The 47,042-nt window shown below is 43.5% G+C and carries 43 protein-coding genes and 4 pseudogenes; 13 read left to right on the plus strand and 34 right to left on the minus strand.

Annotated features, from left to right (window positions below; all coding sequences use genetic code 11):
* Nucleotides 1–129 precede the first annotated feature (129 nt).
* Together B5G33_RS17690 and B5G33_RS17695 are read left to right on the plus strand one after the other, a co-directional pair.
* On the plus strand, nt 130–768 hold the full coding sequence (locus B5G33_RS17690; RefSeq protein ID WP_087418587.1) for a YczE/YyaS/YitT family protein: 639 nt from the start codon (nt 130–132) through the stop codon (nt 766–768).
* A gap of 54 nt (nt 769–822) precedes the next feature.
* Nucleotides 823–1,641: a MerR family transcriptional regulator gene (locus B5G33_RS17695; protein ID WP_087418588.1), complete on the plus strand. Its 819-nt coding sequence runs from the start codon at nt 823–825 to the stop codon at nt 1,639–1,641.
* A gap of 3 nt (nt 1,642–1,644) precedes the next feature.
* Here the strand turns inward: B5G33_RS17695 and B5G33_RS22460 are convergent, their stop codons facing one another.
* From B5G33_RS22460 to B5G33_RS17760, 14 genes are all read right to left on the minus strand, one after another.
* A complete protein-coding gene (locus tag B5G33_RS22460) occupies nt 1,645–1,845 on the minus strand; it encodes a hypothetical protein (RefSeq protein ID WP_330396734.1) in 201 nt (66 codons plus the stop codon).
* On the minus strand, nt 1,808–2,566 hold the full coding sequence (locus B5G33_RS17700; RefSeq protein ID WP_330396735.1) for an NAD-dependent epimerase/dehydratase family protein: 759 nt from the start codon (nt 2,564–2,566) through the stop codon (nt 1,808–1,810). The genes B5G33_RS22460 and B5G33_RS17700 overlap by 38 nt, the downstream gene beginning before the upstream one ends.
* 294 nt (nt 2,567–2,860) lie before the next feature.
* On the minus strand, nt 2,861–3,736 hold the full coding sequence (locus B5G33_RS17705) for an Rpn family recombination-promoting nuclease/putative transposase (RefSeq protein ID WP_242974758.1): 876 nt from the start codon (nt 3,734–3,736) through the stop codon (nt 2,861–2,863).
* 242 nt (nt 3,737–3,978) lie between these two features.
* Nucleotides 3,979–4,536, minus strand: coding sequence for a fibronectin type III-like domain-contianing protein (locus tag B5G33_RS17710; protein ID WP_204247429.1), 558 nt, complete (start codon nt 4,534–4,536; stop codon nt 3,979–3,981).
* Between the two features lie 14 nt (nt 4,537–4,550).
* Nucleotides 4,551–6,110, minus strand: coding sequence for a glycoside hydrolase family 3 C-terminal domain-containing protein (locus tag B5G33_RS17715; protein WP_087418590.1), 1,560 nt, complete (start codon nt 6,108–6,110; stop codon nt 4,551–4,553).
* A 120-nt stretch (nt 6,111–6,230) separates the two neighbouring features.
* Nucleotides 6,231–7,538 (minus strand): ATP-binding protein, encoded by a 1,308-nt coding sequence (locus tag B5G33_RS17720; protein ID WP_087418591.1) that lies wholly within the window; start codon nt 7,536–7,538, stop codon nt 6,231–6,233.
* Nucleotides 7,538–7,888 (minus strand): LytR/AlgR family response regulator transcription factor, encoded by a 351-nt coding sequence (locus B5G33_RS17725; protein WP_087418592.1) that lies wholly within the window; start codon nt 7,886–7,888, stop codon nt 7,538–7,540. Before B5G33_RS17725 ends, B5G33_RS17720 begins: the two co-directional genes overlap by 1 nt.
* Nucleotides 7,849–9,543, minus strand: a complete 1,695-nt coding sequence (locus B5G33_RS17730) for an acyl-CoA dehydratase activase (protein WP_087418593.1) — start codon at nt 9,541–9,543, stop codon at nt 7,849–7,851. Before B5G33_RS17730 ends, B5G33_RS17725 begins: the two co-directional genes overlap by 40 nt.
* The gene (locus tag B5G33_RS17735; protein ID WP_158229651.1) at nt 9,537–10,841 is read right to left on the minus strand and encodes a 2-hydroxyacyl-CoA dehydratase subunit D; all 1,305 of its coding nucleotides are present in this window, start codon (nt 10,839–10,841) and stop codon (nt 9,537–9,539) included. Before B5G33_RS17735 ends, B5G33_RS17730 begins: the two co-directional genes overlap by 7 nt.
* Before the next feature lie 385 nt (nt 10,842–11,226).
* On the minus strand, nt 11,227–12,735 hold the full coding sequence (locus tag B5G33_RS17740) for an AMP-binding protein (protein WP_087418615.1): 1,509 nt from the start codon (nt 12,733–12,735) through the stop codon (nt 11,227–11,229).
* Between the two features lie 29 nt (nt 12,736–12,764).
* A complete protein-coding gene (locus B5G33_RS17745) occupies nt 12,765–12,998 on the minus strand; it encodes an acyl carrier protein (RefSeq protein ID WP_087274632.1) in 234 nt (77 codons plus the stop codon).
* 25 nt (nt 12,999–13,023) lie between these two features.
* Nucleotides 13,024–14,427 (minus strand): condensation domain-containing protein, encoded by a 1,404-nt coding sequence (locus tag B5G33_RS17750; RefSeq protein ID WP_087418616.1) that lies wholly within the window; start codon nt 14,425–14,427, stop codon nt 13,024–13,026.
* Nucleotides 14,427–15,371: an alpha/beta hydrolase gene (locus B5G33_RS17755; protein WP_087418595.1), complete on the minus strand. Its 945-nt coding sequence runs from the start codon at nt 15,369–15,371 to the stop codon at nt 14,427–14,429. The genes B5G33_RS17750 and B5G33_RS17755 overlap by 1 nt, the downstream gene beginning before the upstream one ends.
* Nucleotides 15,372–15,415: 44 nt before the next feature.
* The gene (locus tag B5G33_RS17760; RefSeq protein WP_087418596.1) at nt 15,416–15,760 is read right to left on the minus strand and encodes an SCP2 sterol-binding domain-containing protein; all 345 of its coding nucleotides are present in this window, start codon (nt 15,758–15,760) and stop codon (nt 15,416–15,418) included.
* Nucleotides 15,761–15,977: 217 nt separating this feature from the next.
* Here B5G33_RS17760 and B5G33_RS17765 point away from each other — a divergent pair, with 217 nt between their 5' ends.
* Entirely contained in the window at nt 15,978–16,586 is a 609-nt protein-coding gene (locus B5G33_RS17765) for a TetR/AcrR family transcriptional regulator (protein ID WP_087418597.1), read from the plus strand.
* A gap of 75 nt (nt 16,587–16,661) precedes the next feature.
* Here the strand turns inward: B5G33_RS17765 and B5G33_RS17770 are convergent, their stop codons facing one another.
* Complete coding sequence (locus B5G33_RS17770) at nt 16,662–17,267, minus strand: cytidylate kinase-like family protein (RefSeq protein WP_087418598.1); 606 nt, start codon at nt 17,265–17,267, stop codon at nt 16,662–16,664.
* Between the two features lie 200 nt (nt 17,268–17,467).
* Between B5G33_RS17770 and B5G33_RS17775 the strand changes: the two genes are divergently transcribed.
* Nucleotides 17,468–18,055, plus strand: a complete 588-nt coding sequence (locus B5G33_RS17775; protein ID WP_087418599.1) for a TetR/AcrR family transcriptional regulator — start codon at nt 17,468–17,470, stop codon at nt 18,053–18,055.
* On the opposite strand, the pseudogene B5G33_RS17780 reads toward B5G33_RS17775, so the two are convergent.
* The 5 genes and pseudogenes from B5G33_RS17780 to B5G33_RS17800 form a co-directional block, all read right to left on the minus strand.
* Nucleotides 18,045–18,772 (minus strand): annotated as a pseudogene (locus B5G33_RS17780) (SIR2 family NAD-dependent protein deacylase); the annotation flags it as partial. The gene B5G33_RS17775 and the pseudogene B5G33_RS17780 overlap by 11 nt on opposite strands.
* Nucleotides 18,772–19,395, minus strand: a complete 624-nt coding sequence (locus tag B5G33_RS17785) for a pyridoxamine 5'-phosphate oxidase family protein (protein WP_087418600.1) — start codon at nt 19,393–19,395, stop codon at nt 18,772–18,774. The gene B5G33_RS17785 and the pseudogene B5G33_RS17780, both read right to left, overlap by 1 nt.
* Before the next feature lie 34 nt (nt 19,396–19,429).
* A pseudogene (locus B5G33_RS17790) lies at nt 19,430–19,774 on the minus strand (pyridoxamine 5'-phosphate oxidase family protein); the annotation flags it as partial.
* Nucleotides 19,775–19,993: 219 nt separating this feature from the next.
* Nucleotides 19,994–20,571: pseudogene (locus B5G33_RS22780) on the minus strand (sugar O-acetyltransferase).
* A gap of 9 nt (nt 20,572–20,580) precedes the next feature.
* Nucleotides 20,581–21,180 carry an HDOD domain-containing protein gene (locus B5G33_RS17800; protein ID WP_242974759.1) on the minus strand — a complete coding sequence of 200 codons (600 nt, stop codon included), beginning with the start codon at nt 21,178–21,180 and terminating at the stop codon, nt 20,581–20,583.
* A gap of 49 nt (nt 21,181–21,229) precedes the next feature.
* On the opposite strand from B5G33_RS17800, the gene B5G33_RS22080 reads away from it, so the two are divergent.
* On the plus strand, nt 21,230–21,568 hold the full coding sequence (locus B5G33_RS22080; protein ID WP_242971395.1) for a hypothetical protein: 339 nt from the start codon (nt 21,230–21,232) through the stop codon (nt 21,566–21,568).
* A gap of 2 nt (nt 21,569–21,570) precedes the next feature.
* On the opposite strand, the pseudogene B5G33_RS17810 reads toward B5G33_RS22080, so the two are convergent.
* The 3 genes and pseudogenes from B5G33_RS17810 to B5G33_RS17820 all read right to left on the minus strand — a co-directional run bounded on the left by B5G33_RS17810 (nt 21,571) and on the right by B5G33_RS17820 (nt 23,345).
* A pseudogene (locus tag B5G33_RS17810) lies at nt 21,571–22,256 on the minus strand (response regulator transcription factor).
* A 17-nt stretch (nt 22,257–22,273) separates the two neighbouring features.
* Nucleotides 22,274–23,107, minus strand: coding sequence for an undecaprenyl-diphosphate phosphatase (locus B5G33_RS17815; RefSeq protein ID WP_087274654.1), 834 nt, complete (start codon nt 23,105–23,107; stop codon nt 22,274–22,276).
* A gap of 4 nt (nt 23,108–23,111) precedes the next feature.
* Nucleotides 23,112–23,345 (minus strand): glycosyltransferase, encoded by a 234-nt coding sequence (locus tag B5G33_RS17820; RefSeq protein WP_087418602.1) that lies wholly within the window; start codon nt 23,343–23,345, stop codon nt 23,112–23,114.
* 196 nt (nt 23,346–23,541) lie between these two features.
* Between B5G33_RS17820 and cysD the strand changes: the two genes are divergently transcribed.
* The 5 genes from cysD to B5G33_RS17845 are packed head-to-tail and all read left to right on the plus strand — an operon-like array spanning nt 23,542 to nt 28,954.
* Complete coding sequence (gene cysD, locus B5G33_RS17825) at nt 23,542–24,441, plus strand: sulfate adenylyltransferase subunit CysD (RefSeq protein ID WP_087418603.1); 900 nt, start codon at nt 23,542–23,544, stop codon at nt 24,439–24,441.
* Nucleotides 24,441–26,264: an adenylyl-sulfate kinase gene (cysC, locus tag B5G33_RS17830; protein ID WP_087273038.1), complete on the plus strand. Its 1,824-nt coding sequence runs from the start codon at nt 24,441–24,443 to the stop codon at nt 26,262–26,264. The genes cysD and cysC overlap by 1 nt, the downstream gene beginning before the upstream one ends.
* A 26-nt stretch (nt 26,265–26,290) precedes the next feature.
* Nucleotides 26,291–27,472: a sulfotransferase domain-containing protein gene (locus tag B5G33_RS17835; protein ID WP_087273041.1), complete on the plus strand. Its 1,182-nt coding sequence runs from the start codon at nt 26,291–26,293 to the stop codon at nt 27,470–27,472.
* On the plus strand, nt 27,441–27,761 hold the full coding sequence (locus tag B5G33_RS22785) for a chromate transporter (RefSeq protein WP_087418604.1): 321 nt from the start codon (nt 27,441–27,443) through the stop codon (nt 27,759–27,761). The genes B5G33_RS17835 and B5G33_RS22785 overlap by 32 nt, the downstream gene beginning before the upstream one ends.
* On the plus strand, nt 27,644–28,954 hold the full coding sequence (locus B5G33_RS17845; protein ID WP_204247430.1) for a chromate transporter: 1,311 nt from the start codon (nt 27,644–27,646) through the stop codon (nt 28,952–28,954). Before B5G33_RS22785 ends, B5G33_RS17845 begins: the two co-directional genes overlap by 118 nt.
* A gap of 31 nt (nt 28,955–28,985) precedes the next feature.
* Here the strand turns inward: B5G33_RS17845 and B5G33_RS22085 are convergent, their stop codons facing one another.
* From B5G33_RS22085 to B5G33_RS17860, 4 genes are all read right to left on the minus strand, one after another.
* Nucleotides 28,986–29,561 carry a hypothetical protein gene (locus tag B5G33_RS22085; protein WP_242974760.1) on the minus strand — a complete coding sequence of 192 codons (576 nt, stop codon included), beginning with the start codon at nt 29,559–29,561 and terminating at the stop codon, nt 28,986–28,988.
* Complete coding sequence (locus tag B5G33_RS22090; RefSeq protein WP_242971346.1) at nt 29,558–29,989, minus strand: hypothetical protein; 432 nt, start codon at nt 29,987–29,989, stop codon at nt 29,558–29,560. The genes B5G33_RS22085 and B5G33_RS22090 overlap by 4 nt, the downstream gene beginning before the upstream one ends.
* Before the next feature lie 17 nt (nt 29,990–30,006).
* Nucleotides 30,007–30,357: a DUF6864 domain-containing function gene (locus tag B5G33_RS17855; RefSeq protein ID WP_087418606.1), complete on the minus strand. Its 351-nt coding sequence runs from the start codon at nt 30,355–30,357 to the stop codon at nt 30,007–30,009.
* Between the two features lie 150 nt (nt 30,358–30,507).
* Nucleotides 30,508–31,626: a phosphotransferase enzyme family protein gene (locus B5G33_RS17860; RefSeq protein WP_087418607.1), complete on the minus strand. Its 1,119-nt coding sequence runs from the start codon at nt 31,624–31,626 to the stop codon at nt 30,508–30,510.
* Between the two features lie 202 nt (nt 31,627–31,828).
* On the opposite strand from B5G33_RS17860, the gene B5G33_RS17865 reads away from it, so the two are divergent.
* Entirely contained in the window at nt 31,829–32,800 is a 972-nt protein-coding gene (locus B5G33_RS17865) for an AraC family transcriptional regulator (RefSeq protein WP_087418608.1), read from the plus strand.
* A gap of 2 nt (nt 32,801–32,802) precedes the next feature.
* The gene (locus tag B5G33_RS17870; RefSeq protein ID WP_087418609.1) at nt 32,803–34,263 is read left to right on the plus strand and encodes an arylsulfatase; all 1,461 of its coding nucleotides are present in this window, start codon (nt 32,803–32,805) and stop codon (nt 34,261–34,263) included.
* Nucleotides 34,264–34,350: 87 nt separating this feature from the next.
* Here the strand turns inward: B5G33_RS17870 and B5G33_RS21780 are convergent, their stop codons facing one another.
* The 4 genes from B5G33_RS21780 to B5G33_RS17885 form a co-directional block, all read right to left on the minus strand.
* Nucleotides 34,351–34,518, minus strand: a complete 168-nt coding sequence (locus tag B5G33_RS21780) for a DUF6903 family protein (protein ID WP_164496697.1) — start codon at nt 34,516–34,518, stop codon at nt 34,351–34,353.
* Nucleotides 34,519–34,530: 12 nt separating this feature from the next.
* Nucleotides 34,531–35,403, minus strand: coding sequence for a carbohydrate ABC transporter permease (locus B5G33_RS17875; protein WP_087273058.1), 873 nt, complete (start codon nt 35,401–35,403; stop codon nt 34,531–34,533).
* Between the two features lie 18 nt (nt 35,404–35,421).
* The gene (locus B5G33_RS17880) at nt 35,422–36,312 is read right to left on the minus strand and encodes a carbohydrate ABC transporter permease (RefSeq protein ID WP_087273061.1); all 891 of its coding nucleotides are present in this window, start codon (nt 36,310–36,312) and stop codon (nt 35,422–35,424) included.
* 81 nt (nt 36,313–36,393) lie between these two features.
* Nucleotides 36,394–37,779, minus strand: coding sequence for a carbohydrate ABC transporter substrate-binding protein (locus B5G33_RS17885; RefSeq protein WP_087273064.1), 1,386 nt, complete (start codon nt 37,777–37,779; stop codon nt 36,394–36,396).
* 252 nt (nt 37,780–38,031) lie between these two features.
* On the opposite strand from B5G33_RS17885, the gene B5G33_RS17890 reads away from it, so the two are divergent.
* Complete coding sequence (locus B5G33_RS17890; RefSeq protein ID WP_087273067.1) at nt 38,032–38,889, plus strand: helix-turn-helix transcriptional regulator; 858 nt, start codon at nt 38,032–38,034, stop codon at nt 38,887–38,889.
* Here the strand turns inward: B5G33_RS17890 and gnpA are convergent.
* From gnpA to B5G33_RS17905, 3 genes are all read right to left on the minus strand, one after another.
* Nucleotides 38,870–41,032, minus strand: coding sequence for a 1,3-beta-galactosyl-N-acetylhexosamine phosphorylase (gene gnpA, locus B5G33_RS17895; RefSeq protein WP_330396738.1), 2,163 nt, complete (start codon nt 41,030–41,032; stop codon nt 38,870–38,872). The two genes, B5G33_RS17890 and gnpA, sit on opposite strands and share 20 nt — an antisense overlap.
* Before the next feature lie 991 nt (nt 41,033–42,023).
* Entirely contained in the window at nt 42,024–44,921 is a 2,898-nt protein-coding gene (locus tag B5G33_RS17900) for a hypothetical protein (RefSeq protein WP_087418611.1), read from the minus strand.
* Entirely contained in the window at nt 44,911–46,467 is a 1,557-nt protein-coding gene (locus B5G33_RS17905; RefSeq protein ID WP_087418612.1) for a DNA integrity scanning protein DisA nucleotide-binding domain protein, read from the minus strand. Before B5G33_RS17905 ends, B5G33_RS17900 begins: the two co-directional genes overlap by 11 nt.
* Nucleotides 46,468–47,042: the final 575 nt, after the last annotated feature.

A 47,042-nucleotide genomic window follows, 5' to 3' on the forward strand; every position in this document is an offset into this window, starting at 1 on the left:
TATAGCTATTCAGTACAAGATACTATGACTGTTCATCACTTTTGGCTCTGTTTATATGAGGTAACAAGTTAAAAAAAGCTTGAAAAATCAATGTTTTTAGGCTTGACATTATAGGAAGGAAGGAAAATCATGGAAGAAAATATCAGCAGCAAAATGAATCATTCGGTAAAGCGTCTTGTGTTTTTGTGTCTGGGACTTATTATCATGGCCTTTGGAGTCGCCTTTTCTATTAAGGCCGGATTGGGTACTTCTCCCATTTCCAGTGTCCCTTATGTAACCTCTGAAATTTCCGGACTGTCAGTGGGAACAACTACTATTATCATGAATTTTATTTTTGTTCTAATGCAGATAGCAATTTTGCGGAAACAGTATGACTGGTTTCAGCTTTTACAATTTCCGGCAGCTATTCTATTTGGAACAGCAATTGACTTAGCCCAGCGTATCATACATCCAATTATGTGTTCCAGTTATTTTCAGCAATGGATATTCTGTATTTTAGGAATTTTTCTAATAGCATTCGGGGTCAGTCTGGAGGTGAATGCTGATTTGGTCACCACGCCTGGTGAAGGCGTAGTCCTTTCCATTTGTAAAATAACACCCATTAAATTTGGAAATATGAAAATGATATTTGACATCATTTTAGTCTGCATTTCTATTGTTTTATCATTTCTGTTTCTCGGTGAACTAAGTGGGGTAAGAGAAGGAACTATAGCTGCAGCTGTTTTTGTAGGGCAGATAACAAAGCAGACAAATAAACTGTTCCATTGACAATCTCAGTACAACACTGTATATATACCAGACAGTTTTTGAAAGGATCTTTTAATGAAAAAACAGGAAAAAGACAATTATCTGACCATCAGTGAGTTTTCCCGCATCTCTGAAATCAAAAGAAAAGCTTTGATTTTTTACGACAATACCGGGGTTTTTTCACCAAAATATACTGCCCCTAACGGTTACCGTTATTACACCCATGATCAGATTTATGTGATTGCTGTAGTTAATCTTTTAAAGGAACTGGGTATGCCATTATCTGAAATTAAAGAATATACAGCGAATATCTCTCCGGAAAATGCAATCTCTCTCTTAAAAGAGCAGGAAAGGAATTTAGTCAGTAAAATTGAGGAGCTCCAGTCCATTCAGGATATGCTTGGAATGAAACTGCAGAAACTGGAAGAAGGTGTTTCTGCCAGGGTTGACGGAGTTCAGATACAATGCTTCAAAAAAGTTCCCATTTTCATCAGCGATCCTTTCCTGGCAGACCGTAAATCTATTCCTGATGATATATGGCTTAATTTTTATACAAAGTGTAAGCAAAATCATGTTTCTTTTGGCTATCCGGAAGGATATCTCATAAAAGGAGAAACGCTTTCAAGTGGACATATATCGAAGGTTTCCAATATTATGGTTTACGTCAATGATATCCGGTATGCAAACAATATGATTTCTGAAGGATATTATGCAACTGCTTTTGGAAAGGGCGGACTGGAAAATACAGAAGAAATATATGACCGTATATTTACCTTCATAAAAGAAAAAGATTGCCGCATTATAGGGGATGCCTATGAGGAACGTCTCATTGATGAAGTGGGCAGTTCACAAAAAGAGGGGCAGCTTACAAGAGTACGGATTCGTATAGAATAAATATCAGGCAGTTTGTACTCCATGTCCCGTTACAGCCTTTTTCCGGTTCTTTGTATGCGCAATATAGCCTTCTTTTACCAGCCACTGGGCCTCGTCTTTCAGCGTTTCTTCATAAGGCCTGGTATGATATCCCAGTTCCCGTTCTGCTTTAGAATAATCAAACTGGTTATTCCTTGCAAGGTTGTACACTGCAAAATTTGTCATCAGAGGTTTCTCTCCGGTCTTTCTGGCCTTCTTCTCCATATATCTGGCAAGTACATAGGCCATACGGATGGGAACGTAAAAATAAGGAGCCTCCCATGCCCACCGGCATTTTTCCGTTCATGATCTTAATAACTGTACCTGTAGTCTCCCCCACCGCATAATCTTTTGGTCCCAGGATACCGCTGGGATGGACTACACAGGCCTTTAATCCTCTTTCCCTGAAAGCATCTAAAACTGCCTGGGTAGCCAGGGCTTTGGACTGACTGTAACAGCCCACCTGCCTGCTTTCATCAACAGGCGTAAACTGGTATGTCTCTCTGATAGGAGTGCCCTTAGGCTGTTCCGGAATTGCTCCTGTAGAACTGACATAGACCATCTTCCTGCACTCCGGATGTTTCAGGCACATCTCAATCATATTTTTCGTTCCGCCAACATTGACCTCCATCAGCTTCTGGTTAAAGTCTGGATTGGTGGTTACCATACTGGCACAGTGGATCACAATGGAGCTGTCCTCTTCAGGTATGGCAAAAAACCTCTCCAGAGAATCTACATCACAGAGATCCCCTTCTGAAATCTCCACTTCCTTTGGAATATATTTCACAGATTTGTCTCCCGGAAGGACCAGAGCTCTTACATAGTCTCCCCGTTTCAGAAGTTTCTCACATACATGGCTGCCCAGGAATCCTGCTGCCCCGGTTACTAAATATACTGTTTTTCCCATAGAACAGACCTCGCTTTCTTATTTTTCAGTTTTATCACTTGATGAAACTATCATAAAGAAAGCACATTTCCGTTTTATTTACGGATCGTTTCTGTCTTATTAAAACCGTAGTAAAGTTTTGCCTTGTGTTCCTGTGCAGACAAAAATCCCACCCTGCAAACTATCTATTGTTATGAAAAAAGTAGCCATAACCCATTTTATAGGATATATAGCTACTTTAGGTTTTGTAATGATATGTTTTTAGACAAATCATTAGTTGAATTATAATCGTGTCAGTACACTGGGACTTTATGCTTATTTTTGAATTTTCAACAGCTCTGTATATTGAGAACGGTCCTCTTCTTTTATCTTCAGGGCATCCATAGCTTCCTTAGCTGTCATATTCATGGTATCCATAAGATTTTTAATAGATTCTGTAAGTGCCCGCTGCATCCCTTTCTGAATGCCCTTCTGTTCTACACCTTCGCTTAGATTGCACATTTGTGACACCTCCTCTTCAAATGCCTGACTCATCTGGATATGGAATTCTTCTTCTAAGACCTTCTTTTTCTCCACTGCTTTGAGCTCTGATGAAAACAACACAGAAAGAAGTTTTAATATCCCACATTCCACCTCTGTTTCAGGATTCCCCAGACAGATCATAAATACAGACAAAAGGTCATAGTTTTTCTGCTCCTCTTTTACCTGCCCGACAAAATTGTTTTCTGCCAGGGCATAGCTTGTAATGGTATGTTCCCGGTTCTTTGGGGGAGTGGTGCATATCCAGATAGAGTACACCTTTTTTATCTTCTCATAATGACTGCCCGTAAAAACCGTCCCATACTGGCTGGAAATCATCCGACAGCAATAGTAGATTCCTCTTTTTACCAAAGGATATCCGGGATAAAACTGGTTCTGGGCTTCCACATTGAGAATCAGGCCTATTTTTTCTCTGTCAGGACTTCCCGCGCTTTTATAGTCAGAAGGTACAGCAGCAGTAAAACGGATATCAAAGGTAACTGTGCCTTCTGTTATCGTAGTGTCTTCCACTCCTGTTCCCTGTATCACAGGAGCGCTTTGTCTTTCGTCAGGTGCCACAGGAATCTCTCCGATCTGTGGTTTCTCTTCAATGTACTTTTCTGCAATCTCATGGATATCGCAGTCCATGTACTCCCAAAGGCAGCTCTTCATAATCCATGCAAGAATGATCTTTTCTGCCAGAAGGCGTTTGCAGGACGCATCATAGTTTGCTTTTTCATCAGCGGTAGAAATGTTTTTTGCAATCGTTGTTTCCGTGATGAAGAGCCTCCTTTCTTTGAGACTATTCTAACATGACACTGCGAAAGGCGTCTATTTGTAATATATTACAAAGATGTAATCTTTTTTCAAGGCGTTTTCTGTATAGAATTCTTACCTTATCTGATAAAGTATCTTCAGTTTTTGGCTGAAGTCTGACAAGCTGCAGCGAACTCTTGCCGCTTCACTAATTTCTCGGTCATTTCTCCCGCAGTCTTATCGTCAATTCCCATGATCGACATAAGTTCCTGTATCTGTATCAGATTTACTCCCATGAGCATCTGATAAAACATATGGGATTCGTCTACGTGAAGGACCTCAAGGAACTGCCGGGCATACTCTGTATATCTTTCGTCTTCCAGAAAATCTTTAAAGGCGTCTGTCATACCCAAAGGCAGCCGCACCTCATCCTTTGAAAGAAATGTAACCGTATCTTCCAGCCGAATATCCTGACTGGAGGTTCCTGCCAGGATGTCAAATTCCCCGGATTCTACTGCAAAGCGTTCAAGATGGGGCACATAATAGGAGAAAGCGTCTTCATCCAGCTCCAGTACAAGGGTTTTGGTTTCTCCTGGCTCCAGTTCCACTTTTGCAAATGCCTTCAGTTCTTTTTCCGGGCGGAAAAGATAAGACTTTTTATCCCGGACATAAATCTGTACGACTTCTTTTCCCTTCATTTTTCCTGTGTTTTTCACATCAAGTGTAACTGTCAGCTTGTCCCCCTTCTTCCGTATGTATCATAGGAAGCCATATCTTCCTCATCAAAAGACAGGGTAAGAGTCTGGGAAGCTCCCGGCTCCAGTATGTCTGTCTTGTCAAAGGCAACGAGATTTACACTGGATTTTTCAATCCCGCCGTTAGTATAAGGCGGTGTGTAGTATAACTGTACCACATCTTTGCCAGGGGTGTCTCCGGTGTTAGTCACCGTCACATCTACGGTAATAGCGCCTTCTGTTACATTCAGGTCTCCCATGGTCTGTTCAAAGGTAGTATAACTCATTCCATAGCCGAAAGGATACATAACGGTGTCTTCATAATTGATCAGTCCTTCTTCGGCTGCAGTCTCATAGAAACGGTAGCCGGTATAGATTCCTTCGTTATAATTTACAAAGGATACAATGCCGTCTGCCTGTTCCCAGGCTGCCTGGGCCGCTGCGGCCACGTCCTCTGTATTGGTATAGGCAAAATGGCCGATATTGTTATAATAAGGTGTCTGGGTCAGATCTCTCACCCAGGTATCTGCAGTTCTTCCGGAAGGATTTACCTCTCCTGAAATGATATTTCCAAGGGCGTTAAATCCGGTGGCTCCTGCTCCTGCACAGAGCAGGACACTTTTGATCTGGTCATAATTTTCTGTCCAGCCAAGCTCCATGGTGTTGGCGCCGTTGTATACCACAATGACATTATCAAACTGGCTGCACACCATATCTACCAGGTCAGCTTCTGTACGGCTCAGTTCCAGATAAGACTGTCCAGCTTCAAAGTCTGCATATTCGTCAGAATTATTGGTATAAGAGCCTCTTAAATACTTGGTTCCCACGTCCATGGTAGAGCCGTCCATGATACTGCCCATGTCATGGGGAAGATCTGCGCCTTCACCGCCTGTACGTGACAGAACAATGAGAGCTGTGTCGGAAAAAGCTTTGGCATTTTCCATAATTGTGTCTGAATAGTCTGCAACGGGAACCTCCGGAAGGGTCCAGTCCTGTCCGTCGTTGATACTGATAGCCGGACGGTCTTCCCTGTATTCCCTGTACATATCCGACAGTTCTGTGTTGGTCTCAAATCCGGCGTTTTCCAGGCCTTCCAGGATTCCTACCGCCGTGCTGGCGTCTACAGTTCCGGAGCCTGTGCCTCCGTAAATAGGATTGGTGGAAGCCCAGCCGAATACATTGATCTTCTGAGGTTCAATCGGCAGAAAATCCTCGTCATTTTTGGTCATTACTACGCCTTCATTAGTGATTTCCTCGATCACCTGTCTGGAATTATCTGCATTTTCCTGAGACAATTCTCCTCTGTCTGCAAGGACTACGTTCAGCGTGTTGTTCAGTGCTCCTGTCAGCATCACATTGACAACAATGACAGTGATCAAAAGAAATCCAATAAACGACTGCCAGCGGATAAAGCCTCTTAATGGCTTTGCCCATCTTCTTGCCAGGACCATAAGCAGGATCATGCACACCAGGGCCGCACCGATAACGATCAGGTGGGTCCGCACCATCTGGATAACACTGATCACGTCCTCCCATGCAACTGTTACATTACCCATTTTCTTTCCTCCGTTTCCTTCTTTGATAGTCCTACCATAGCACAAAAAAGAAAAAAGGAATTTTTCTGGTGTATTTGGTCATCAGGAAGGTAAAATTGGCAGAAAGAAAAAGCCGGGTTTTCACCCGGCATAAAAAAGTATGTCTACCAAAAATCTTTCTTCCTCTGCCCGCATCAGCATATCCCCCCGGTATTTTTCCACAAGATACCGGATACTCCTTACGCCGAAGCCGTGGAAGTTCTTGTCCTCTTTGGTAGTCACAGGAAGTCCGTCTGCAAACTCCACCTTATCCTTACAGTAGTTTTCTATATGAATGTGATATCCCTGCGGCTCTCTGGCGATTTTCACGCTGATCACCCGTTTCTCTTCATCTTCCTCTTTCATCACACTTTCGATGGCATTGTCCATAAGATTTCCGAAAAGAGCGTAGACATCTGTGGTGTTCATAAAGTTCAGCACCTTTCCGTCGATCATGCTGCTGAGTTTGATCTTGTACTCATCACAGAGAAGGCTTTTTTCTGTAAGCACCAGATCCAGGGCGTCGTTCCCTGTCTGGAAAATGTTGTCATAAATTGCCACTGCCCTTTTAATCTCTTCAATGTAATCCTTCTGGTCCTGGGCATCCTCAATCCTCTGGATCTTGGAAATACGGTATTTCAGGTCATGGCACTTAACGTTGATGATATTAATGCTTTCCTGGGAAAGTTTCTGCTGCTCCCGCATACTGTGAAGCATATTTTCCATCATCTCTTTTTCGTGAAGGATCCGGTTCTGTCTGGAAAGATTAAAAGCGATAAGGATGGCCATCATGCTGCAGAAGGCTCCATAGATCTTACAGAGAACATTTCTGAGAAGCCCGGAGTCATTTTCAAAATACCGGCTGTCTACAAACACGCTTAAAAAGATCACCACCGTAAGGATTGCCAGGGCCAGCAGGATCATGCGGATATCCCGTTCTCTCAGTTCCCTTTGCCCTTCATACCGCCTGATCAGCAGCAAATAAACCAGGATATCAATAAACAGGTAAGGCAGGATCCGAAAGAAAAGAAAATCCCAGATTCCCGTAAGGCTCCAGCCCCTTACCTCCTGTATGATCATGGAGAGGGCAAAGCCTATATGCTGAAGAGCATATCCGCAGACTCCCCCGAAAAGAATCTCCTTTCCACGGATTTCAAAACAGATTCCCAGAACGCCAAGAGACAGGGCGAAAAGGCTCATATAATATGCTGTATAAACAATGGGCATATTCCCAGGAATACTGGAAAAAAGAAGAAACGCAAGGCCTGAACAAAGGACATAGCCTGCCATGCTTCCTGCCAGACGCAGTGGAAAATGGTGTCTTTTTTCCCACTCAAAAGTAAAAAAGGCCTCAGCCATAAAAAGCTGTATGGAAAATCGGATACAGGAAATAAATTCCATACCCTCCATCAGTACCCACCTCCCATGTATCTCATCAGGTCTTCCTTAAACCCGTTTCTCCGCTGCCTGCTGATAGGCAGTGTTATATCAGAAAGCCATACGGTGTCTTTAGAAGCTTTTGTCACATACTTCAGATTTACCAGGCACCCGCTGATACATTTGGAAAAGCCCTCTTTCCGGAAAGCATCTTCCACATCGGCAATAGTTCCCCGGATCCGATATACCTGGTCTCTTGTATGATATTCCAGATAATTTTTGCTTTTTTCAATATAGAGGATCTGAGAAACCGGTATTTTGACCACAGTATCTCCAGTCTGGATCAGAACCTCTCTCTCCCGGTTCCGCTGCAGAACCCACACTTCTCCAAAGCATAAAGGGCCGCTCCCGCAGCTCCCACGATTTCCGGTTCCTCACAGATATAAAGACTGGCGCCAATCTTCTCTTCCACAGCCCGGACCACACCAGGGTTCTTAGCTACGCCTCCTGTCATCATGAAGTCCGGCTCCATGCCTACCCGGCGCAAAAGCCCGAAGGCTTTGTTGGCAATGGCGTGGCAGACTCCCTCTGCGATGTCCGCCTTCTCTTTATTGTTGGCAATCAGGGAGATTACCTCAGATTCTGCAAAAACAGAACACATACTTGTAATCTCAATCTTCTCTGTGGAAGTCAGGGCAATCGCTCCCAGCTCATCCAGAGAAACTTCCAGGGTACGAGCGATCATTTCCAGAAAGCGACCTGTTCCTGCGGCACACTTGTCATTCATGACAAAGTCCTTTACCTCTCCCTTTTCGTTCAGATGGATAGCCTTGCTGTCCTGTCCGCCGATATCCAGGATAGTGCGGATCTTTGGGTTAAAGTAGTGGGCACCTTTACCATGGCAGCTGATCTCTGTTACATTTTCGTCTGCAAAGTCAATGCTGACCCGTCCGTATCCGGTGGAAACGATCCAGGAAATATCTTCTCTGGAAAGGCCTGCTTTCTCCAGAACCTCCTCTAAGGCTTTCTGGGCGCTGACTCCTGATTTTGCCCCGGTACGCACTACAGAAAATGCCTTGATCTTTCTGTCCTGGTCCATGATCACCGCATTGGTAGAGGTGGAACCGCTGTCTATTCCCATTACATACATTGTCTTGTCTCCCTTTCCTGTTTTTTTCGGCTGTGGTATATCCGGAGTCAGAGACTCCAGAAAAGCTTCGATCCTGGTCCGTATCTGTCCGCTGCTCTGCCGGGTGTAATCTGTTTCCAGCAGGAGCATGGGGCGGTCCAGCCATTCCTTCACCCAGGCATATTCATAGGCATAATTGTCACAGAACTGCACTGTATGGTAGATAATACCGTCCACACTTCCTGCAAACCGACGGATCAGTTCATCCCGGTTAGATGCCAGTTCCATCCGCATACAGGGGAACTGGCTTAAAAGTCCCCGGACATAGCCGCCCAGGATTTCTTTTTCATCTGCCAGAATCTTTCTTCCAAGTCCGGTACAGGTCAGATCAAAGGCCACATTGGCCCCCTTCTCTTCCAGGATTTTTTTAATACTTTCGTTGGCTCTGGCACCGATAATACCGATATTGACAGAATTGTTTTTTATAGCGTACTGCTGTTCTTCCTGCCGCTCTTTCAGATATTCCAGAAACTTGTCTTCCTGGAATTTTTTCCCGGAAAATTTTTCATACTCCTGGATCATCACCCGGATCCGCTGCTCATAAAGAGCAATTCCCGCCTCTTTGGTAATCCTGGGGGTATCCAGCATATAGATAAACTTCTCAGGGAATTCTTCTCTCAGCACATCATACAGGCGGCGGATACTGTCGCAGCAGGTAGTGAGGATAACGCCTTCATAGTCTTTTTTCATGACCTCTTCCAGAACTCCCTTGGCAAAGCTGCAGATATTAGGGTGCATTCGGATCTCCGCCTGGTTAAAATTTGCCACATCGGGCTCAATCCGCTCCATTTCCACTCCCATAGCCTGAAAAATCTCCACAGGAGCATACTTACAAATATATCCTAGCATATTTTCTTCTCTTCCTTCTCGACTGTCTCTTCTGTATCTCCAGCTCCAAGCATTTCCAGAAATGCCTCCAGCCTGGTCTTGATCTGTCCGTCATGACTGTTCCTCCGGTCAATTCCATCTCCATCCAGGATCAGCATAGGAATGTCCATCTCCTGCAGCTTTTCTTTCAGAAGCACGCTGCCTCCGGAAGACTGCTTGCATCCCCAGTGGCAGAACTGGATCACGGCATCTGGCTGGAGAGTCCGGGCCAGTTCCCCTACCATTTCTGCTTTATGAGAATAGGAACCATTATAAAGATTCCGTATAATCTTCTTAGCCAGGGCGTGAAACGGTTTTGTTTCGTCCATTTCTTCCATAGAATCCATAATAATGTCGCTGGCAATGATCTGATATTTCCGGCTGGAATTAAAGTAGCTCTGAAGAGTTTCCTGATAGAAGGGCAGCAGATGTATCCACAGGATCTTCTTTCCCTCAAACTTAGGATAGTTTTTAATATCCTGGATCATAAATCGGATCAGATCCAGAAATTCCTGTCTGCCAATGAGAAGATGCATGCCCATCATCATATAAAGATGGCTGATCAGTTCTCCGGGATAGTATCTCTCGCTCTGGAGCTTAAAGAATTCCATCAGGGCTCTTCTGGTCTCATTCTCAATCCTTATGACCTCCCGGAGCTTTTCTTCCTCGAATTTTCTGCCGAAGCGGCTTTCCAGCTCCCTGGCAAAATCTTTTAACTGCTCTGCCAGATAGTCTGCAGATTCCGGATCGTCTCTGTAGGGAACATCCAGAAAAGTAAAGGGGACGCCTTTCTTCTTCTCCAGATACCGGAAAGTATTCAGGTTTCCGTCACAGGAAAGAGAAGTGGTCACTGCATACTCCGGAACCGGAACTGCCCCACTGTCAATGGCCCCTACAAAAGTTTTGTGATAAGAGCACAGAGTCGGGGCAATCCCTGTATTCTGGGCATAGTCTATAAAAAAGTCTTCCAGATGATAACCGCTGAAATAGCAGGAAAGGCACTCGATAGAAAGTGTATTAAGGCCGAAACATCCAATCAGTTCAGAGGGAGCAAAAATATTTCCCCATACATAACTGTCCGGCTTTCCTAAAGAATCCGCCACAAAAGACATCATCATGGCCTCCAGTTTCTGATAGCCTTTGGAGATACCTTTTTTAGGAAGGAGCTTTGTGCGGAGCTTGTTTGCCTTAAATCCAAGAAGCATCTTTTCCCAGCTTTCCCCGGGATGTTCCATTGTCTGTTCTTTTACATGGTCAATGTATTTGTCTGCAATCCACATCCTATATCCTCCAGTCTTCAAATAGTCCATAGTCCTTGCAGCAGCAGGCCAGGCCTCCCTGTCTGTTGGGATAGCTTGGAACAGCTATTCTCCTGCCTGCAAAGAAAAATCTTACAGAATAATGGTATACCACATTTTTGCCGAAATTTCCAGGGGCATGTTCTGCCGCCCCTCTGAATGGAGTGGCTCGTATAGCTCATGTAAGTCACACTGGGCCGCAGTTGCCTGGCATTTTCTGCCTCCTCCCCCAAGATTTCCTCATTCCAGGCCGCAGTTATCAAAAATCCCTTAGCAGGACTGTCAAAAACAGCTCGTCCAACTAAGGGATTCTTATTCTCTCATCTATCAGGGACTAAAATGGCTTTCTCCCACGGCCCCTGCTGTGCTAAAATCTTTTAATTTTTCTTGTGGTGGTCTTTTCAAACTCTGTGTCTCTGACAATGAGACTGTAAATCTTTTTCTGAGGAGCCGCCGTCCTGTTGTACTCATCAATCACTTCCTGAAGACTTGCCTTTACGTCTTTAATCCGTTTTTTCTTCACATAATCCTGATCCGGATAGATTTCTGCCTCGATCACACCATTATGCTCACGGACAAGAACCTCTCCTACCAGGCGGTTAGTGCTGAGGGCATTTTCCAGCTCTTCAGGAGAAACATTTTCGCCGTTTTTCGTGATAATGAGGTTTTTCTTTCTTCCAGTGAGATAGACAAAACCATCCTCGTCTACATAGCCCAGGTCGCCGGTCTTCAGCCAGCCGTCCTCCAGGGTCTCTGCTGTTTCCTCCGGCATCTTATAATATCCCTGCATAACGCTGCTGCCTTTTACCCAGAGTTCTCCGTCTACAGTCTTTGCCTGACAGTTGGGCAGCAGCTGTCCCACTGCATCTTTTCGGATATTCCATTTCTGAGTAGTGCTGATCACCGGAGAACACTCAGTCATACCGTAGCCCTGCTGGATAATAATATCATATTTCGCAAATAAATCTATATAGGAAGGATCCAGGTAAGCGCCGCCGCTGCAGATGGTATGGAACTGTTTTCCAAAGACCTGATTCTTTACGATCTTTGCAGGAAGAAGGGCGGCCTCCTCCAGCTTCTTTGCCATGGTCTCGATCATCAGAGGCACCATGAGGATCATCTCCGGCTTAAACAACTTGATATTCTTCGCCACACGCATGAGAGAATCATTGATGCAGATCACAGCTCCCAGAGATACCCCTTTCAGAATGTCCATACTCAGACAGTATGCATGATGAATAGGAAGCACCGTCATAATAACGATCCTCTCAGGGATCTTCATGTCTAGACAGGTAGCATTTTCTGCTACATTTCTGTGGGTCAGCATAACCCCTTTGCTCTTTCCGGTAGTTCCTGAAGTGAACATAATGGTACAAAGCTGATCAGGGTCCGGCATATAGTCAAAGCTTCCCCTGTGCTCTTCCAGCAGCTTCCAGAAAGCATAGGCCTGCTCATTATGGTCCTGCTGCTGCATAGAGATCAGGATTTTCAGCTGTGGACACCGCTCTTTTGCTATAGCTGCCACATCTTTTCTTGCCTCGTCATAGACCAGAACGGTGGAATCCGACCTGTGTATCAGGTCGCATACATCTTCTGCGGGAAGGTTTACATCCAGAGGCACCACCACGCTTCCGCTGTTCACTGTACCGAAATAAGCAGTCAGCCAGGGGTAAGAAGTGGTTCCGATGACTGCTATATGTTTTCCCTGCTCTCCCAGATCCCTGAGAACACAGGAAAAGCTTTCGCTGTCTTCTCTGAGCTGGGTATAGGTTTTCGATTCTATTTCATTTTTGCTTATTTTATAACGTATGGCATCTTCCGGCCCGTATTTTTGCTCTGTATTGACCAGAATCTGGCGGACAGTACTGCAAAGCATATTTCTTTCCATCCTTTCTCCGGGCAGGGTTAATTCCCGGCAGTGAGTTTTTCAAGATAATCTGCGGCTTCCTGTACAGTACGGATATTCATAGCGTCTGCCTGCTCTACCTCTACATCAAATTCATCCTCAATTTCTCCCAGCATGCTCATAAAATCATAGGAAGTAAATCCCAGATCCTCCATGAACCGGGATTCTGGACGGATGTTATCTTTTTCCACTTCTACATAACTGCAGATAATATCAACTAATTTTTCAAACATGAGCTTTTCTCCTTCTCAATTTATTTTATATCAGCTTGATGATCTCACCAATAGTCAGATCCGGGTTCTCTGTTCCTTTGAACATGATCTTGCACAGATAATAATAGAGATATTCCAGTTCTTCTCTGGACACTGCCTTGATCTGATGTTCAAAATTAAAGTCCAGTCCGTTGTCTTCCGGACGGTGCATAACCGTCAGATACATTCCCTGAGGGCAGGTTCCATTGGGATACCATTTTGTTTTATAGCGGATATCCCCCAGCTCTGTAAGGCCATTTTCCTGAAGGGTCATCGGCTGATAAGTAAGGGAGATCGGTTCATAGGTCAGGCCTGCATGAGGCTGGGGATAGATTTTGGAACGGTAAGCAAAGTATGCCGTAGGGTCATAATTTGCATGGCGGAAAATCTCATTCTGTTTGTCACGGATAGCATAGACTCCGTCAATAAATTTCATATCTTCGGAAAAGACTGTCCGGATAGGAAAGGAATGGATCCTTGTGCCGCCGGATTTTTTCTCCCGAAGAGTAGCCCGCCTTGCAATGGCATTATTGATAGACACATCTTCAAAACCGTTCATCTTCTGGAAATATGTACGCAGTCCCATAAGGAGCAGACAGGCCAGAGACACATGATATTTTTCACAGAAATCCATAAGTCTCTTAGTAGGATCTGCTTCCAGATGAAAGATGTCCAGGGCAGACTTTGTATCGTCAGAAGCGTTAAATGCAGTGCGCAGTTTCGGGTCCTTAAACATGGCCCGGGCAGCCTCCAGCTTATCTGTCCCATGGATGCCGTTGTAAATAGGCTCTCCTTTTTCTATCTCTCTCTGGAAAAATTCTATATCTCTTAACTGTGCCTTGCTTCCCGCTTCATAGTCAAGATCTTTCTTGAGCTGGTCGATGTAGGAAGCCATATCCTTCGGATAAGGAACTCCTTCATATTTTTCATTACAATAGAGCTCAATAATGTCTTTCATAAAGCAGATCAGAGACTGGGCGTCTGCAATCATATGATGTACCAGGAAATAGATTCCGTTAAATCCGTCAGGCATCTGGATCATAACGATCCGGCTCATCTGGGAATCTTCCATCTTAAAAGGTACTGTAGTCCACTGCTGCATGGTGGATTCAGCCTCTTCCATGGTTCCTTTAGAGAAATCTGCAAACTCAATCTTCATCTCTTCCGGGTCTGCCACATACTGATACCAGTTTCCCTCTTTATCTTTTGCAAAGCGGATCCGCATGCCTTCGCTTCTTGCATAAGCCTTATTAATGGATTTTGCCAGAAGGTCCCAGTCGATCTCGATTTCAATCGTCACGCTGGTACCGATATTCAGCACTGCTGCACTGGGGCAGAAAGGCAGGTAGTACAGATGGAATTTCTGTGCTACAGTCAACGGGTATACTTTGTGTCCTTTTCTTGTTCTCATCATTTCATTATTCCTCCGATAAATGAATCAAGGGCCTTTTCATATGCTGCCGTATCCTTATAATAGCTCTCTCCGTGGCCTGCATCTTTTACAATCAGTTTCGTCTTCGGCGCTGCGCAGTTTTTGTAGATTTCCTCACACATCCAGCAGGGAACAAAAACATCTTTTTCTCCGTGGATAAAAAGGAACGGCGTTTTTGCCCTGCGCACTTCCCTGGCGGCATTACACTCATCCAGGCCGTACCCGGCATTTTTCTTATTCAGCTTATCTGCGATCTGGATCATGGGAAAAGCCGGAAGATGATACATGCTGTGCAGTACATGGGTAAATACATCCTTTGCGGAGGTAAAGGCACAGTCAGAGACAATTCCCTTCACCTGGGACGGAAGTTCCATTCCTCCCATCATGCAGACAGTAGCGCCTCCCATAGAATTTCCGTGAAGAAGAATCTGGGCGTCCTGGCCGATCTCCTGGATCATCCATTTGATCCACTCCATTCCGTCATACCGGTCCATGGTACCAAAGCCAATATATGTTCCCTCACTTTCTCCGTGAGCCCTTTCGTCAATCAGCAGCATCCGGAATCCATGTTTCAGATAATAATAAGAAAGACTGCCGTAGTCATTCAACCCTTTGCTGGTATAGCCATGGAAACAGATGACTGCCTTTGTCCCTCCATCACCTTTGAAATAGGTGCCGTGGAGTTTCAGGCCATCTCTGGATCGGATCCATACCTCCTGATGTGGCTGTTTCATCATCCAGGCGCTTCTCTTGTGCATAATGGGAAAATATTGTTCCCAGTCCACACCGGACATCTTCATGGTACGTTCTGTCTTGGCATTATAGCGTTTCATGGTCCTTCTGTAAAAATATGCGGTGCCGGCTGCTTCTGCCGCCGCCAAAGCTCCCAGAAGTCCTGCTGCTCCTTTCAGTAAATTACCCATTTTCTTCACCTGCTTTTCTGAACATCCTGTTTTCAGTTACTCAATTATTTTTTGCTGTTCTTCTTTTTACTGTTGATCAGATCTTTCAGTTTTAAGGCTTTGTCAATATTGCCTTCCACTTTTAATTTTCCCAGAGTTACCGCAAGGATAGGATCGGCCTTCCCATCTGCGATCTTAAACAGGGTTTCTGCAGAACAGGTAAACATCGCATCTCTGTCAAAATATTCATAAGGTTCCACATACAGCTTTCCCTCTTTTACCTCAGCATAAAAAATCCCTTCTGCCTCGCCTGTGATATTGAACTGATATGCCAGATGTTCCTGAATGTCGCTTACATCTGCGTCCATGAGCATCCCTTTCACCTTTGAAAACATATCTGCGTAGGTCATAGCATCCTCCTTTTCGACCTTTTTCGGCCCGTTTCGACCAATGGTCATATTTCTTTTTATGTTAGATTAACACTTTTTCGGCCAGCGGTCAACTGGCGGTACTTGCAAAATATTCCTAGGTTTCTTTTGTTTTTTTGTAAGTTTTTATGGTTTGTCCTTTTCATCTGTATGTGTTATATTATCTTTATTATTACGGAAACTCAGAAAGGTGATGTATATGCCAAATCCGGTAAAATACCATAAGATCCTGGATGCCCTTCAGACGCTTCTGGAAAACCAGGAATTACAGAATATCTCAGTCAGCGAGATTGCCCACACGGCTGGGATTGGAAAAGGAAGCATCTACTATTACTTTCCGTCAAAAGATGCAATCCTCCAGGCATTGGTAGAACGCAATTATGAAAAGCCTCTTCAGACAGCAAAAGCTCTGGCATATCAAACCGAAATCTCTCCTTTTACAAGAATGGCGATGATATTCCAGGCCTGCAGGAATTCTTCCTCTGAATTTCTAAAATCAGAGGACAGCACAGACTCCAGCACCCAGGCCAAGATATTCCTTCATCAAAAATATGTAAATCACATTATCACTGAGCTGAAGCCTGTACTGGCGGAAATCATCCGGCAGGGCGTGGAGTCAGGAGAAATTCATTTTGATGACCCGGAATCTCTGGCAGAAATCGTGCTGATCGTTCTGACGGTAAAGATGGATAACACACTGGTTCCTTCTTCAAAAGAAGAAATCGAAACTACCATCAGTGCTCTGATCTCTCTTCTGGAACAAGGCACCGGCAATCCGCCAGGTTCCCTGAACTTTCTGAAGAACTAGGGATAAAAAGAAAGGGCTGCCCTGCTAAACTTTAACTGTTCAGCGGGACAGCCCTTTCTCTATTTTCATATCTTTTTATTCTTCAAAAAGTCCTTTCAGCACTTTCACGCATCCCTCTACACCCAGGGTTGCTGAGTCAAGGACGATATCATAGTTTTTCTTATCATCCCATACTCTTCCTGTGTTTGCCCGAAAATAGGCAGCTCTCTTTTTATTATAATACTTCCTGGTGGAATCTATGTTCTGAGGGTCAATTCCATACTCTTTTTCAATCCTCTTCTTAACTGCCTGCTCATCACTGGAATAAATGAAGACCTTTGCCACACCTCTTTGATTTTTCAGTGCATATGCGGCACAGTGTCCCATAAAAATCCCCGGTCCATTCTGGGCCAGACGTCTGATCTCAAGCTGCTCGTCCAAAAATACTTTTCCCTCTTCCGGCAGCATGTTAGCATCCCCTGCCTGAACACGATTCATAAGGAAAAGAGAATACATCAGGCTTCCTGTAGCCTTCTCCTCATACTGATCAATCCGCTCTACAGAAATACCACGTTTCTGGGCTACAGTTTCAAGGATTTCCCGTCCGTAGCAAGGCACATTGCAGACCTTTGACAGTTCTTTTCCGATAGTCGATCCTCCACTTCCATATTCTCTTTCAATTGTAATATATCGATATTTCATCCTTATACCTCCTCTATCTTCTAACAGTTAAGCCACATCCGTTGATTAATTCTCACAAATATAATAATGGCTTCCTGTTGATTGTTCATCACTATAGTATTATAATTTAAAAAAGCGATTACAACAATAGACACAGGTTTTTATTTGTGGCTTATTATACATTTTTCAAAAATTGTGGTATAAAGGAGCAGTGCCAAAAGATGAAACAGCATTCAAAACAGGATCTGCGTTTTATAAAAAATGAAAATCTTATACGTGAAACCTTTCGAAAGATGATCTGCGAAATGGATTATTCCAAAATCTCCATTAAAGAGCTTACCCAGAGAGCTCAGATCAACCGAAAAACTTTTTATCTCCACTATTCTTCTCTGGATCATCTTCTGGCTGTACTGCAGCTTGAAATTATGGACCCTGCTGTCCAGATGATAGCAGAGACAAGTTTTCCGGAAGATATAGAGATCATTATCCGGAGAAGCTTTAAAATCATGGCCTCCCTAGATAATGTGGACAAAATTGTCCTTTCTACAAAAGGAGCCTTTCCGGAAAAAAAGAGCCCTTCCGATCTGATCCAGGAGCAGCTGTTCAAAAAATATGACCATATTGCGAAATACGGACCTTTTGAGAGCAGCCTTATCATCACCTATTTTTCTGTCTGTCTGGGTGTGATCTTCCGTCAATGGGAAGCCAATGGTCAGCAGCAGATCCCTATGGAAGATATGATTCCTCTGACTACCAATTTGATCCTTCATGGAATGGAGGGGGTGGGGCTGGTTAGGAAGGATTCTTGATGATTACTGGGGTGTTATATCCCACCCCAGCTCCAGAAACAGGATTTTCTTTCCCTGATGTTCTCGGATATACCTGCTGTACCGCTCCGATGCTTGATACCAGCCTTTATCCTGAACAAAGGTATCATCGGAACGAAGGTTCATGGTAAGGGGCTTTCCGCAATGAGGGCAGCGGGGCACCAGTTCCGTGGGAATCCGCATCTGTTTCTGCTGCCGGACCATTTCACTGATGACCTCCTCATTATCCCAGGTCTCCTGGCAGCAGGGCTCTGAGCACTGGAACAGTCCGTAGTCTCCCTGGGTATAAAAAAGCCGTTCTTTCTCAAATCCCGCTTTCTGAAAGCAATGGTCCACATTAGTGGTCAGAACAAAGTAATCTTTCTCTTTCACCAGCTCCAGCAAGTTTTCATACACCGGCTTGGGCGGGTCCATATACCGGTTCAGATAGATATACCGGCTCCAATAGGCCCAATGTTCCTCCAGGGTTTCATAAGGGTAAAAGCCCCCGGAATACATATCGTGAAAACCATACTTTTGCGCAAAATCTGAAAAATATCTCTGGAATCTCTCTCCGATATAGGAGAATCCCGCAGAGGTAGAAAGCCCTGCTCCTGCACCGATGATCACTGCCTCCGCTTCCTCCAGCGCCTTCCTGAACCTCTGGATTTTCTGAAAATCCGATTCTTCCTGATCTTTTCTTAATATATTTGGAAACATCATTCCCTACCTCCCAGTCTTTTCACTGCAGATACCGGACACTGCTCGAAACAGCTTCCGCGGTGAAGGCAGTGCTCCTGCTGTATCCGGTAAGGCTGCCCGGCCTCTATACATCCCTGAGGACAGTGCTCTATACATGTCCCGCAGCCGATACAGTCTTCTGTGATCTGATACCCTTTCAGTGTAGCATTACCCTGTCCTATTGTATAGCTTTCCCGGAAGATTGGCCGGACTCCCAGGTTAAAGTACTCTATAGCCCCGTCTCGGATTTCAAATACAATACCGATTTCTCTTGTATTTCCCGGATATACATTGGCTAGATAGGGCTGCTCCTGAAAAATCTTCTCTATCCAATGGTCCTGTTCATCCCGGGGCGCCGGCAGTGCCTTTGCGCTTAAACGTATCATCTCCTTGTATCTGGTATAAGCCAGTATCTGTACCCTGCCGTCTTCCAGAAGCTCCCGGCAGAAATCTTTTCCCCGGGCAGTGAAAAAATACAGAGCATCTGGTTCATAATGGATGGCGCTGATATTTCTTATCTGAGGATTGCCCTGGGAATCCACTGTGGCAAAAGCCAGGACTCCCACATATTGTAATTTTTTTAAACATATTTCTGCGTTCATTTGTTATCCTCCATATATACAACAATTTTTCCGTTGATTTTATGTAGAACACTTCAAAGATCGGGTTATCTGCTGTTTCATACTGCCCTTTTACGATAGGGTTGTTCATAGCCCCTTCTTTTACGGCCATGTTGTCTTCAAAAACTGCTGTTCCGTGGATACGGATCCATGCATAAGTGGGATCCGACACACATACTTCAACTTCAGGATTTGCCTGCATATCTTTGTAAACATCTTTTGTGTTATTCGTGCAGAACCAGAGTTTTCCCTCCTGCTCAAAGAGAAACATAAAGGGCCTTACCTTTGCCTTGTTATCTCTTCCCACGGTTGCCAGATACTGTACTGGGTTTGCCTGTAAAAATTCTACTACTTTGCTCATAATGAATTCTCCTTTTCTTTTTGTTGTAATATTCGTTGTTTCATCTTGCAATATTAAAATAGCATTCTTTTATTGTAATATCAATAGTTACATTAAAGTTTTTATTATTTTTTGAGCAAACATTTCCTTGAAGAATCCCTTCCAGGCAATAATGGCAATAACATATCACCGTGTCTGTTTTATATTGTCTGCAGGTTTCCGAGCCTGCAGTTCAACGAGTCAGTCAAACTGCCGGATCACTCTACAGGGATTGCCAACTGCAACACTGTTTTCAGGAATGAAACGTGTGACAACGCTGCCGGCTCCAATCACACTGTTTTTTCCAATGGTGACTCCCGGAAGTATAATGCAGCCTCCGCCAATCCACACATTATCTTGTATTTCAACAGGACGTGCAAATGTCTTGAAAAAACATTCAGGTCCTGTTGTATTCTCAAAAATCAATCTTTCCTGAGGCAATACCGGGTGAGAAGATGTATAAATCTGTACATTAGAAGCAATTAACACATAGTTGCCTATTGTTATCTCTTTGTTATCTACAAATGTACAATTCATATTAATGATCACATGATTGCTAATATAATATTCTTCCCATAGTCACAATGAAACGGCGTATCAATGGCAACATTCTCTCCTATGCCGCCTAATAATTCGGCAAGAATGGCCCGTCTTTCCTCTGTATCTTTATAGTCGGTAGAATAATACATTCTAGTTAATTTTCTTGCATTTGCAATACGATTTAAATCTTCCTCTCTTGCGGTATCAACCAAATCTTCTTGTATGTAATACACAGTCATTCTCCTTTTTTATTTAAAAGTATTTTCGACTACTCCAGGAAGCTGTTTATAAATAGAACCACCTATTTTTTCTTCAAACAGCATCTTGACTTCTAAGATTTTTTTCCAACGTGCAACGGTTACGGGTGGCGTTCCGTAACGGATCGCAACATCCACAAATCGTTTTTCCAAAAGACAAAATCCAGATGGAAGCGCCAGTGCATCGCACAGCTGTACAAGTCGGTCATAATCATCGTAAACAGCATTTTTTATAAAATGCTTCATAAATAAATAGTCCTGGTCAGATACGTCAAATGTTCCAATAGAGGTTTCTATATCCTGTATCATAAAGGCATGGGAAATACAGATCTGTGCCGCCTTTTTCCAGCCCCGTTCCATGCAAAAGCGATATCCGTCTATTAAGTGCTTCTCCGAAGTCACTCCGGCGTATCTCCCGATGTCATGGAGCAATCCAAAACAATATGCCTGATCCGCAGATAAATCTTCACATTGTGCGGCAATATTTTTACAGGCAAGAGCCACAAAACGGGAATGTTCTATCCATTTTCCCGGATTTAATTTCCCTGCCCATTCTAATTCTGTTTCTGCTATTCTACAATTCAGTTCCAATTTCATACTCCTTTCTGGCAACCATCTACCTGTAATCATTATAACGCCTGTGATATATCGTATAATATATTTATTCTGTCTTTTTTTCTCTCTATTCTGCCGTTTTTACCAGACAACGTCCCGATTATACCAGGATTCCCCAGAGCCGGGAATCCTGGTTTACAATGGACCTGTAAAGAAGTTCAGAGTCAGGAACGGAAGAGAGGAGGAAGAAGACCTGGATAAAAATGAAAAGGACAAAAAGAAGCTGTTCTACAGGGAGGCCCTTCTTTCTTCTATTGAAGAATTGAAGGGCTGTGTAGATTATATTGACTGGAAACAGGATTTTTATGATGACGTGCTTTCCGGAAAGCGTCCTTATATCAGCAATCTGATCCCGGCAGAGTAAATCTATGCCGGGTGGAACCGGTATCCTACGCCCCAGATGGTCTGGATCAGCTGGGGATTAGAGGGATCCTCTTCAATCTTATCTCTCAGATTATTGATGTGGACCGTAACCGTAGCCATATCCCCAACAGCTTCCATGCCCCAGACCCGGTCAAAGATCCGCTCTCTGGTAAAAGCAATGTTCGGATTTCGGGCAAAAAGCATCAAGATCTCAAATTCCCGGCCAGTAAGCTCTAAAGGACTGCCTTTCTTTAGTACCTTGTAGGACTCTGGATAGATTTCCAGGTTCCCCGCTTTCAGACAGTTTTCCTTCTTTCTTTCCTTCAGTGACCGATGAATCTGGATGTGGGCCTTTACTCTGGCCACCAATTCCATAGGACTGAATGGCTTTACCACATAATCATCTGCTCCCAGTCCCAGGCCTTTAATCTTATCAATATCTTCTTTCTTCGCAGTGACCAGAAGGATCGGAAGATCTGATTCCTGCCGTATTTCCCGGCAGATTTGGAATCCATTTTTCCTGGCAGCATAAGATCCAGGATCACTGCATCATAATTGTCTTTTTTAAATTTCAGCAGACCCATATTTCCGTCAGAAGCAATTTCCGCTTCCATTCCTTCTGCCAGAAGATAATCTCTTTCCAGGTCTGCGATCAATTCATCGTCCTCAATGATTAAAATTTTCTCCAATATTCTGCCTCCTGTTTTCAAATCTGGATGATTCCCAGCAAATTCAATCCCAGTACGCCAGCTCCCATAAGGATACGGTACCAGCCGAAAATCTGGAAATCATGTTTTTTTACATAATCCATCAAAAACCGGATAACTGCCAGAGATACCAGGAAAGCTGTCACCATGCCTGCAGCCAGTACGGTCAATTCCTGGGAAGAAAAAGACAGCCCATGGTGCAGGACCTGGAGCAGGCTGGCCCCCAGCATTACAGGTACCGCCAGATAAAAAGTAAATTCCGAGGCTGCTGGCCTGGATACCCCAATAAGGAGGGCTCCCAATATGGTAGCACCCGATCTGGAAGTTCCCGGAAAGACAGCGGCGATAAGCTGAAAAACTCCGATGAGCAGCACTGCCGGTATGGTAAGCTGATCCACCGAAGTCATTTTAGGACTTCTTCCCTTATTCCATCTTTCAATGACAATAAATCCCACACCGAAAATGATCAGGGCTGAAGCCACCGTTCCGCCATGATAAAACAGTCGTTCAAAAACACTGTCAAACAAAATCCCTGCCACAGCGGCAGGAATACAGGCCAGAAGGATTTTTCCCCACAGGATCATTTTGTCTTTTTCGATTACCGGTTTTGTCCGATCACGGAACTGAAAAGGAAAGAGCCTGTTCCAAAATACCAGGACCACCGCCAAAATGGCTCCCAGCTGGATCACTACCAGGAAAAGGCTGACAAAGTCAGGGGAGCCTTCCAGCTTTACAAAAGCGTCCAGAAGGATCATGTGTCCTGTACTGCTTACAGGCAGCCATTCTGTGATTCCCTCCACAATTCCGAATAAAATTCCTTTTAATATTTCCATTTTTTTATTCCTCTCTGAATCCCTTCAGTGTACAAGGGGACCGTTTGGCCCCTTGTACACTGAGGGTATGGTGGAGTACGATACATTTCTTTTCCAGTCTCTGGAAACTTTCCCTGTACTCCTTTTCGCTGCCGTCATCTACTACCAGGACCTGATTTTCCAGTTCCCAGAGCCGGTCCACCAGCTTTTCCAGACATGGCTCCGGGTTCAGAGCCGGTATGATCACAATAAATTCCATGGTCAGACCCTCTTTCTCTCTTTTTTTCTTCAGATAATATGGTAAAAGGTAAAGCTAAAGAAAAGAGAGAAAGAAAATAAACATTCTTTAAACGGTCTGTTAAAAATACATTTTTTGACACAAAATGTTCACATTTTCCCTTTAAAATAGAAAGGAAACTATTTCTCAGGATCATTATCCTGGAAAGGAGATAAATTTGAACTCTTTAGATCACCTAAGCGCTCTGGAAGCAGAGTCCATTTACATTATGCGGGAAGTTGCCGCAGAATGCGAAAATCCCGTTATGCTATATTCTATAGGGAAGGACAGCTCTGTCATGCTCCATCTCGCCAGAAAGGCGTTTTATCCGGAAAATCTTCCCTTTCCCCTTCTTCATATTGATACAACCTGGAAATTCCGCGAAATGATCGAATTCCGGGACCACATTGCCGAAAAATATAATCTGAACATGCTGGTTTATACAAACCAGGAAGGAGTTCGCCAGGGAATCAACCCTTTTGATCATGGTGCTGCCTATACAGATATTATGAAAACTCAGGCTCTGAAAGCAGCGCTGAAACATTATGGCTTTACAGCAGCCTTCGGCGGCGGACGCAGAGATGAAGAAAAGTCCAGAGCCAAAGAACGTATCTTTTCTTTCCGCAGTAAGGAACAGACCTGGGATCCCAAGAATCAGCGGCCTGAAATGTGGAATTTATACAATACAAAAATCCATAAAGGAGAAAGCATCCGTGTCTTCCCTCTGTCTAACTGGACAGAGGCAGATATCTGGCAGTATATACAGCGGGAAAATATTGAAATCGTTTCTCTCTACTATGCCAAAGAACGTCCCTGCATCTATCGGGACGGCAATATTATCATGGTAGATGATGACCGGCTGAAACTTCTTCCCGGAGAAGAGATCCAATATAAAAAAATACGTTTCCGTACACTGGGCTGCTACCCTCTCACCGGCGGAATGGAATCAGATGCAGATACCCTGGAAAAGATCATTGCTGAAACTCTGGGAGCCGTTTATTCCGAAAGGACCAGCCGTGTCATTGATCATGAAGCTGCCGGCAGCATGGAGCGTAGAAAAAGGGAGGGATATTTCTGATGAAAGACCTGTTAAAATTTCTTACCTGCGGAAACGTAGATGACGGAAAATCCACCCTGATCGGTCATCTTCTATATGATACCAAACAGCTCTATGCAGACCAGCGCCAGGCTTTGGAACTGGACAGCAGAGTGGGAAGCGCCGGCGGACAGATTGACTACTCTCTGCTGCTGGATGGACTTATGAGCGAAAGAGAACAAGGGATTACCATTGACGTGGCCTATCGTTATTTTAAGACAGAAGTGCGCAGCTACATCGTAGCCGATGCTCCCGGCCATGAAGAATATACCCGGAATATGGCTGTGGCCGCTTCTTTTGCCCAGCTGGCTATCATTCTCATTGACGCCTCCAAAGGCGTGCAGATCCAGACCAGACGGCATCTGCGTATCTGTTACCTGATGGGAATCCGGGACGTGGTATTTGCTATCAATAAGATGGATATGGTGGGCTATGACCGCCAGAGGTACAAAGAGATTGAAAACACGATTTACGAAATGACAGATTCCTTCTCTTTAAACAGTCTTACCATCATTCCTGTCTCTGCCACTGCCGGAGACAACATTACGGAACACTCTGACCAGATGCCCTGGTATAAGGGCCTTTCCCTGCTGGAATATCTGGATCAGGTAGAAATCCTTTCCGATGGCACTCAGACAGATTTTACCATGCCTGTCCAGAGAGTATGCCGTCCTAATTCCGGTTTCCGTGGTTTTCAGGGACAGATTGAAAGCGGAAGTATCTCTGTAGGAGATGAGGTCCGCAGCCTTCCCAGCGGGGAATCTGCTGTGGTTACCGGTATTCTTACCGGCTTTGACTCTGTAGAACATGCCATTACAGGCCAGCCCGTAACTCTGCAGCTGAACAGAGAGATCGATATCTCCAGAGGCTGTGTCCTTGTAACTGGAAAAGGCCATCCCATATCAGAAAGTTTTATGGTCACACTTTTATGGATGGATGAGTCCCCTCTTGTACCGGGAGTAAACTACATACTGAAACTGGGAACAAAAATGACCAACGTCACGGTCATGGAAATCCAGTATAAGATTGATGTCCACAGCGGCAGACATGTTCCCGCAGACCGGCTGTACAAAAATGAAATCGGCGTATGCAGCATTTTAAGCTCTGATAAGATCATATTAGATACTTTTGATAACTGCCAGCCTCTGGGAGGACTGATACTCATTGACCAGGTAACCAACCGCACCTGTGCAGGGGGCACAGTGAAAAGCATTATGGCCGGATCTGGGGATCTGTTCTGGCACAATTTTGATCTGACCAGAGATATCCGGGCCAGGAATATGGGGCAGAAGCCTCTGACCATCTGGTTTACCGGACTGTCCGGCTCTGGAAAGTCCACGCTGGCAAATGCTCTGGAAAAAAGACTCTATGCCATGGGGAAACATACCATGGTGCTGGACGGGGATAATGTCCGCCTTGGGCTGAACAGAGATCTTGGCTTTTCAGAAGAAGACCGGATTGAAAATATCCGCAGGATCGCTCAGGTAGCAAAATTGATGAATGACGCCGGCCTCATCGTACTGACTGCTTTTATCTCACCTTTCCACCGGGACCGTGAAAATGCCAGAAATATCATCGGCTCCTCTTTTATAGAGGTCTATGTCAGCACGCCGCTGGAAGAATGTGAAAACCGTGATACCAAAGAGCTTTACAAAAAAGCCCGTATGGGACAGATCCATGACTTTACCGGCGTCAGCAGTCCTTATGAGATTCCTGTATCTCCGGAAATCACAGTGGATACCACAGAACGTTCCATTGACGCCTGCGTAGCCAATATTCTGGACAAGCTGTCTTCATTTTTATAATTAAATACTTTCAAGAAGGAGAGCATATGAAAAAGCGACCCGATTTTATCTGTATCGGATTTCAAAAATGCGGGACTACGTCCCTTTATGACCTGCTAAAACAGCACCCAAATGTCTATCTGACAGAAGATGTGAAAGAGCCTATGTTTTACCGGGTCCCTCTTGTAAGAAGAATACTGGGAGCTTCCTGGTATGAGAAAAGATATTTCGGTCATTATGAGGCCGCACGAAAAGCCGCGGCCTCTGGCCGCCAAAAGACTGCAGATTCCGTAGGCCTCCTCACAGGACGAAGAGGCCGGACATCTGGAGATAAAAGCTCTGCTGTCAAAACTGCCTCCAAAAAAGAATCATCTGCCAGCAACACCCAAAATATCCTCAAAGATTCAGAAAAAGCTGCTGTCAATACAAAGAATATGCAGTTATATACCGGAGAGGTCAATGCAGGTCTGGGCTTTGGCGGGTGCGCGCGCTGGCTGGGAAAAGACTTTCCCCATGATACAAAACTGATCTTTATGATGCGGGATCCGGCAGACCGGTGTTATTCCGCCTATAAATATTTCCTTGCCCTGGGATTTCTCCCTATGTCTGTAGTAGCCGATGATAAAAAAAGAGGCCATGCTGCAGCTTTTGACACCTATGTCCGCTCTGTTCTGCTCAATCCCAGGCGCCGGAAGGAAATCATGAAAAAACGCATGAAATACCTCTGCTTTTCTCAGGGGAATTATGCATATTGTATTCAGGAATACCTGAGATACTTTTCCAAAGAAAACATGAAATTTGTTTTCTTTGAAGATTTTATCCGGGATGAAGAAAGAGAGACAAAAGATATCCTCCATTTTCTCCAGATTCCTGAAAATCCTGAAATGACCTTTGGCGTAAAGAGCAATGAGACCAATTTCCGTCCGGCCTCTCCCCTTCGCTCAAAGATCATGTATTACTCTCAGGGAATTTATTATACGCTTTTTGAGTTTCTTAATCTGGGCCACAGCCATCCTGGATTTTTTCAGAAATATACAAATTTTTATGACTGGATCATGGATACCTGTACCCGGTCAGAAACAGATACCTCAAAAATGCTGCCTGCTACCCGCAGACTTCTGAACTATTATTATCGGAATGAAATCAGAAAAGTAGAAAAACTTGCTGGCCGTAAGGCTCCGGAAAGCTGGGCGAGAGATGACAAAGGAAAAACCAAAACAAAAGCATAAGATTTTCAGACTGATCACGGCTATGGTCCAGTGCGGCCTTCTGGGCTTCGGCGGAGGGAACGCGCTGATACCCGTGTTATATAGAAAAGCTGTGGAAGAATACGGTCTTGTATCGAAAGAAGATTTTGAAGAGGCAGTGGTCGTTGCCTCTATTACTCCCGCGTTCTTCCTGTGGAAATTGCATCAGGAATCGGACGCATTACAGCAGGAGACCTGGGAATGCTCTGTGCAGCCGCTGCAATTTCTCTTCCCGGTTGTCTCCTGGTCCTTTTCTTTACCGCGCTGTTAAGTTCTTTCGGAAGCGGGCTGACTCTGCAGATCAATTATCTCTCTGTAGGCGTCACTGCTTATATCCTCTATGTATTAGGATGCTATATTGCCCAGACTCTGGACAACAGCCAGATACCGGAAAGCCGTCGTCCCAAAAACAGGATCCTCCGAAAATTTCCTTTCAGTCTGCCCTGTGTACTGATCATTGCATCTGTATTCGGACTGACCTGCGGCAGCCAGATCTATCAGATCTTCGGAATTGAAGGACAGCCTCTTTTCAGTATTTCCACTGTTAATGTAATGGCTGTAGCCTTTTTCCTGATTTTCTGGCTGGGTGACGACTATCGTCTTCGGAAGGTTATTCCAGCCTTCTCCATAGCTCTCCTTTATTGTGTCTGTGTAGGTGAAATGGAACTGTTTTCTCAGACGCCTCTGAAGATATTTTTGCCGCTCTTAATGTTCCTTATGGCAGTCTGGGGACTGGTGAAGGACTTAAGACAGCATCATATGAGGCTGAATACCAGTATATTTCCAGCTCTCCGGGAGGCAGCCATGGCCTTTCTCTTTATGGTTCTGCTGGCCCTGCCTGCTCTATTTGTCTATGAAGGCACCGGTACCTATCTATTCCGGGGCGTCCTGAGCAGTATTCTGTCTTTTGGCGGAGGAGACGCCTATCTGGCAGTGGCGGGAGGTATGTTTGTCACTTCCGGACTGGTCCTTTACTCGGATTTCTATTCAAATCTGGTTCCCGTAGCAAACGCCATTCCAGGTTCTATCCTGTGCAAGATTCTGACAGGAACCGGATATTTTCTGGGATATCGGGCAGATGGCAGCATCTGGACCGGCATACTGACAGGCCTTGGCGGCTTCGGCTGTGCAGTGGCCATGTCCTGCATCACCTATTCTGTTGGCGCTTATTTTTATGAACAGCTGGAAAACGCCGCAGTTTTTGAACATCTAAAAAAAGCCACCAGACCAATTATCAGCGGTCTCCTTTTTACTGTCAGCCTTGGGCTGCTCTATAATTGTATCCAAATCGGAGCAAAGGCCAGTATCTCCACCTGGTTTCCCCCGGTTTTATGTCTTATCTGCCTGGGCGGTGAGCTCATGTTTGTTAAAAGATTCCGATACCGGCCCCTTTACATGGTTCTGGGCTCTGCAGCAGCCGCACTTTTATTCTGCAATCTGGCGGCATATATAATGGCGGTTTGAGAGGCTATTTATAAGAGGTATAAAGTCCCTCTTATAAATAGCCTCTCAGTTCCTGAAGCCTCATCTGAAACATCTTTGCCTCTTCTCTCATATCGCCAAATTTATCCATATCCATTTCCCGGATCTGAGGCAGTCCTATCTTCTTTACTGCTTCCACGGCAGCCTCTCTCTGTGTCATTTTAGCCGGAAGAACTGTCTGACAGTTGGCTCCCTCTAATGTATCATAGGCTTGAAAACACTGATTAAAATCCATCACAGGATATAAGGATATATAGTCATTTGTGGCATTATCCACCAAAAATCCCCAGTTCTCCGGATGTCTGTCTGTATTTCCTGTAAGATAATCCAGAATATTCATTCCGTAATAAGTTTCAGGGTCAATTTCTTTACATATCTCCAACGTATCCAAATCATGATTGCAGGCATAAATATCAAATGACATTTTTGAAATCATAGACTGTTCTTTTGAAGTAACCAGACTGCTCTCACTCACCTGTATTCCTTCAAAAGAAGATTCTCTGTATACAACCTGACGCACAGCAAAGCATTGACAGATCTGGCTTGCGAGCAGTTCTCTCCTTACTGCATTCTCATCTCCGTCTTTCAAAAGCCAGAAGCCTTCCCTATCCCTGATCCATGCTTTCTCACCCAGAACACATCTGTAAGAGAAACGCAATGATAAGAAAGAGAAATATCTGCACGTTCCCTGTCTGTCACTGCCTGTACAGCACCTATGCTGTTTAAAATTTCCTTAGCATATTTTCTGTCCAGGGATAATACTCTGGATGCGCACCAGTGATAAAAGTTGTTAAGATTGTTCATCCTTATTTCAATGTCGTATTCCAGATCTTCCTCTTCCAAATAAAGATCATATGGCATAAATTTTCTGTTCAGAACTTCTGCCTCTCCGGTAGAAGATATTCTGGCTACAGTCTTCTCCATATGCATCACTTCATATATCACGGACCGACGCACGCTGTCAGATGCCGTATTCACATTTAACTCAATTTTTACTTTATCGACAATATGACTCATGTTCGCTCCCTCATTTACTATCTTTCATAGAAAAAGGTGTAAGATACACTTCTCGATTCTCCAGCCATCAAGTCAGACCAGAAAAAGAAATATAATTTTTTCCCTTTTACTGTAGCCACCTCAACAGGAGTTTTAAGACCCGCCCCCATTTTATGAAAATTATAGCAGGACAGTAAAATCTGATTTTCATTTATATTCTGCCTGATTTCCTGGTCTCCAGACTCATTCTCGTAAAATCTCAATTCAATTGTAAAAATCAAATCGTCTTCCGTGTCAACCTCTAAGCGAAGATTTTTATTTTTTTCAAATAAAAATACTTGTCCGCTGTGGATAACATCATATTTATCAGAGCTCAAATGAATCTGCATATTCTTCACCTCATTTTATAATCTCAAGAGTAATATGGACGCTCAAAACTCTTTTTCTGCTCCAAATTAATATGTTTATCGTAACACGAAAGCATAAATTTTGTAAAGTACCCCAGAAAACAGGATCACAGCTTTTCTTGTACTACAGATTTAAAGATTTTCATATTTGCGGACAATTTTCGCCATGGTATCCCACTTTGCCTCCATATCTTCCACCAGCTTGAACTGTGTCCTTGCTCTGTCCAGATTATGTCCTTCTCTGTGTATTTTAAAATAGTGGTCGCCCTGGAGATAATCGGTAAGGAAACGCATGCCGCACTCATAAGTCATCACTTTTGCGCCCATAGGAAGGAGCTCCACCTCTTTTGGCGTAAGGCTGCCTGCACAGCCCTGGAGAAATCCCTTCACATAGATTTCAAACAGTTCCATACTGCAGGATACTTTACTCAAATCTTTTTCGTCTTCTGCTGCAGTGCTGGCTCCAAACCGGATAGAATCACCGAAATCATTCATAGCAAGCCCCGGCATTACCGTATCCAGGTCGATGACGCAGATTCCTTTTCTTGTAACATTGTCAATCATAATATTGTTAAGCTTTGTATCATTGTGGGTCACTCGGAGAGGCAGCTGGCCTTTATCCTGAAGTTCTCCAAAGACATTGGCAGTCTCCTCGTGAGCAAGGACAAATTCAATTTCCTTTCTCACAGAATCCGCTCTGCCGCAAACATCCTGTTCAACAGCATTTTTAAACACCTGGAATCTTGCCCGTGTGTCGTGGAACCCTTTAATAGTTTCATGAAGGGTGGCCGCCGGATAATCTGCAAGAAGTCTCTGGAAGTTTCCAAATGCAACTGCACTCTCGTAAAAGTCTTCGGGTTTTTCTACCCTGTCATAACATGTTGCATCTGTGATAAATTTGTAGGACCTCCAGTATTCTCCTTTGGAATCCACAAAATAAGCTTTTCCGTCCTTTGCCGGGATGACATTAAGGGTCTCTCTCTCCGGATCTCCTCCCCTCTCAATAATCTTTTCCCTGAGGTAAGAGGTCACTCCCACAACATTTTCCATGAGCTCCACAGGTTTTGTAAAAATTTCCCGGTTCATTCTCTGAAGGATAGCGCTCATAGTCCCCATATCGCCGATTTCGAATGTGAGCAGGTAGGTGTCATTGATATGCCCGCTTCCAAAAAGACGGCGTTCCTTTAACTTTCCTGTATAATTAAAATTAGCAATTGCTTCCCTGATCTGCAGTTCTGATACACGTCCCATTTGTTCTCTTCCTTTCTTTTTGGACCATTTATTTTCTGCCCTAATTGTAAAGGAAAGTCATAGGAAAATCTTTATCCTATGTTCTCTTTAATTTGCACGATCAGCATATTTTATTTTGCATTTTCTGCGCAGATAGGGTATGATAGAGGAAGGTACACAGCAGAAAATCCGGAGTACCGCCAGATAAAGGAGGCGATGACTTATGTCCTACCAGGGAATCCGGCTGCCAAGCGAGCTTTCCATTGACCAGCTCTTCTCACTCCATTATTTTGAATATATGAACAGCTTCTATTTTCCGGGAGAATCTCATCCCTTCTGGGAATTTGTCTGTGTAGATAAAGGAGATGTAACCATTGGAGCCGGAAACCGTTCTTTTGTCCTTACACGGGGACAGATTGCTTTTCATGAGCCCGGAGAGTTCCACTGGGTCAAGGCCGGAGACGGTGCCGCCCCCTGTCTCATCGTTATATCTTTTTCCTCTGACAGTCCCATGATGGATTTTTTTCGGAACAAGGTTTTGAATATCCAGGAGACTGACCGGCGCCTTCTTGCCCGGACTGTACAGGAAGCCCGCAGTTATCTGAATGGAAGGCTGGACGACCCTTATCAGACCTCTCTGTCCATTCGTCCGGAGGCCCCTCCTGGAGCAGCTCAGATCATCCGCACCTGTCTGGAACAGTTTCTTATCGGACTTTTCCGGCGTCATAACCGGGAAGAAGGACCGGCTCTTTTTGTTGGCCTCTCTCCCTCTCCGGATAAGACCATGAAAAAAAATGCAGATGAAGAAACCTTTACAAGGATCAGCAGATATCTTTCTGCGAACCTTTCGGCACATCTGTCTATTGAGCAGATCTGCACCGACAATCTCATTAGCCGTTCCCGCCTTCAGAAGCTTCTCCATGAAAAATGCGGCAAAGGAATCATTGAATACTATTCGCTTCTGAAAATTGAAGCCGCGAAGCAGATGATCCGGGATGAACAGATGAATTTTACCCAGATATCCGAATCTCTGGGCTATTCTTCCATTCATTATTTTTCCAGACAGTTTAAAAAAATGACGGGAATGACCCCTTCCGAATATGCCTCTTCTATCCGGGCCATTGCAGAACGTGTTCCGGAGCATCGACATATAGATGGGAAACAGTCCGCCAAAATCATCCACAAGGAGTATTGAATATGACAAAGCCAAACATCGTATTAATCATGACAGACCAGCTCCGGGCTGACTGCCTGGGCTACAGTGGTCACCCCGATGTAAAGACCCCTTATCTTGACAGTCTGGCCGCTCAGGGGGTGGTCTTCGACCATACATACAGCGCCTGCCCCAGTTGTATTGCCGCCCGGGCTGCCCTCCATACCGGAAGAGAACAGAGCCATCATGGCAGGGTAGGCTATGAAGACAATCTTCCCTGGAATTACGAACACACAATGGCAGAGGAACTGTCTGCTGCCGGATATTACACCCAGTGCGTTGGAAAGATGCATGTCCATCCCCTTCGCAATTTTCTGGGATTCCATAATGTAGACCTTCACGACGGATATCTCCACTGCGCCAGGTACGGCTCTGTTCCATACAGGGAATCCCAGTTCGTGGCTGACGACTACTTTCACTGGCTGAAGCAGGAGCTGGGAGCCGATGCTGACGTAACAGACACCGGCATAGACTGCAACAGCTATCTGGCGCGGCCCTGGATGCATGAAGAAAAATATCACCCTACCAACTGGGTCACAGACCGGTGTCTGGATTTTCTCAGAAGACGGGATCCCCGGAAGCCCTTTTTCCTCATGGCCTCCTATCTCCGTCCTCACCCTCCCTTTGACGCTCCCCAGCACTATTTTGACCTTTATAAGGATAAGGAACTGCGTCCGCCCTTTGTGGGCTCCTGGGAGACAGAGGAATATTTAAAGAAAGAGGGCAGGATCTTTAACTCCCGGACAGGCCCGGAAGACCCGGAACTTATACGTCAGGCGCAGATAGGATACTACGCCTGCATCACCCATCTGGACCACCAGATCGGACGTCTGATCATGGCTCTCATCGAACAGGAACTTTATGACGATACGGTATTTCTCTTTACCTCTGACCACGGAGAAGAGCTCTGCGACCACCATATGTTCCGGAAATCAAGGCCATATGAAGGAAGCTGTCATATTCCTCTGTTCGTCACCGCCGGAAAGCATGTACTGCCAGATCTGAAAGCCGGTTCTGTCTGCCACAGTGTTGCGGAGCTGAGGGATATTATGCCTACTCTTCTGGATATTGCCGGCGCCCAGATTCCGGCTTCTGTAGACGGCAAAAGCCTTCTGCCCCTTACAGAGTCGCCAGAAAAGGTTCAGCGTGAGTGGCTCCATGGAGAGCACTCTTACGATGTCTTTTCAAACCACTGGATCGTCACCGAGACAGACAAATACATCTGGCATTCTCAGACAGGCCAGGAACAGTATTTTGATCTGGCCTCAGACCCTCACGAACTGACCGACCTGATAATGGATCCTTCCAGACAGAACCGGATCAGAGAACTGCGCACATATCTGGTGCAGTCCTTAAAGGACCGACCTGAAGGATTCACCGACGGAGAGGATCTGATACCAGGACGTCCCTATTCCCCCTCTCTGCCAGAGGCTCTTCTTCCCTGACCTGGAAAACATAAAAGAAAGAGCAGGTATCCGCAAAATGGATATCTGCTCTTTCTTTATATCTTCATATATGCTCCTGCATACCTGTCACTTATATTTTCTGTTATAGAGGAACAGAAGGACAAGCAGTCCCACAAGTCCGATCAGTTCCATTGCAAGTCCTGTCAGGCTGATATTCCTCTGTCCGATAATGACCAGCCCAACACACACAGCAAAGACGACCAGCAGGATCACGTTTTTTATAACTTTGCCCATATCATTTCCTCCTTATCCCTTCAGACCTCCAAGGGTCATACCTTCGGTCAGCTGTTTCTGCACGCACATGTAAAGGATGAGTACCGGGATCATAACGATCACCAGACCGGCATACATGATACCATAGTTGGTTGCCGTCCTTTCCACTGCCATCAGGTTCTTAAGGCCTACTGCCAGGGTACTGTGTTCATCCATGATCGTAAATGCGATGATATATTCGTTCCAGAATGACAGGAACTGGAACAGGATTACTGTCAGGATACTGGGTTTTGCCATAGGTATCATAATCTGTACCATGGTCTTGAAGTATCCGCATCCGTCAATATAAGCCGCCTCTTCATATCCTTTTGGAAGGGTTTTAAAATATCCGCTGAGCAGATATATAGAGAAGGACAGAGAGCTGGAAGCGTAGATCAGAGACAGCAAGAACCTGTTGTCCAGGAAAAAGTCCACGCCTAAAGCCTTATTGGCATCGCTGAGCATCAGGAAAATCGGTACCACAATGTAGTTAATATTTACAAAAAGTCCTGCCATAAAAGCAATGTTTAAAATCTTCTTTCCCCGGAATTCAAACCTGGAAAGGGCATATGAGGCCGGAAGAGCGATTATAAGAAGCAGGATCAATGCCAGTGCCGTAACAATCACAGAATTCAGGAAGAATTTTCCCATTTCTGCATCTACAAAAGCTGTGATGTAGTTCTGATACTGGAGCTGCTCCGGAAGCGCCCAGGGATTTGTTCCCTTTCCGATAAATTCTGCGTTGCGCTTGAAGCTTGCCATAAATACCCAGGCAACCGGCACCAGGATTGAGATTGTCATGGCAATCAGGCTTGCATATACAATGATCTTAAAAAGGATCTTTGTAACTGGATTCTGTTTTTTCATCCTGTCTGCGCCTCCTTCTTAGAATTCCAGCACTTCACGGTCTGTGATCTTATTCACGATAGCCGCAAGTGCAAATGAGAAAATAAATACTACTACGCCTATGGACATTCCATATCCATAAACTCCTGCACCATAAGCCTGCTTATACATATAGTTCAGGAATACTTCGGAATGTCCGTTTGGTCCGCCGTCGGACATGATCTGTACAAACAGAAAGCTCAGGTTAATTGTACTGATAATGTAGAACGTTAAAGTTGTACGTATATTGCTCCATATAAGGGGCAGGGTTACCTGGAAAAACATCTGGATCTCTGTGGCTCCATCAAGAGATGCCGCCTCATAGAGATCCTGGGGTATTGCCGCCATACTTGCCATATACATGACCATATAGTATCCGATGGCCTGCCATACAAGAGCAAAGATTACGGAATACAGAACTATATCCTGATTTCCCATCCACTGCTGGGTCAGGCTTCCCAGTCCGATAGCCTTAAGAAAAGTATTCAGAAGACCAGTGCTGGGATTATAGATTGCTCCAAAGATACCGGCAATAACTACGATACTCAGGATATTGGGTATATAGAAAACAATCCGGAAAAAATTTTTTCCTTTGAATTTTCCCCTTGAAAGTATAGCTGCATATAGGATTGCAAAGAATATTGTACACAGCGTCACAAGGACAATAATCGCAATTGAGTTCTGCATTGCCTGCAGAAAACTTTTGTCCTCAAGAAGAGCTTTGAAATTATACAGACCAACAAATTCTTTTCTGTTTGTAATTCCGCCCATGCGGTACAGAGACATCCTGAACACGTTGATGGTCGGAATAAATATGAAAAGAGTGACCAGTATAGCCGCCGGTGCAATACAGAAAAAAACAAAGCGTCCCTGGGCCCGTTTTCGATTCATACTATGTCTCCTTTCTCTTAAAAACGGTGAGCTGTAACAACTCACCGTTTTCTCAGCACATATGCTATTCTTATTTAAATATTACTCCATAGCGCCTGCACATTTTTCCCAAACATCTACAAGCTGGGTCTGCCACTCATCTACAGTCATGTCACCATTGCTGATGGAATCGATTGGTCCATAGATGGAGCCTTTCATATCAAGACCTTCGATAGGAGCTGTTGTAGCCCATGTACCTGTAACGGCTACTACATCATCTCCTGTCTGGAAGCTGCTCTTGATCACGCCTTCTGGAAGTTTATCGGCTGCGCCTTTTACTGGAACAACGATAGGTGAATCAGACTCTTCACCTGTTTCGGCATTTGTAGTCTTATTTGCAAGGCACAGATCAACAACTGTATCAGAGTACATAAATTTGATAAATTCTTTTCCAAGATCAATGTTTTCAGCATCTGCAGGAATCCACATCTGCTCTGTAAATGTATATACAGACTGGCTCTCATCAGCGCTCCATTTTGGAACACCCATTACGCCCCATTCATAATCTGCCGGGGTTGTATTTGCCATCTCACCAACTACCCAGCTTCCGTTAGGCATAAAGAGTGCTTCGCCGTCGATAACTGCCTGCTGGTTGATCTTGAATCCGCCGTCTGTATTGGCATTAGCAACTGTATCAGCCCAGATATTATCGGAAGATACAAGCTGTGCCACTGTGTCAAGAACTTTCTTTCCTTCATCAGATGTCCATGTGTTTGCATCATAGGTCAGGGCATTGTTGTAGAAATCAGTTCCGCCTGCCTGTGCCAGCATCGCGTAGATAGTAGCATCAAAATATCCTGACTGTGGATATGTAAAGAGTGCTCTTCCATCTGCTTTTGCCTGCTGTCCCAGTTCAAAGAATTCATCCCATGTTGTAGGAAGGGCATATTCTTTTCCTTCGCCTACAAGGGTTGCATTATACCAGAATCCTGTCTGGGTGTAGAAAATCGGCGCAAGATAAATCTTGCCGTCACCGTAAGGCTGTGCAGCTGTTCCGTCAAGGATTCCATCCAACATCTTAGACTTGAGCTCGTCATCAAATACATCGGAAATATCTGCAACTGCTTCTTCCTTCAGCATAGTCTCTGTAAATCCGCTGGCCTGTCCCAGGTTGTAGTAAACAACATCGGGAATATCACCGTTCTGGATATCTTTTGTCAGCACCTGATCCAGCTCAGAGGACAGCTCTAATTCTACTTCGCACCCTGTCTCTTCCTCAAAAGCTGCTGCGATCTTTTCCCAGATATCCGCTCCGTTTCCACCTTCAAAGGCTGCAACTTTCAGCACATCTCCGCCTTCGCTTTCACTTCCACTGTTATCTCCACTGGCGCTTTCATTTGAGCTGCTTCCGCAGGAAGCCAGCATAGAAGCTGCCATAACAGAAACAAGTGATGCCGCTATCAGCTTTTTCACCATTTTTCTCTTCATGAATTTTACCTCCTTTTTTCCTGTTGTTTACATCATATCCCATTTTAAGTAAAGCTTCCATACAGATGTTGCCTTTTCTTTTATAATTATTGCTGTTTTCAAAATGATTTTGTCACGATATATAAATATTTGTCGTCGTTTTATCCTGAAAGCCTTGCTTTTCTTCGGTTTTTCTTTGTATAATATCTACAATAAAACTTACCCTCAGTGTACAAGGGTATCATCTGACATCAATAATAAAAAGGAGGCAATATGAGCCACAGACATTATTCCATAAAAGAAAATGAGATTCCTAAAATTAATTCCCGGCTGCTGTCCATCTCTCTGTCCAAAGACGAAAAAGACTGGACCAGTGTGCTTCACACACATCCTTTTACAGAAATTTTCTTTGTACTGAACGGGAAAGGAAAGTTTTTGTTTCACCGGGAAATCCGGCCAATAGAAACTGGAGATCTGATCATTATTCCTCCTTATCTGGAACATACAGAGCAGTCCATTCCCGGTACTCCTCTTCAGTATTATGTCCTTGGTATCGACGGCATTGCCTTTCAGGAAGAAGACCAGGCACCTTCTCCTCAGATTTTCTGCAATTTTGACAATGTAGCAATGATCCAGGATCTGTTTGCACAGATTTACTATGAAGTTAAATCAGAAAACTATGGTGCAGAACTGATCTGCCAGCATCTGCTGGAAATCCTGATCCTGCGCATCCTTCGCACCTCCCGACAGCTGATGCCTGTCTCTATTAATACTGTACGGATGACAAAAGAATGTGCCCAGATAAAAGAATATCTGGACACAAACTATGCAGAGCACATCACTTTGGACACTTTAACAGGACTGACTCACATGAATAAATATTATATGGCTCACTCTTTCACCAAATATACCGGCCTTTCACCTATCCAATATCTGAATCAGCGCCGGCTGGAGGCTGCCTGTCAGCTTCTCCGGGATACGGACCTTTCCATCTCCGATATTGCCGGTTCCACAGGTTTTTCCTCTCAGTCCTATTTTACTCAGACCTTCCGGAAATTTTACGGCATCACCCCTATAAAATACCGGCAGCTCCACCATGAGGGCGGACAGCTTAAATCTCATACCAAATGATTTCGTTTGCCTTCAGGTCTACATCAAAGCTGCTGCCGTCTCCTCTGTACACAGTTGTACTCTGGGGTTCATATGTGTTGTTTACAACACAGTATTTTCCATTCTTTACATAAGCATGAACTTCCACATTGAAGTTTGTGCTGAACCATCTGCAGAGATTTTCCTCATCGTGGGAAGACCAGATAATGGAACGGTACAGGATCCTGCTGTTCTCGAAACTGTAAGGCAGGCCGCTGATGTATACGCAGCGTCCCTTTCCAAACTCTTTCACAGCCATCTGTACCTCCTTATCACGCTGGACAAGGATTTCTGTTCCGTCAAGGGCATAGATGTTTTTCTTTCCTTCGCCGAAATCAATATCCTTAGTACAGTCCGCCTTAATAAAATGATCATGCTCTTCCCAGTTATATTTATCCACGTTTAAGGTGAAGCCTGTTTCTTTCTCTACACCCATAATAGTTGCAAGCTGAAGAAAATGTCCCTGATACTGATGTCCTGCAGGTTCTCCAACGCCGATAAAGCCTCCTCCGTTATAGATAAACTTCTTTACAGCAGTAACAATCTTTTCATCGGTCCAGTTATCTCCTCCTGTATAGGCTGTATCTGCATCTCCTACATTCAGGATTACATCAATATCATCTAATATGGCAGGATTCTGGCGGATATCCTCAAAACTGATGAACTGAACATCAAAGGGCGCTCCGCTGAGAGCCTCGATTACCCCTGCATAGGAATAATTCTGTTTGTAGTAAATCGCATGATGAACCATATGATTGCCCCATGCCCGCATTTTTCCCCAGCAGTTCAGTACAGCTACTTTCTTAATGCAGTAAGGAGTTGTTCCTTTGATATTCTCATATAAAGTACGGAACTCATTGCAGACACTTTCCACATAATCAACGAAATCCGGGAACTCCATGGCCAGTTTCAGGTATCCCCCGTATCCGATCCGGTCAATAGGCTTTCTCAGAATGGCTCTTCTGGCTGTTACCCAGTTCACTTTCGCTTCTTTTACCGGATCTCCTCCCTGATGGAATACATCGGGGAAGAAGTAAGGCAGAAGACGTCCTTCTCTGTATTTTACTCCTTGGATATCACTGATAAGCCGCAGTGTTGCTCCATTTCCTACGCTTCCTACAACTGCATCAAGTCCGATGGATTTAAATTCCTCCATAAAAGGCTCTGTTCCGATCCAGTGATCTCCCAGGAACATCATGGCTTCTTTTCCGCACTCATGAGTAATCTCCACCATCTCTCTGGCCAGTTTTGCCACTTCTCTTCTCTGGAAAGCCTGGAAATCAAGAAATTCCTTTGAAGGAATACGATAGGTATTGTTCATATATCCCTGATCAATAATAAATTCCGGACGGAACTTATATCCTGCTTCCTGTTCAAACTGCTCCAGGATATAAGGACTTACTGATGCAGAATATCCATACCAGTCCACATACTTTTCTCTGGCCAGCTCATCAAAGATCAGGGTAAACTGATGGAAAAATGTGGTATAACGTATTACATCTACATGAGGGTTCTCTGCAATAAACTTTCTCAGCCTCTCCATTGAATATTTGTGAGTCTTAGGCTGGCGCACATCAAAAGTAATCTGCTTTTCAAAATTCTCCCATCCGTTGGTCACTGCATTGTACATATGGACCGGGTCCCACATGATATATGCAAGGAAACTTACTGTATAGTCGTGGAAAGCCTGAGCGCCATGGATAGTCACATCTCCGGTCTCGCAGTTATAGCTCCACTGTTCCGGGGGAACTACTTCTCCTGTAGTCCTGTCAATCACTTCCCACCATCTGGCAATATCATCCTGATCATTTACCTTGAGCATATCCGGATACAGATGATCCATGAGATGAACAGACAATTCATCACCGACAGCCGTGTAAAAAGGCGTCATAATATACATCTGCTGGATTTCATCTGGATTTGCCTTTGCCCAGGTATTGTCTTTTCTTGTGGTATAATATGTAGAATATACTTTTGCATCCACATCTTTCAGCTCTTCCGGATAGTCAGTACCGTCACAGTCACGAATGGCATCTGCTCCCCATCTTTTCAGCAGCTCCAGTGTCTCGGGAACAACATCAACATCTGTAGGGATCGTCACTCTCCCCTTCGCATTTTCTTTCAATATTCTTCTCCTTTCTCCTGCTTTTTATTGATTTAATCATATTGAAAAAGGAGTGCAGAGTCAATCTGCTCATTGCTGATATTTTTATAATTCTTGCTCATTGAAGCATTTTTGCTCATCTTTCTTATAATGCAAAATTACACATTGTTCATCCTTCGGCTTCGATTTATACAGCCCGGCCAAAGCTCTCCTGCTGAATATGGAACAGCTTATGATACAGACCATTCTTCTTCATCAGTTCTTTCACGGTTACAATCGTACCAAGAGAAGGCTGAAAATTCAACGGGTCTCAGATTGGCAGTATCATCCCCAATAATGCTTTCTTGACTTATTCCTTCCTTCTTGTCACAAACTCCTTCTAAAACATCTATTTTTCAAAAATAAAAACCCTTACAAACAGCATATTCACGCCATTTATAAGGGTTTATTCATCAGAATATTAATGGGAAATCCGCATTACATTCCCATCTGCTTTGCGAAGTATCTCTCTGGAATGCCCGTATTTACTGGGTTTTTAGAGCCTCATCCAAGCCTGTACGCAATTTTTACGCAGTTTCTTATTTGCCCGCTTCTGAAAATCTTTTTAAGGCTTTGACCAACTCAGGGTTTTGACGCAGTTTAGCTTTCTTTTCATTACTTCTGGTATGCGTACAGCTGTCGCACCACAACCGTCACAACATTCCAACCCAGATCGAAGGCATAAGAAAATTTCTTTTGGTAGGCTGCCCACAACTCCTGTATCACAAGGCTGTTTTCCACCTTGTTAGAGACTTCAGCTGCTTCCTTGAGATGCCGTTCCATTCCACGCTTATGAGTAGTGGATAGCAATACATCATAGATACAATCTGCTTAGTACGTAGCATCCCATTCTGATTTTCCAGCAGAGAATCCAGATGTTCGAATTGACTTATGGTGTCACTTTCTTTCACACTAATATTGGCAAGAATATTAGTGTGAAAAGACAAGTGCTATAAGCTAAAAAGCAAAAAACTCATAATATAGGCTCATACGTTGACAATTTAAAAATTTTGTCTTTGTAGCCCTTAAGTTCGCCACAAATTGTAGAAAAAACATTTCCTACATCCTCAAAATTAGAAACTGTTTCAATCGTATTTCTTAGCTTCCAGTTTTTTCCCTCACACTGATATCGATCTACGCTTTTTTCGATGCATTCTTCCAAATAAAGAAGCAATTGTTCGTTGATATAATACATCATATTATTGCCAGACGGAAAAGCATTTTCCTGCCATAGATCCTCTATATTCTGTAATTCATGACTGTCAGCTCTTGCCAATGAATGAGCTACCCCACAGTATTTTTCTATTTGCTTCTTTTCATCAGATAAAATACTATTTTTCACAAGAGCAATTTGTTCTTCAATTTTTCCTTGAAGGCTAATTAGCTTCTTCTTGGCTTCAGAAGAATTTTTGAGGAATAGCTTCTCAGTCTCTGGCTGATGATCCCAAACACCGGTAATGCGCAACGCAAATGTTACCATAGAAATGCGTGCACTGTCTTCAAACTGGTTATCCCATCGTTCCACGTCAAGATTTTCTTCATTGACAAACCCTTCCAAATATGCCTCATAAGAAAGACCTGTTAACAAAACCATTTGGACATCAGCAAAAGCCTCTGAATATGCATCGCTTAACCCTTCAATATATTGCCCTATCGTCCTCCCATTCAATATTCCGCTTCCAAGCCTCGCTATCACGCTTTGAGACACTAGCCCTGTCTGCATCAGCAGTCTCTGATCCTTACTAATAAAATCTAGTTCATGATCCAAATCATAAAAAATGTATTTTGTTAAAAACTCCAACTGTGTTTGTCCAAAGGTCTTCTTATCATAAGATTCTTTAAGTATACTTTTGGGTATTCCCCCGCTTCGCTCCGATACCTCAATTACATACTCCCACAGTGCTGCTCTATCTTCTTGATACTCAGATTCTCGGGCTTCCTGTCCTTCAAAAAATAATTTCATAACATCACATATATATTTATAAAGCAGCTTCGTAATCTCCGGGTTAATTCTAAACTCTTCTGCAATATTGGAAAATACCTCTAGAAGATCTTCCGAATAATTCTTTTCATTATCCGAAAATCTTACGTCTTCCGACAGTTTTTCCTCAATCTCATTTATTAAGTCAAACAAATCAGGTATACTCAAAAAGCTTCCATGTAGAATTTGTGACAAAATAATATAGATGACTGAACGCGTTATATATCTTTTTCTGGGAGCCCTGGCTCTTAAATCATCTCCTACAAAATGTGCTACCTCATGGGCCATACGCCGGATCACCGCTTTGGGGTTATACAAGGATCTCTCATTGATTGACACCATTAATATCCTATCGTGAGGTGGTTTTTCTCCTCTATAAGAGATGATCCGGACAGAAATTTCATTGGAAAAACTAGGTGTCAGTAAAAACGTATACTTCTTATCGTTCACACCGCGCATCAGCTCCTGAAGCTCATCAATCACAGCAACATAAAATGCCATAATCTTTGACGGCACATCATATATAATTGCATTAAACGCTGTCGCCTGAATAAACTGTCGCTCCGAATGCATCGCACTGTTAACAAGTGAATTAAGCCCTCTAAAGTAGTCATTAAAGCATTCGTCAAATTTTTCTACATTATCATCCGGATGCTCCATTTTCTCCATCAAGTATTCTACAAACTCACAGAAGGACTGGTACATACAAAGTACAAAGTCTTCCGCAAATCTGTTCTTTAGTATACTTAAAATAGAGTCTTTTACAGCTGCAATAGGAATTCCATACTCCCCATTATACCGTTCCTCATTATTCTTCAATTTCCTGAGATATTCATTACACAGCGTATTCAGCCTTACTTTTGCTAATTCATACGCTTCATCTGCCTGTGACACCTTGGGATCAATATCCTCATAACTGCCGATGTCAGCTAACTTGACAAATGTCTCATGAGTAGAAAACAGATGCTCTGGAGAAACTCTCTGACCAGTGGCACTGTCCTGCTTATTTTGAGTAAATTGATCTAATAAATATTGAACATAAACCAGCCATTTTAAATCCGCATTCCTGTTGACCAGTGAAATATCATGTCTTCCGAGCAATCCATATTCTTCTATAGTAGAATCAACTACTTTTACTTTATCTAAAAAGTTCTGATATATCCTAAAATTCTGTACTCCAATATTTACAGATGCAACAAACTTTTCCGTACTGTACTCAAATGGACTTCCACAAAAGGCCTTTTCAAAACCTATACCTTCATCCAATGCTTTGAATATCTTTTTTAACGCTTTTTTGTGGAACCCGTAAAAAGAATAAGAATCACGAATCAGCTTTTGTCCATCTTTATTTTCGTAGTTAAGCCGAAACATTAATTTTAAATATGAGTTAAGCTCCATATCTTTTGCCAATAAAACAATACCACTATAATCAAAAGAAAAATAGTAGAGGTAGTTCTTTCCACTAAAGCAATTTTTAATCTTCGAAATAATAGCATCGATTTTGCTTTCATTATCTATGTGAATTAGAGATACAAACATAACAGGAGAACTATGTCCCCAAAATGCCGTTATTTCAGTATCAGAAAACCCATTAGCTCCTATGTTTGTGAACAAAAGCAATTCCTGCACCGTATAATCTTCCGACAGTGTAACATCCTCTGTAGATATCTCCCTCATAAATCTCTGATTCAAATGCCTTTGAGAAGCACTGTATGCCGCAAGCAACGGATGAATGTATTGCCCCTGAGCTGCGGAAGATGCATCTATCATATCGAAATATCCAATAGATAAATATGTACTCGCACCATCATACCCCAGAACACTCTTTGTTTTTGGAATCTGCCATTTAGCTAATTGAATGATCCTAATATCCTGTTTTTTATTGTTCATCTCCTTCCCCTCCCTTATCATCATCCTTCGTAGTAAAGACTGTTACCGGTCCATCCTCGGATACTACAATCGCCATAGCTAAAAAACCGCTATCTCGGCACCTTTTTATATACCGCATCGCGGAATTATGCCTGGCCCCGCAATCAGGATTTCCCTGCACCGAATTTTTCTCCTCTTGAATTTCCCCATTTTCATCCTTCATACATTTCTTGGGTCCATCTAATATCATCCCGAATCCATAACATGTTCCAAGTGAATCAACAATAAGGGCACCGTCAATTGATGTCACACTGTTTACAAAGCCTTCCGCTAAAACCTTCGGTTTCATCTTCATCCCAGATGATTCTAGAATTAACCGCTCTACTTCCTGCTCTACTGTAAATTTGGGGCTATCCTCCTGATTTTCTTTAAGAATAACCAAGGTAGTTCCGTGTTTCTGATTGATCGCTTCCCGACAAACATTTTCTATATTCTCACCAAAGACCATTGAGAATAGTGCTTCATATATTTCTTTCACTTTACATAATTCAAACTCCTGGCTTTTGATCACATAATTTCCATTTTCAAAGCATACTGCAAGTTTCCCTCCTACCATCATTTTCCAAACCATATGCTTTATAATTTGAAAATTAAAGCTTTTCTCATAAAGATCTTTTTCTGTATACACTCCCCTCACTTGCCACTTCTGATTACTGCGGCAAATCAGCAGGCACTGACCTTCTTTGCCCATCTGTAGCAGTTTTCGGATTCTTTTTATTTTCTGCGTCTCCACTGTAATCGGACAGTCGAGCGTCACTCCTTCCAATGTCTCTTCATCCATAATATCCGTTAGACAAAAGGAAAGTTTCGAGCAACATGTCTCTCCCTCATAATATATTCCTGAAATTGCAGTAATTATTTCTGGCTCAATTGAAAATAAATCTCGCATATAACTATTAAAATTAAATGCAATATTACGGTGAAACTGTTTTTTTACTGCGCCCTGATCCATTTCTTTTATGATTTCTTTTGGTGATACTGCATAGAATACAGCCGAGAGCTGACTCAAACACCACTCATAGTATACCTCCTCCGCACAGTGCAAGAATGTTAAGTCTATTTTTTCATCATTAAGTGACATAAAATAGTATACATATATTTGACCGGCAGATCCCATAACCTCTGTTTGCGGTACCCCACCAATGCATCTACACCATTCCTCAGATTTTGAATTCTTCAAACCGTTCTGTTCCAAAAAACACTGTTTTATAAGGTCATATGTCCCTTTTTGCATCTCAGATTTTTCAAGTTGCTGCCTCCGCCAGCTATATGTTTCTTTATCTTGAAGCAGTAATTCACCTTGATATTCTATTCCGACAGAAAAAGAGAGTTCTTTTTTCAGCAAAGTGCTCTCCACAATTCCTTCCAGCATAGATGTAATGGTATAACCATATTTCTCTAAATCGCTACAAAATTCCTTAACACGATCAATTTGTTTTTCTACACAACTGGAAGGATTTATCTTCTCCGCTGCTTCTTCAGGTGATACTACTACATTTTCGTACATTTCGTATTCCCCTTTTCTGACAATGTTAGTTATATTTTATCAATATCCAACAAGCTTTTCAATGTTTTCTTCCCGATTTAATTTACGGATTTAATTTATTTGTCTGCATTGTTATTTTTTTGTCAAATAACCGTATCGATAGATATTCATCCTATAAATTAACACCTTAAGTAAACATTTGTTTGGAATTGGTCGGAGATCAAGAAGTGGTTCTTTGTATCTGTTTTCTTTAGAAGATCACAATGTCAATATGAGGACTGCAGCGAACATACGGAGTAATTTATACCTCTTTCAGTGTGTACTAATTGGCCTGACAGAAAGGGAAACATTTCCGAAGGGAGCCCATGGAATCTATCATAACAACATTTTCAACGATAAATATACTGACGAATCTTATATTTTAAAAATCACTTTAGAAATGCAATATTTTTTCATATTTTTAGACGATACAAATTATAGATAGACAATACGTAATATCTTATGCTATACTAATTATATAAGAATTGAGGCTGTCGTTTTGCGTCATATAGGTCCAAGAGATGTTATCCTCCTTTAAATTATTCAATTGTAACACA

The organism is Blautia sp. An81 (genome assembly GCF_002161285.1).
GTDB classification, from domain to species: Bacteria; Bacillota; Clostridia; order Lachnospirales; family Lachnospiraceae; genus Blautia; species Blautia ornithocaccae.

What these genes read in the sequence shown, in the direction of transcription:
- B5G33_RS17900 (WP_087418611.1), bottom strand. Translation starts at nt 44,921, where the DNA reads ATGAACAATAAAAAACAGGATATTAGGATCATTCAATTAGCTAAATGG.
- B5G33_RS17835 (WP_087273041.1), top strand. Translation starts at nt 26,291, where the DNA reads ATGAAAAAGCGACCCGATTTTATCTGTATCGGATTTCAAAAATGCGGG.
- cysC (WP_087273038.1), top strand. Translation starts at nt 24,441, where the DNA reads ATGAAAGACCTGTTAAAATTTCTTACCTGCGGAAACGTAGATGACGGA.
- B5G33_RS17760 (WP_087418596.1), bottom strand. Translation starts at nt 15,760, where the DNA reads ATGACCTACGCAGATATGTTTTCAAAGGTGAAAGGGATGCTCATGGAC.
- B5G33_RS17890 (WP_087273067.1), top strand. Translation starts at nt 38,032, where the DNA reads ATGAGCCACAGACATTATTCCATAAAAGAAAATGAGATTCCTAAAATT.
- B5G33_RS17715 (WP_087418590.1), bottom strand. Translation starts at nt 6,110, where the DNA reads ATGGGTAATGTAACAGTTGCATGGGAGGACGTGATCAGTGTTATCCAG.
- B5G33_RS17740 (WP_087418615.1), bottom strand. Translation starts at nt 12,735, where the DNA reads ATGCTTTGCAGTACTGTCCGCCAGATTCTGGTCAATACAGAGCAAAAA.
- B5G33_RS17745 (WP_087274632.1), bottom strand. Translation starts at nt 12,998, where the DNA reads ATGTTTGAAAAATTAGTTGATATTATCTGCAGTTATGTAGAAGTGGAA.
- B5G33_RS17855 (WP_087418606.1), bottom strand. Translation starts at nt 30,357, where the DNA reads ATGCAGATTCATTTGAGCTCTGATAAATATGATGTTATCCACAGCGGA.
- B5G33_RS17690 (WP_087418587.1), top strand. Translation starts at nt 130, where the DNA reads ATGGAAGAAAATATCAGCAGCAAAATGAATCATTCGGTAAAGCGTCTT.
- B5G33_RS17880 (WP_087273061.1), bottom strand. Translation starts at nt 36,312, where the DNA reads ATGAATCGAAAACGGGCCCAGGGACGCTTTGTTTTTTTCTGTATTGCA.
- B5G33_RS22785 (WP_087418604.1), top strand. Translation starts at nt 27,441, where the DNA reads ATGACAAAGGAAAAACCAAAACAAAAGCATAAGATTTTCAGACTGATC.
- B5G33_RS17815 (WP_087274654.1), bottom strand. Translation starts at nt 23,107, where the DNA reads ATGGAAATATTAAAAGGAATTTTATTCGGAATTGTGGAGGGAATCACA.
- B5G33_RS17730 (WP_087418593.1), bottom strand. Translation starts at nt 9,543, where the DNA reads ATGCTAGGATATATTTGTAAGTATGCTCCTGTGGAGATTTTTCAGGCT.
- B5G33_RS17735 (WP_158229651.1), bottom strand. Translation starts at nt 10,841, where the DNA reads ATGTGGATTGCAGACAAATACATTGACCATGTAAAAGAACAGACAATG.
- B5G33_RS17820 (WP_087418602.1), bottom strand. Translation starts at nt 23,345, where the DNA reads ATGGAATTTATTGTGATCATACCGGCTCTGAACCCGGAGCCATGTCTG.
- B5G33_RS17865 (WP_087418608.1), top strand. Translation starts at nt 31,829, where the DNA reads ATGTCCTACCAGGGAATCCGGCTGCCAAGCGAGCTTTCCATTGACCAG.
- B5G33_RS17765 (WP_087418597.1), top strand. Translation starts at nt 15,978, where the DNA reads ATGCCAAATCCGGTAAAATACCATAAGATCCTGGATGCCCTTCAGACG.
- B5G33_RS17870 (WP_087418609.1), top strand. Translation starts at nt 32,803, where the DNA reads ATGACAAAGCCAAACATCGTATTAATCATGACAGACCAGCTCCGGGCT.
- B5G33_RS17755 (WP_087418595.1), bottom strand. Translation starts at nt 15,371, where the DNA reads ATGGGTAATTTACTGAAAGGAGCAGCAGGACTTCTGGGAGCTTTGGCG.
- B5G33_RS17885 (WP_087273064.1), bottom strand. Translation starts at nt 37,779, where the DNA reads ATGAAGAGAAAAATGGTGAAAAAGCTGATAGCGGCATCACTTGTTTCT.
- B5G33_RS22460 (WP_330396734.1), bottom strand. Translation starts at nt 1,845, where the DNA reads ATGACAAATTTTGCAGTGTACAACCTTGCAAGGAATAACCAGTTTGAT.
- B5G33_RS17720 (WP_087418591.1), bottom strand. Translation starts at nt 7,538, where the DNA reads ATGGAGGGTATGGAATTTATTTCCTGTATCCGATTTTCCATACAGCTT.
- B5G33_RS17860 (WP_087418607.1), bottom strand. Translation starts at nt 31,626, where the DNA reads ATGGGACGTGTATCAGAACTGCAGATCAGGGAAGCAATTGCTAATTTT.
- B5G33_RS17785 (WP_087418600.1), bottom strand. Translation starts at nt 19,395, where the DNA reads ATGAACGCAGAAATATGTTTAAAAAAATTACAATATGTGGGAGTCCTG.
- B5G33_RS17770 (WP_087418598.1), bottom strand. Translation starts at nt 17,267, where the DNA reads ATGAAATATCGATATATTACAATTGAAAGAGAATATGGAAGTGGAGGA.
- B5G33_RS17750 (WP_087418616.1), bottom strand. Translation starts at nt 14,427, where the DNA reads ATGAGAACAAGAAAAGGACACAAAGTATACCCGTTGACTGTAGCACAG.
- B5G33_RS17905 (WP_087418612.1), bottom strand. Translation starts at nt 46,467, where the DNA reads ATGTACGAAAATGTAGTAGTATCACCTGAAGAAGCAGCGGAGAAGATA.
- B5G33_RS22090 (WP_242971346.1), bottom strand. Translation starts at nt 29,989, where the DNA reads ATGAGTCATATTGTCGATAAAGTAAAAATTGAGTTAAATGTGAATACG.
- B5G33_RS17700 (WP_330396735.1), bottom strand. Translation starts at nt 2,566, where the DNA reads ATGGGAAAAACAGTATATTTAGTAACCGGGGCAGCAGGATTCCTGGGC.
- B5G33_RS17695 (WP_087418588.1), top strand. Translation starts at nt 823, where the DNA reads ATGAAAAAACAGGAAAAAGACAATTATCTGACCATCAGTGAGTTTTCC.
- B5G33_RS17775 (WP_087418599.1), top strand. Translation starts at nt 17,468, where the DNA reads ATGAAACAGCATTCAAAACAGGATCTGCGTTTTATAAAAAATGAAAAT.
- B5G33_RS17875 (WP_087273058.1), bottom strand. Translation starts at nt 35,403, where the DNA reads ATGAAAAAACAGAATCCAGTTACAAAGATCCTTTTTAAGATCATTGTA.
- B5G33_RS17705 (WP_242974758.1), bottom strand. Translation starts at nt 3,736, where the DNA reads ATGAAGAGCTGCCTTTGGGAGTACATGGACTGCGATATCCATGAGATT.
- B5G33_RS21780 (WP_164496697.1), bottom strand. Translation starts at nt 34,518, where the DNA reads ATGGGCAAAGTTATAAAAAACGTGATCCTGCTGGTCGTCTTTGCTGTG.